The organism is Variovorax sp. GW531-E2, assembly GCF_059423125.1.
On record NZ_JBWKXQ010000043.1, the window covers coordinates 1 to 54,393 of the forward strand.

The following is a 54,393-nucleotide window of genomic DNA, read 5'->3' on the forward strand; positions in this document are numbered from 1 at the left end:
GGACGGGGGTGTCGTAGTCGAGCGACTTCGCGGGGGAAAGCAGGAACAGCATCAGCTGATTATGTGGGGCTGGGGTTTCCCCGGGCCGCCCCGGTAAAATCCCGGGCAATCCCACCCTGTCACCAACGGCACCCGAGGGTGCCGTTTTGCATTCCCCATGAGCGAACCTACCTCCCAGCCCGGCCTCGAGAGCCTGTCCAAATCGTTCGAACCCGCCGCCATCGAGGCGCACTGGGGCCCGGAATGGGAGCAGCGCGGCTACGCCAAGGCGGGCTTCCGCGGCACGCAGCAGCCCAAGGAAGGCGCCGAGTCGTTCGCGATCCAGCTGCCGCCGCCCAACGTCACGGGCACGCTGCACATGGGCCATGCGTTCAACCAGACGATCATGGACAGCCTCACGCGCTACCACCGCATGAAGGGCGCCAACACGCTGTGGGTGCCGGGCACCGACCACGCGGGCATCGCCACCCAGATCGTGGTGGAGCGCCAGCTGCAGGAGCAGAAGGTCAGCCGCCACGACCTGGGCCGCAAGAACTTCGTGGCGCGCGTGTGGGAGTGGAAGGAAAAGTCGGGCAGCACCATCACCGAGCAGATGCGCCGCATGGGCGACACGGTCGACTGGAGCCGCGAGTACTTCACGATGGACGACGACCTGTCCAAGGTGGTCACGCACACCTTCGTGAAGCTGTATGAAGAAGGCCTGATCTACCGCGGCAAGCGCCTGGGCAACTGGGACCCGGTGCTCAAGACCTCGGTGAGCGACCTCGAAGTCGAGAGCGAGGAAGAAGATGGCTCGCTCTGGCACATCGCCTACCCGCTGGAAGACGGCAGCGGCACGCTCACGGTGGCCACCACGCGCCCCGAGACCATGCTCGGCGACACGGCCGTGATGGTCCACCCCGAGGACGAGCGCTACAAGCACCTGATCGGCCAGCGCGTGAAGCTGCCGCTGGTGGACCGGCTGATTCCCATCATTGCCGACGACTACGTCGACAAGGAGTTCGGCACCGGCGTGGTCAAGGTCACGCCCGCGCACGACTACAACGACTACGCCGTCGGCCAGCGCCACAAGCTCGAGGTGATCGGCATCCTGACGCTCGACGCGACCATCAACGACAACGCGCCTGAAAAATACCGCGGCATGGACCGCTTCGTGGCGCGCAAGGCCATCGTGGCCGACCTCGAGGCGCTGGGCCTGCTGGTGGAGGTGAAGAAACACCGCCTCATGGTGCCGCGCTGCGCGCGCTCGGGCGCCGTGGTCGAGCCGATGCTCACCGACCAGTGGTACGTGGCCATGACGCGCCCCGGCGCCGACGGCCAGTCGATCGCGCAGAAGGCCATCGACGTGGTGAAGTCGGGCGAGGTGCGCTTCGTGCCCGAGAACTGGGTCAACACCTACAACCACTGGATGGAGAACATCCAGGACTGGACGATTTCGCGCCAGCTCTGGTGGGGCCACCAGATTCCGGCCTGGTACGACGAAGACGGCAAGGTCTACGTGGCCGAGACCGAAGCCGAGGCGCAGGCCAAGGCGCCGGGCAAGACGCTCACGCGCGACGAAGACGTGCTCGACACCTGGTACTCGTCGGCGCTGGTGCCCTTCTCGTCGCTGGGCTGGCCCGAGAAGACGCAGGACCTGGCGCTGTACCTGCCCTCGACCGTGCTCGTGACGGGCTACGACATCATCTTCTTCTGGGTCGCCCGGATGATCATGATGACCAAGCACTTCATGGGCACGGTGCCGTTCAAGGACGTGTACATCCACGGCCTGGTGCGCGACGCCCAGGGCAAGAAGATGAGCAAGTCGGAAGGCAACGTGCTCGACCCGGTCGACCTGATCGACGGCATCGAGCTGCCCGCGCTGCTCGACAAGCGCACGCAAGGCCTGCGCAAGCCCGAGACCGCACCGGCCGTGCGCAAGAACACGCAGAAGGAATTCCCCGAGGGCATTCCGGCCTTCGGCGCCGATGCGCTGCGCTTCACCTTCGCTTCGCTGGCTTCGCTCGGCCGCAGCATCAACTTCGACTCGAAGCGCTGCGAGGGCTATCGCAACTTCTGCAACAAGCTGTGGAACGCCACGCGCTTCGTGCTGATGAACTGCGAAGGCCAGGACTGCGGCCTGCTGGAGCACACGAAGGAAGACTGCCAGGTCGGCGGCAAGGCGCACGGCTACCTGAAGTTCAGCCGCGCCGACTTCTGGATCGTCTCGCAGCTGCAGCGCGTCGAGGCCGAGGTGGCCAAGGGCTTCGAGGAATACCGCCTGGACAACGTGGCCAACGCGATCTACCAGTTCGCGTGGGACGAGTTCTGCGACTGGTACCTGGAGATCGCCAAGGTGCAGATCCAGACCGGCGACGAGGCGCAGAAACGCGCCACGCGCCGCACGCTGATCCGCGTGCTCGAGGCGCTGCTGCGCCTGGCGCACCCGATCATTCCGTTCATCACCGAAGAGCTCTGGCAGAAGGTGTCGAAGGTCGCGGGCCGCGAAGGCGCGTCGATCATGATCGCGGCCTACCCGCAGAGCCAGCCCGAGAAGATCGACGAAGCCGCCGAGGCGCACGTGGCGCGCCTGAAGGCGCTGGTCGACGCCTGCCGCACGCTGCGCGGCGAGATGAACGTGTCGCCCGCCACGCGCCTGCCGCTGTACGCGGTGGCCGACGACGCCGAGGGCGCGGCCTTCCTGCGCGACGCGGCCCCGGTGCTGCAGGCGCTGGCCAAACTCAAGGAAGTGAAGGTGTTCGACGACGAGGCCTCGTGGCAGGCCGCCGCCGAAGCCGCACCCGTGGCGGTGGTGGGCGCGACGCGCCTGTGCCTGCACATGGAGATCGACAAGGCGGCCGAGAAACTGCGCATCGGCAAGGAAATTGCACGCATCGAGGGCGAGATCGCCAAGGTGCACGGCAAGCTCGGCAACGAGGCCTTCGTGGCCAAGGCGCCGCCCGCCGTGATCGAACAGGAGCGCACGCGCCTGGCCGATTTCACCGCCACGCTGGAGCGCCTGCGCGGCCAGCTTGTGCGCCTCGGCTGACAGACGAGGCCAGGGTGGGGGCTTAGGATGCGGATGCAGGCTTTGCGCTGCATCCTCTCCCAACCCTCTTCTTTCCTCTTTGAAACGACACTGAACTGCCCATGTCCACTTCTTCCCCGACGCGCATCCGCAAGGCCGTATTCCCTGTTGCAGGCTTCGGCACCCGCTTTCTGCCGGCCACCAAGGCCCAGCCGAAGGAAATGCTGCCGGTCGTCGACAAGCCGCTGATCCAGTACGCCGTCGAAGAAGCCTATGCCGCGGGCATCCGCGACATGATTTTTGTGACCGGGCGCAACAAGCGCGCGATCGAAGACCACTACGACACGGCCTACGAGCTCGAAAGCCAGCTCGAAGCCAGCGGCAAGGACGCGCTGCTCGAAATCGCCCGTTCGGTGTCGCCCGACGACATGACCTGCTCCTACGTGCGCCAGCCGCGCATGCTGGGCCTGGGCCACGCGGTGCTGTGCGCCGAGCACCTGGTGGGCAACGAGCCCTTCGCCGTGCTGCTGGCGGACGACCTGATGGTCGGCCCCGTCGATGGCCAGCCGGTGCTGGCGCAGATGACCGAAGTCTTCGCGCGCCTGGGCGCCTCGGTGCTGGCCGTGCAAGAGGTGCCGCTGGAACACGTCAAGCGCTACGGCATCGTGGCCGGCGAGAACGTGGAAGACGGCCTCGTGAAGGTCAACCGCATGGTCGAAAAGCCCAAGCCCGAAGACGCGCCCTCGCGCCTGGGTGTGGCCGGCCGCTACATCCTCACGCCCGGCGTGTTCGACGAGATCCGCAACCAGCCCAAGGGCGCGGGCGGCGAGATCCAGCTGACCGACGGCATCGCGGCGCTGATGAAGAAGGAATCGGTCTACGCCTATTCGTACAAGGGCATCCGCTACGACTGCGGCAGCAAGGAAGGCTTCCTGCAGGCGTCGGTGGAGCTGGCGCTGGCGCACCCCGAAGTGGGCGCGCAGTTCCGCGAGTACCTCAAGAGCCTGAAGCTCTGAGGCGCTGCCAAGCACTGAAAAAAGAAAGGGGCCGCGAGGCCCCTTTCCTTTGGTCGGTCGCTGGCGTCAGCGTCGCTTCAGCACGTGGATGAAGTCGCTGCCCACGGTCTCCTGCGCCACCAGTTCGTTGCCGGTCTGGCGCGCAAAGGCCTGGAAGTCGCGCACCGAGCCCGGGTCGGTCGACACCACCTTCAGCAGCTGGCCGCTCGCCATGTCGTTGAGCGACTTCTTCGCCTTCAGGATCGGCAGCGGGCAGTTGAGGCCGCGCGTGTCGATTTCGCGGTCAACTTGCATTGCCAGGCTCCGGCGGCAGGTTCAGGCCGCGGCGACGCTCTTCGTTTTCCGCCGCGGTGAAGAACACCGGCTCGTGGCCGCGCGTGCGCAGCCAGTCGGCCAGCGCATAGCCGGTGCCGGCGGGCCAGCACCGCAGGTCGGGCAGGTCGTAGAGGCGGTAGTCCACCAGCTCGGGCGAGAGCTTCACCTCGCCGTCGGCCACCACGTGGTACGCGATGATGATCTGGTTCATGCGCTGGAAGTCGTAGGCCCCGACGAGCTTGGCGGCGCTGACGTCCAGGTTGGTTTCTTCCTTGACCTCGCGCGCGATGCCCTCCTCGGGCGTCTCGCCGGCCTCCATGAAGCCGGTGATGAGCGCAAACATCTTGCCCGGCCAGGCCGCATTGCGCGCCAGCAGCACCTGGCCGCGGTACTCGACGATGGCCGCCAGCACGGGCGTGGGGTTGTTCCAGTGCGTGTGGCCGCAGTTGGGGCAGCGCAGGCGCTCCTTGGGACCGCCGTCTTCCATCAATGCGATCCATTCGAGCGGGGTGGCGCAGGCCTGGCAGAACTTGGGGTGGGGCATGGGGAGTCTCTGTTCTTTTTCTCGGGCGTACGGCGCCCCGTGGGCGCCGCCGCAGTGTGAAGGGAATCAGGCGGGGAAAACGCCCGTCGACAGGTAGCGGTCGCCGCGGTCGCAGACCACGAAGACGATGGTGGCGTTCTCGACCTTCTTCGACACCTCGATGGCCGCCCACAGCGCGCCGGCCGCCGAAATGCCGCCGAAGATGCCCTCTTCGCGCGCCAGGCGCCGGCACATCTCTTCGGCATCGTCCTGGCTCACGCTGATTTCCTCGTCGACGCGGCTCGGGTCGTAGATCTTGGGCAGGTACTCGACCGGCCACTTGCGGATGCCCGGAATGCGCGAGCCTTCGGCCGGCTGCGCGCCGACGATGCGGACCGTCGGGTTCTTTTCCTTCAGGTAGCGCGAGACGCCGGTGATGGTGCCCGTGGTGCCCATCGCGCTCACGAAGTGCGTGATCTTGCCCTGCGTATCGGTCCAGATCTCGGGGCCGGTGGTCTCGTAGTGGATGCGCGGGTTGTCGGGGTTGGCGAACTGGTCGAGCACGCGGCCCTTGCCCTGGGCGACCATCTGCTCGGCCAGGTCGCGCGCGTATTCCATGCCGCCGCTCTTGGGCGTGAGCACCAGCTCGGCACCGAAGGCCTTCATGGTCTGGGCGCGTTCCACCGAGAGGTCCTCCGGCATGATCAGCACCATGCGGTAGCCCTTGATGGCCGCGGCCATCGCCAGCGCGATGCCGGTGTTGCCCGAGGTGGCCTCGATCAGCGTATCGCCGGGCTTGATTTCACCGCGCTCCTCGGCCCGCTTGATCATCGACAGCGCCGGTCGGTCCTTGACCGAACCCGCCGGGTTGTTGCCTTCGAGCTTGCCCAGGATCACGTTCCCGCGCTTGGCGTTTTCCGCGGCATGGATGCGTTGCAGGGCAACCAGGGGGGTCTTGCCGATGGCGTCTTCGATCGTCGGATAATTCATGCCAGCCACTGTGCCATAATTTTGGGCTTCCTTCCGGATGTGCCCGGGTGGTGAAATTGGTAGACGCAGGGGACTCAAAATCCCCCACCGAAAGGTGTGCCGGTTCGATTCCGGCCCCGGGCACCACGAGACGACACCGTCTCACCCCCACATCAAGAAACCCGCTCGCTTCACTGGCGCAGCGGGTTTTTCTTTGCCTCGAGGCCTTTCGGGCCGGGCAGCGCCCCGCCCTAGCCAAGCACGTCGGCGAGCTTCACCTGCAGCGACAAGGCGGCCTGGTGCAGCAGCTCGAACTCGTCGTCCGGCAGCGGCACGGCCGTGAAGTTGAAGTGGCACAAGGTGCCGGCGACCGCGCCCGAGGGGTTCAACAGCGGAACGCCGTGGTAGCTGATGGTGTAGCCCCGCCCGGGATGCGTGGCAAAGCGCTCGTCCACGCTCGAGTCGTCGGTGCGGAACCACCCGTCACGCAGGACAAAGGGACAGATGCTCGCCTCGAAGGGCACGATGGCGATGTTCTCGGGGATCAGCTCGCCCTGCTTGTCGTGCAGGTAGAGGCTCGTGACCAGGTCGGCGCGGATCTTGTAGATCCCGGTGTACCGATGCGGCACGCGCGCGTTCAGGTAGGCGAGGACAGCCTGCGCGCCTTGATCGGCAAGCAACGCTTCAATCGTTTGGGGCATTCGTTTCGTCCGCTTCGCTTCGATCGGTTCGATCTGGAACCTGTCCTGCCATGGTACGCCCGGCCCCTGGGCATCCGCTTCGGTGTCAGCCCGCTTGCGCGGTCTTCAACGCCGCCACCGCACGAATCTCCACCCGCAGCGCCGGCCGCGCCAGCGCGCCCACGCCCAGGATCGTCCACACCGGAAAATCCTCGGTGATGTAGCGGTCCTTCACTTCGCGAAAGCCCGCCAGTTCGTGCTCGACGTCGACGTGGTAGCTCACGATCTCCACCAGGTCGGCAAAGCCGAGCCCTGCGCTTTCGAGCACCACGCCCAGCCGCCGGAAGGCCCAGTCGGCCTGTTCCGAGGCGCTCTCGGGCACGCTGCCGTCGGCACGCAGGCCGACCTGCCCCGCCACGAACAGCAGGCCGCCGGCCTTGACGCCGGGCGCGTACTTGAAGGTGTCGAAGACGGCGGTCGAGCCGAAGGTCGGATGGTCGTCGGGGATGCGCACGCTCTGTTTGTTCACGGGTTGCGTCCTTTCAGGCTTCTGCGGGCTGCAGGCCCGTGTGCACCGTCGGATGCGCGAGCCGCACGCGCAGCTCGCGCTTGAGCCGCGTGTTGTCGAGCCGGCGCGATTCGCCCATAAAGCTCAGCAGTTGCAGCGGCAGCTGGCGCTCGGCCTCGCCGCGCGCCACGCGCGGCGGGCGGGGCATGCCGTAGAGGTCGGCGGCCAGGTCGAAGTAGTCGCCCATGCGCAGCTCGGTGTCGTCCGACGCGTGCACCACGCGCTGGGGCTTGCCGCGGAACAGCGCCGCCACGCAGGCGCGCGCGAGGTCGTCGGCGTGGATGTGGCTGGTGTAGACGTCGTCCTCGCGCCGCAGCACGGGCGTGCCGCGTTCCAGGCGACCGCGCGGCGTGCCGTTCTCGCGGTCGGGCGCGTAGATGCCCGGGATGCGCAGGATGCTGGTGCGCACGCCGGTGCTGCGGCCGAACCAGCGCACGGCGCGCTCGGCATCGACGCGCCGGTGGGAGCGCGGGGTGTCGGGGCGCACGCCGCGCGTTTCGCTCACGCGCGCGCCGCCGCAGTCGCCGTACACGCCGCTGGTGGAGCCGTAGACCAGCGCCGAGGGCAGCGAGCGCAGCCGCAGCGCCTGCGCCAGCGACACGGTGCGCTGGTCGCGCCACCAGGCCGCGCCGCCCTCGCGCGCGGGCGGCGCCAGGTGCACCACGCGGGTGGCGATGCCTGCCAGGCGGCGCAGGGTGGCGCGGTCGTCCAGGTTGCCCACCAGCGGCCGGATGCCGGCCGCGCGCAGCGCCGCAACGCGGTCGGCCGAGGACGTGAGCGCCACCAGCTGCATGCGCCCGCGCAGGTTGCGCGCCACGCGCTGGCCGACGTCGCCGCAGCCGACGATCAGCAGGCGCTCGCGCCGGAACCGGGCCGGCAGTGCGCCGGAGGGACTATTGATTGAAGGCAAAATCCGGGTTTCCTGTCTCAATTCAGTTGTCCCGGCCGCACACAGCCGGGAAAGTTCACCCCCCGAAGAATACCGATGACTGCTACAGCGCCGCACGAAGCGGGCTTTTCCATCACCGTCGAACCCAGCGGGCGCCACTTCGTGGTCCAGGGCGACGAAACCATCCTCGCGGCCGGCATCCGCCAGGGCATCGGCCTCCCCTACGGCTGCAAGGACGGCGCCTGCGGTTCCTGCAAGTGCAAGAAGCTGTCGGGCGAGGTCACGCTCGGCCCGCACCAGAGCAAGGCGCTGAGCGCCGAAGAGCAACTGGCCGGCTACGTGCTGACCTGCTGCGCCCATCCGACGAGCGACGTGGTGCTGGAGTCGCGCCAGGTCACCGAGGCCGGCGCGCTGCCGATCCGCAAGATGCCGGTGCGCGTGATGGCGCTCACGCGCCAGTCGCACGACGTGATGATGCTGCGCCTGCAACTGCCGGCCGGCGAGCCGCTGCAGTTCTATGCAGGCCAGTACGTCGAATTCATCCTGCGCGACGGCGCGCGCCGCAGCTACTCGATGGCCAACGCGCCGCACACGGTGGCCGTGCCGGGCACGGGCCTGGAGCTGCACCTGCGGCACCTGCCGGGCGGCAAGTTCACCGACCATGTCTTCGGCGCGATGAAGGAAAAAGAGATCCTGCGCATCGAAGGCCCGTTCGGGAGCTTCTTCCTGCGCGAAGACTCCGACAAGCCGATGATCCTGTTGGCCTCGGGCACGGGCTTCGCACCCATCAAGGCGCTGCTGGAGCACATGCAGTTCAAGGGCATCGACCGCCCCACCGCGCTCTACTGGGGCGGGCGCCGCCCCGAAGACCTGTACATGGACGCCTGGCTGCGCGAGCAGCTGGCCGCGATGCCGAACCTGCGCTACGTGCCTGTGGTGTCGAACGCCACGCCCGAAGACAACTGGACCGGCCGCACCGGCTTCGTCCACCAGGCGGTGCTGGAAGACTTCACCGACCTGTCGGGCCACCAGGTGTATGCCTGCGGCGCGCCGATCGTGGTCGACTCGGCCAAGCGCGACTACGTGGCGCTCGCGGGCCTGCCCGAAGAAGAATTCTTCGCCGACGCCTTCACCACCGAAGCCGACAAGGCCCTGCCCTGAGCCTTCGCATTCCCCCTTTTCCTTTGCGCAGAACAACATGAAGACGAGACACTTCCTCCTAACCCTGATCGCTGGCGCCGCGGTGCTTGCCACCAGCCACGCGGTCGCACAACAACACCGCCCGATCCGCCTCGTCGTTCCCTACGCGGCCGGCGGCCCGATCGACAACACGGCGCGTATCCTGGCCGAGCAGGTGAAGGACACGCTGGGCGGCCCGGTCATCATCGACAACAAGCCCGGCGCGGGCGGCAACATCGGCGCCGACTTCGTCGCCAAGGCGCCGGCGGACGGCCTCACGATCGGCATCGCGGCCACGGCCACGAACGCGGTGAACCCGTGGCTGTACAGCAAGATGCCGTTCAACGCCGCGACCGACTTCGCGCCGATCACGCAGATGGTGCGCGTGCCCAACGTGCTGGTGATGAACGCCGACACGGCCAACCGCCTGAACATCCGCACGCTGGCCGACCTGATCCGCTACGCCAAGGCCAACCCGGCCAAGCTCAACTACGCCAGCGGCGGCAACGGCAGCGCCGGCCACCTGGCGGGCGAGCTGTTCAAGAAGGAAGCGGGCATCTTCGCGGTGCACATTCCGTACAACGGCGGCAACCCGGCGCAGCTGGCGCTGCTGTCGGGCCAGGTCGACTTCAACTTCGACAACCTCGCCACGGCCGCGCCGAACATCCGCTCGGGCAAGCTGAAGGCGATCGCGGTCACGACGCTCAAGCGCAGCAGCGCCCTGCCCGACGTGCCGCCCGTGGCCGACACGCTCAAGGGCTTCTCGATCGACACGTGGTGGGGCCTGGTCGCACCGGCCGGCACGCCGCCCGAGGTGGTCGCGAAACTGAATCAGGCCTTCGTCGCCGCGCTGAACGCGCCGGAAACGAAGACGCGCTTCGCTTCGATGCTGGCCGAGCCGGTCGGCAACTCGTCCGAGCAGTTCGGCAGCTTCATGAAGAGCGAACTCGCCAAGTACGAGAAGGTGGTCAAGGCCACCGGGGCGAAGGTGGACTGACGAGGTCGTCCAGGGGCGCTGCGGCCTGCGTGTCGGTGGCCGCCGCCACGGCCGCCGCCGCTTCGGCCGCCCCGCTCTGGTAGGTGCGCAGGCCCGCGAGGTCGAGCACTTCCACGCCGCCATGTTCGATGCGCAACAGGCCGTCGCGCTGCAGCGCATGCAGCGCGCGGTTGGCACGCTGGCGCGACACCGCCGACAAGAGGCCGATCTCGTCCTGGCTCAGCCGCACGAAGCGGGTGGCACGCGGATAGAGGATGGGGTCGAACAGGCTGGCCAGGCAACGCGCCACGCGCGCGTCGGGGCCGAGCAGGCGATCGAATTCCATGAGGCCGATGAACAGGCTCAGTCGCGCATTGATGTGTAACAACAGAAACCGATTGAAGTCGATGCTGGTGGACATCAGCCGCTCGAAGCTGTGCCGCGGCACGCAGGCCACGCGCGTGGGCCGCAGCGCCACGCCGTCGTAGCGCCAGCATCCGGGGGTGAGCAGCGAGCCTTCGCCGCCCCAGCCGCCGGCGGTCACGCCGGTGAAGGTGGACACGCGCCCGTCGGGCAGCGACACCGACATCTTCATGAGGCCGTCGATCACGCCGATCCAGTGATCGGCCGGCTCGCCGCGCCGCACGACGAAGCCGCCGGCCGGCACCACGCGCTCGTGCGACTCCTGGACGACGCGGTCGAGTTCGTCGTCCGTGAGCGCGCGCGCCCACAGGCTCTCGCGAAGCATGTTCTCCAACGCGTTCGACATCGCGCCTCCTGCTGTCGTCCCTCGTGACATCGCATCGGCCGAACCGTCGCAGGCGCCGGTCGGCGGGGTCCGTAAGAAATGTCGTTGCAACGACATCTTCGGCGCGGCGATGGTGCCACAGTCATCCGCGTTCGCCAAACAACAAGGAGACAACGATGAAGCGTTCGAACAAGGACCCGCGCCCCGCGCGCGGACCCGACGGCGGGGATGCGCGCGGCCTGCGCCGGCGCGACGTGCTGGGCTACGCCACGGCCGCGCCGCTGGCATCGGCGGCGGCCGGCATCGCCGGGCTCGGTGCCCTCACGGCGCCCGCCTCCGCGGTGGCCGCGCTGTTGCCCATGACCCCGCCCGACACCACCGACCTGATCGACATCGGCGACGCGGTCACGCTGACGTCGCTGCCGACCATGCCGCTCGTGAAGGTGACGAACACCGGCGACGGCCGCGTGCGCCTGGCGCTGCCGCGCCTCGAAGTGGGCCAGGGCATCGCCACCGCCAGCGCCATGATGCTGGCCGACAAGCTGCGCCTGCCGCTGAGCGCCATCGAAGTCACGTCGGCCGACGCGAGCCCCGAGCTGATCTGGAACCAGCTCACGGGCGGCTCGTCGAGCGTGCGCTCGATGCACGCGGGCATGCCGCTGCTGGGCGGCCTCGGCGGCCTGCTCTCGGGCTCCACGCCTTCGGTGGTCGGGCAGCGCGTGACGCGGCTCGATGCGCTGGACATCGTCACCGGGCGCAAGAAGTTCACGCTCGACCAGGCAGTGCCCAATGCCAAGCCGACGATGGTGCGGCGCCCGCCGACCATCAACGGCAAGTTCGTCGGCATCAACAACCTGAACACCGTGATGGGCATGCCGGGCGTGATCGGCGTGGTGCCGATTCCCGCCACCAACGGCATCACGCCGACGCCACCCGGCGTGGCGGTGATGGCCGAGACCTTCGGCCAGGCCTGGGCCGCGGTGAACGCGCTCGACGTGACCTGGGCCGCGGGGCCGCTCGACGGCGAGTCGAACGCCACCATCATGCGCAAGCTGAAGTCGTCGCTGCTGCCCTTTGCGCTGCCGCCGCTGGGCGCGCTGACGGTCGAGGCCGAGTTCGAGTTCGCGCCGGCCGCGCACTGCCCGATGGAAGTCGAATGCGCGATTGCCGATGTGCGAGCGGATCGCGCCGAGATCTGGGCCGGGCTGCAGAGCCCCATCGTCACCCAGCAGGCGGTGGCCGCCGAGCTGGGCCTGCCGCTGAACAAGGTCGTCGTGCATGCGGTGCCGTCGGGCGGCTCCTTCGGGCGGCGCCTGTTCTGGGACCCGGTGCTGCAGGCGATCCAGGTGTCGAAGGCGCTGGGGCGCCCCTGCCGCCTGATGTACCACCGCACCGACGACATGCGCCACACGCGCATCCGCCCGCCGATCTACCAGAAGGCGCGCGCCACGATGCTGCTGGGCCAGGTCATCGCCTTCGAGCAGCGCATCGCCAGCGTGCGCCTGGACACGCGCCACGGCTTCGGCAACATGCTCGAGGCCGCCGCCATCGCGCTGCCCAACGCCTTCCCGCAGACGGTGGGCAACTTCGCGATCGAGCAGGTCATGTTCAAGACCATGGTGACCTCGCCCTACAACTTCGGCGTCACGACCAAGCTGCTGACGCCGGTGCCGATGGACATGAACACCTGCTCCTACCGCTCGGTGCACATCCAGCCCGCGCGGCTGGTGGAAGAGATCCTGGTCGACGAGATGGCCCGCGCCGCGCGCAAGGACCCGGTCGCCTTCCGGCTCGAGTACCTGCGCCTGCCGCGCGCCCGCGCGGTGCTGAAGGCGGTGGCAGAGGCCGCGCAATGGGGCAAGGCGATGCCGGCGGGCTTTGCGCAGGGCGTGGGCGTGCACCAGGAGTCGAAGTCGTTCACGGCCTGCATCGTCGAGATCGACGCGCGCGTGCCGGCGCAGGCCCGCGTGGTGCGCACCACCATCGCCATCGACGTGGGCACGCCGATCAACCCCTCGGGCATCGAGGCGCAGCTGCAGGGCGGCCTGTGCGAATCGATCGCGCTGGTGCTGTCGGCGGGGCTGCACATCCAGAACGGCCTGCCGCTGGAGGGCAGCTACTCGCAGTACCACTTCTCGCGCATGAAGCACTACCCGAAGGACGTGAAGATCATCATCATGCCGGCCAGCGGCGAGGCCATCGGCGGCCTGGGCGAGGTCGGCCTGTCGGCGAGCTCGGGCGCCATCGCCAACGCCTATGGGCGCGCCACCGGCATCAAGCCGCGCAGCTTCCCGCTGAACTTCCCGGTCGACTTCACGCCGATCCCGCCGGGCAAGCTGCCCACGCCCGTCAACGTTCCGATCCCCGCCTGAGGAGACCCGCCATGCCTGTGCAATCTTTCAAGGTGAACGGCCAGAACGTGGACGTCGAGGCGCCCGACGACCTGGCGCTGCTGTGGGTGCTGCGTGACAAGCTCGGCATCACCGGCCCGAAGTACGGCTGCGGCATCAACGTGTGCAAGGCCTGCACCTGCCACGTCGACGGCAAGGCCGTGACGACCTGCTCGGTGCGCGTGTCCGACGTGCGCGGGCGCCAGGTGACGACCATCGAAGGCCTGGCCAACGGCAACACGCTGCACCCGGTGCAGCAGGCCTGGATGAACCTGGACGTGCCGCAGTGCGGCTTCTGCCAGCCGGGCCAGATCATGGCCGCGGTCGACCTGCTGCGCCGCACGCGCACGCCGACGGACGCCGACATCGATGCCATCGAGAACGTGTGCCGCTGCGGCACCTACGGCCGCATCCGCGAGGCGATCAAGGCCGCCGCCGCGATGATGGGATAGGACCAGACGAAAAAACGGCCAGCCACCGCGCTCTGCGGTGCTGGCCGGTTGGCGCTGGCGGCGCTTACTCGCCGAGGTAGGCGGCGCGCACGCGCGGGTCGCGCAGCAGTTCCTTGGCGTCGCCGTTCATCGTGATGAGGCCCGACTCCATCACGTAGCCACGGTCGGCCAGTTGCAGCGCGCGGTTGGCGTTCTGCTCCACCAGCAGGATCGTGACGCCCTGCGCGGCCACGGTCTGCACCACCTCGAAGATCTTGTCGCACATGATCGGCGACAGGCCCATGGTGGGCTCGTCGAGCAGCAGCACCTTCGGACGCGCCATGAGCGCGCGGCCCATGGCCAGCATCTGCTGTTCGCCGCCCGACATCGTGCCGGCCAACTGGTCCTTGCGCTCGCGCAGGCGCGGGAAGGTCACGAACACGCGCTCCATGTCGCTCGCGATCTCGGCCTTGTCGTTGCGGATGTAGGCGCCGATCTGCAGGTTCTCGGTGATCGTCATGCGCGTGAACACGCCACGGCCCTCGGGCACCATCACGAGGCCCTCGCCCACCAGATCCCAGGCGCCGCGGCCCTTGATGCTGCGGCCCAGGAACTCGATGTCGCCCGCGCCGGCCGGCAGCGTGCCGGTGATGGCCTTCATGGTGGTGGTCTTGCCGGCGCCGTTGGAGCCGATGAGCGAGACCAGCTCGCCCTCGAACACGTCGAAGTCCACGCCCTTCACGGCCTGGATGCCGCCGTAGCCCACCTTCAGGCCACGGACCTTGAGCAGGTTCTTGCCTGCGGCCTTGGCGGCGGCCGGTGCCGTCGCGGTTGCCATCGTTGCTTCTGCGGTGCTCATCTCAGTGTCCTCCGGTGCCGAGGTAGGCCTCGATCACCTTTTCGTTCTTCTGTACCTCGACCGGGTTGCCCTCGGCAATCTGCTTGCCGTAGTCGAGCACGGTGACGCGGTCGCACAGGCCCATGATGAGCTTGACGTCGTGTTCGATGATCAGGATCGTGCGGTTGTCCTTGCGGATGCGGTCGATGAGCTCGCGCAGCAGGACCTTCTCGGTCGAGTTCATGCCGGCGGCCGGCTCGTCCAGCGCGATGAGCTGGGGATCGGTGGCCAGGGCGCGCGCGATCTCGAGGCGGCGCTGGTCGCCGTAGCTCAGCGTGCGCGCCTTGTAGTCGGCGAACTTGCCGATGCCCACGTAGTCGAGCAGCTCCTGTGCGCGCTTGGCGATGGCGGCCTCTTCGGCCTTGAAGCCCTTGGTGCGCAGCATGGCGCCGAACACGCCGGAGTGCGTACGGATGTGGCGCCCGACCATCACGTTCTCGAGCGCCGTCATTTCGGCGAAGAGGCGGATGTTCTGGAAGGTGCGCGCGATGCCGGCCTTGGCCACTTCGTGCACGGCCGTCGGCTGGTAGGGCTTGCCGGCCAGCTCGAAGGTGCCGCTGTCGGGCGTGTACAGCCCGGTGATCACGTTGAAGAAGGTCGTCTTGCCGGCGCCGTTCGGCCCGATCAGGCCGTAGACCTGGCCGCGCTTGATGGTGATGCCCACGTCCGAGAGGGCCTGCAGCCCGCCGAAGCGCTTGGAGATGCCGCGAACGTCGAGGATGGTGTCTGTCGTCATGTCTGTGTGTCCTTGGCTCACGGATTGATGGACATGGGACGCGATGCCGCACCCGGCACTTCGTCAGCGGGGCTGTCGATGCCCGGTGCGTGGGTCTGGAGCGTTCCGGGCGCCACGGCCGCATGGGTCGGGTCGACGGGCGCGCCGTTCTTCTTGGTCAGCGTCTTGCCGTGTTCGGGCGATGGCCACAGGCCGCGCGGGCGCATCAGCATGATGACGATCATGGCCAGCGCGATGAACAGCTGGCGCAGGATGGACGCGTCCAGGCGGCCGTCGGTCATCGCCTGCAGCGGGCCGGCCACGTAGCGCAGCACTTCGGGCAGCGCGGCCAGCAGCACGGCGCCCAGGATGACGCCGGGCAGGTGCCCGAGGCCGCCGAGCACGACCATGGCGACGATCATCACCGACTCCATCAGGCTGAAGGACTCGGGCGACACGAAGCCCTGGAAGGCCGCGAACATCGCGCCCGACACGCCGCCGAAGCTGGCGCCCATGCCGAAGGCCAGCAGCTTCATGTTGCGGGTGTTGATGCCCATCGCCTTGGCAGCGATTTCATCTTCGCGGATGGCCATCCAGGCGCGGCCGATGCGCGAGATCTGCAGCCGGTGCGAAATGATGATGGTGGCCACCACGAGCGCCAGGAACAGGTAGTAGTACAGCGTGACCGAGGAGATCGTGAAGCCGTCGAACTTCCACGCCTTGCCGAGGTCGAGACCCCAGAACTTGATGGAGTCGATCGCCGTGATGCCCTTCGGCCCGTTGGTGATGTTGATCGGCTGGTCCAGGTTGTTCAGGAACACCCGGATGATTTCACCGAAGCCGAGCGTGACGATCGCGAGGTAGTCGCCGCGCAGCTTCAGCGTGGGCGCCCCCAGCATCGCGCCGAGCACCCCGGCCACCACCAGCGCGAGTGGAACCACGATCAGGAGCGAGGTGTGCAGCCCGTTCGGGAACATCGCCTTGAACCACGGAAAGGTGTCCGAGAGGTGCGACGAACCCATCAGCGCGTAGAGGTACGCGCCGACCGCAAAGAAGGCCACATAGCCCAGGTCGAGCAGGCCGGCATAGCCGACCACGATGTTCAGGCCGAGCGCGAGCATCACGTAGAGCAATGCGATGTCGGCGATGCGCACCCAGGCGTTGCCCTGGGTCTGCAACAGGATGGGCAGCGCCAGCACGGCGACCACGCCGAGGATGTAGAGCGCGAGGTTCTTGCTGTTCTTCATAGTGTGCTGCTCCTCAGGCCCGGTCCGCCACGCGCTCGCCGAGCAGACCCGAAGGCCGCAGCGTGAGCATCACGATCAGCACGATGAAAGCGAAGATGTCGCTGTAGTTGCTGCCCAGCACGCCACCCGTGAGGGTGCCGATGTAGCCGGAGCCGATGGCCTCGATGAGGCCGAGCAGAATGCCGCCGACCACCGCGCCGGCCAGGTTGCCAATGCCGCCGAACACGGCCGCGGTGAAGGCCTTGAGGCCGGGCAGGAAGCCCATCGCGTGTTGCGCGATGCCGTAGTTGGAGGCGTACATCACGCCGGCGATGGCCGCGAGCACGGCGCCGATGATGAAGGTGGCCGAGATGACCATGTCGGGCCGGATGCCCATGAGCGCCGCGACGCGCGGGTTCTCGGCGGTGGCGCGCATCGCGCGGCCGAGCTTGGTGTAGTTGACCAGCCACATCAGGATCACGAGCGAGAACGCCGTGACGCTGAGGATCATGACCTGCGTCGGAGAGATCACGGCGCCGCCCACGTGGATGGGGTCGGTCGGCAGGAGGTTGGGATACGCCTTGTTGGTGGGCTTCCAGATGATCATGGCCAGCGTCTGCAGCAGGATCGACACGCCGATGGCGGTGATGAGCGGTGCGAGCTTGGGGCTGTTGCGCAGCGGCCGGTAGGCCACTTTCTCGATCACGAAGTTGAGGCTTGCCGCGACGACGCAGGCAATGATCAGCGCAACGAAGAGGATCAGCCAGCCCGGTGTGTTGGGCATTCCGTCCTTCATGAGCCCGATGATGGTCCAGCTTGTGAGCGCCCCCACCATCAGCACTTCACCGTGCGCAAAATTGATCAGATTGATGATGCCGTACACCATGGTGTAGCCCAAGGCTATCAAGGCATACATGCTGCCGAGAACCAGACCGTTGATGATCTGCTGCAGCAATATTTCCATAACGCGATTCCCTATGTGTTGCACCTTGCGGGTGCCATTCACCTACCGAGGCACCGGTTTGGCGCCACTGGCTTGACAAGCAAAAAACCAGCCAACATGTGTCGCCGGCAGATTTGGTGGGCGGGATTGTAGACACGCCCCGGCGCTGTTTTGGGGCGGGATGACCGGGGTTTACCCGCTCACTTCATGCTGTATGCGCGTGAAGTCATGCAGATGCGCAAACCTGTATCAGCGATCTGAATTTGTGTTGAGGCGACGCAGTTCGCGCAGCTTTTCCGCGATGCGGATTTCGAGCCCGCGTTCGACCGGTTCGTAGAAAACCTGGCCTTCCAGCCCCTCGGGCAGGTAGCGCTCGCCGGCGGCGAAACCGCCCTCCTCGTCGTGCGCGTAGCGGTACCCCTTGCCGTAGTCGAGCTCCTTCATGAGCTTGGTCGGCGCATTGCGCAGGTGCATCGGCACCGGGCGCGTGCTGTCTTTCTTCACCAGCGCGCGCACCGCGTTGTAGGCCTTGTAGACCGCATTCGACTTGGGTGCGATGGCCAGGTAGACCACGCATTCCGCCAGTGCCAGCTCGCCTTCGGGGGTACCCAGGCGCTCGTAGACCTCGGCCGCATCGAGCGCCAGGCGCAGCGCACGCGGGTCGGCCAGGCCGATGTCTTCGCTGGCCATGCGCACCAGGCGGCGCGCCATGTAGCGCGGGTCGGCGCCGCCGTCGAGCATGCGCACGAACCAGTAGAGTGCGGCGTCGGGGTCGCTGCCGCGCACCGATTTGTGCAGCGCGCTGATGGTGTCGTAGAACTGCTCGCCACCCTTGTCGTAGCGGCGCATGCGCTCGCCGAGCACGCGCAGCAGCCACTCGTCGGTGATGTTCGTGAGCTTCTCGGCGCCGGCTGCAACGGCCAGGGTCTCGAGCGTGTTGAGCAGGCGGCGCGCGTCGCCGTCCGCGTAGGCGACCAGGCGGTCGATGGCCGCCTCGTCGATGGCCGGAACCGCCTGGATCGCTTGCGCCTTGGCGACGATCTGCTTCAGGTCGCCTTCGTTGAGCGACTGCAGCACGTACACCGCCGCCCGCGACAGCAAGGCCGAATTGACTTCGAACGACGGGTTCTCGGTGGTCGCGCCGATGAAGGTGAACAGGCCCGACTCGACGTGCGGCAGGAACGCGTCCTGCTGGCTCTTGTTGAAGCGGTGCACCTCGTCCACGAAGACGATGGTGCGCTGCTGCGTGAGCCCGTCGCGCGCGGCGGTGGCCTGCTCGACCGCCTCGCGGATGTCCTTCACGCCGCCCAGCACCGCGCTGATGCTCAGGAACTGCGCGTCGAAGGCGTCGGCCATGAGCCGCGCGATGGTCGTCTTGCCGGTACCCGGCGGGCCCCAGAGGATGCAGGAGTGCGGCTGGCCCGACTCGAAGGCGATGCGCAGCGACATGCCCGGACCGAGCAGGTGCTGCTGGCCGATCACTTCGCCGAGCGTCTTGGGACGCAGGCGCTCGGCGAGGGGCTGGTGGGTGCGCGGGGCCAAACGGGGGACTGTCCTGCTGAGGGTGATTACTGCTTGAGCACGTCGGCGCCCGCGGGCGCCTTGAACTCGAAGGTGCTGGCGGGCAAGGCCGGGTTCACCTCGACCTTGCTGAACTTGAGCGCCGAGCGCTGGCCGAAGCTGTCCAGGATCTCGAGGGCCGCGAGCGCGTCACCCTGGAAGCCGACCATCACGCTCTGCAGCTGGCCGTCCTTGTTCTTCGGCGTGGCCTTGACCCACTGCAGGCCGTCGCGCTCGGGCGCGGCCTCCAGCGCGAAATCGGCCTGCAGGGCGCGCAGGTCGGCGGCGGAAGCAATCAGCGCGGCGGGCGTCGAACCCAGCGCCTGCGCCTGGGTGCGCTGCGTGACCTGGTTCAGGTCGGCGTCGTAGAGCCACAGCGTCTTGCCGTCGGCCACGATGCTCTGGGCGAAGGGCTTGCGATAGTCGAACTTGAATTTGCCGGGGCGATGGAATTCGAAGGTGCCGGTCGACGTCTTCGCGCGGCCCGGCTGGCCCTCGCGCGGCGGGGCCGTCACGGTCTGGGTGAACTCGGCACGGCCGGACTTGACCGTCTTCACGAAGGCTTCGAGGCTTTCGAGCCCGTCGGCCCAGGCACTGCCGGCCACCGTGCAGATCAGGCCGGCCAACAGCCAGAGGCGGGTTTTCTTCATGGGAGGTTCCTCGGAAAAACGTTGCTGCGATGCCCATCGACACTACCCGCCGCAGGTGCCGGCTTCTGTAGGCTTTCATGAAGATTTGCAGCAGCGCCGGTGCGCGTTTGCAAATTGCCTCTCAGCACGTAACCAGTCCTGGCGCGGTGGTGATGGGGGTCGTCGTCGATGGTGCGCCGGCGGGTCACTCCGCCTGGCGCGCGGGCACGAGGATCTCGCGCTGGCCGCTGCCGCTCATGGCGCTCACGAGGCCGGCCTTTTCCATGTCCTCGACCAGGCGCGCGGCGCGGTTGTAGCCGATCTTCAGGTGGCGCTGCACCAGCGAGATGCTGGCCTTGCGGTTCTTGAGCACGACCTCGACCGCCTGGTCGTACATCGGGTCTTTTTCGCCGTCGCCGCCGCCGAGCAGGTCGCCGTCACCGTCGCCATCGACCGTGCCGCCTTCGAGCACGCCCTCGATGTAGTCGGGCTCGCCCTGGCTCTTGAGGTAGGCCACCACGCGGTGCACTTCCTCGTCGCTCACGAAGGCACCATGCACGCGGATCGGCAGGCCGGTGCCGCTGGCCATGTAGAGCATGTCGCCCATGCCCAGCAGCGCCTCGGCGCCCATCTGGTCGAGGATGGTGCGGCTGTCGATCTTGGAGCCCACCGAGAACGCGATGCGCGTGGGGATGTTGGCCTTGATGAGGCCGGTGATCACGTCGACGCTGGGACGCTGCGTGGCCAGGATCAGGTGGATGCCGGCGGCGCGGGCCTTTTGCGCAAGGCGGGCAATCAGCTCTTCGATCTTCTTGCCGACCACCATCATCAGGTCGGCCAGCTCGTCGATGATGACCACGATGTGCGGCTCGCGCTTCAGCGGTTCCGGATCGTCCGGCGTAAGGCTGAAGGGGTTGTAGATGAACTCCTCGCGCGCCTTGGCTTCGTCGATCTTGGTGTTGTAGCCGGCCAGGTTGCGCACGCCGAGCTTGCTCATGAGCTTGTAGCGGCGCTCCATCTCGGCCACGCACCAGTTCAGGCCGTGCGCCGCCTGGCGCATGTCGGTGACCACGGGCGCCAGCAGGTGCGGGATTCCTTCGTAGACCGACATTTCGAGCATCTTCGGGTCGATCATGAGCAGGCGGACGTCGCGTGCCTCGGCCTTGTAGAGCAACGAAAGAATCATCGCGTTGATACCGACCGACTTGCCCGAACCGGTGGTACCGGCCACCAGCACGTGCGGCATCTTCGCGAGGTCGGCCACCACGGGGTTGCCGATGATGTCCTTGCCCAGGCCCATCGTGAGCATCGACTTGCCCTCGTTGTAGACCTGCGAGCCCAGGATTTCGCTGAGCTTGATCGACTGGCGCTTGGCGTTCGGCAGTTCGAGCGCCATGTAGTTCTTGCCCGGGATGGTCTCGACCACGCGGATCGACACCAGCGAGAGCGAACGCGCCAGGTCCTTGGCGAGGCCCAGGATCTGCGAGCCCTTGACGCCGGTGGCGGGCTCGATCTCGTAGCGCGTGATGACGGGGCCGGGCGAGGCGAGCACCACGCGCACCTCGACGCCGAAGTCCTTGAGCTTCTTCTCGATCATGCGCGAGGTCATCTCGAGCGTGTCGGAGGACACCGTTTCCTGGCGCACCAGCGCGGCGTCGAGCAGGTCGACCTGCGGCAGCTTGCTGTCGGGCAGTTCCTTGAAGAGCGGCTTCTGGCGCTCCTTGACGACGCGGTCGCTGCGGGGGACCTCGGTCATCGCGGGCTCGATCTGCACGGGCGGCGATGCGGGGCGGCGCTTGGGCGCGACTTCTTCCTCTTCGTCGTCGAAGCTCGGCTCGAGAGGGCCGGCGTCGCCGAACGCGGCCTCCTTGCTGGGGCGCATTTTCTTGGCGCGCGGCGCGGGCGCCAGCTCCTCCTCGTCGCCGGCGCGTTCGCGCGCGGCCTGCTTGCCCATGGCAATGTCGGCGGCCATTTCGCGCTTTTCACGGCGCGACTCGAACAGCGAGTACGCACGGGCACCGATGCGCTCGGCGATCAGGCTCCAGGAGAAACGGAACACCAGCGCCGAGCCGATCACGCCGCCGGCGATGGCGACCAGCGCCGAACCCGTGAAGCCCAGCCAGCGCACGCTCGCCGGCCCCACGAGGTAGCCGAGGGCGCCGCCGCCCGAACCCGGGAGGTGCGATTCGAGTCGGTACAGGCGCGACCATTCGAGCACCGCGCTGGCGCACAGCAGCAGGACCAGGCCGAACCAGAAAGCGAGACGGCTGCGATTGAAGCGGCCGCGCGGGGGCTGTTCGACCGCCGGCGTCGGTTCGCCGCCGCGCAGCCAGCCGGCCAGCGACGAGAGCCACGCACGCAAACCGGCCGCGAGGCACCACCAGACGGAATAGCCGGCAAGGAAGTAGCTGCCATCGGCCAGCCAGGCGCCGATGCGGCCGCCCCAGTTCTTGATCTCACCGCCCGTGCCCGAGGTCGACCAGGCGGCATCGGACGGGGTGAAACTCAGCATCGCCAGCAGCCAGAACAGGAGGGCTGCGAACCCGGCGATCAGGGTGATTTCGTGGGCGAAGCGCAGGGCGCGCAGGCGCACGGGTTGCCCTTCGGCAGCGGAAGAAGAGGAGGACGATTGAAGCGTATGGAGCGAATAGGTCATGAAAAGCACGGCGCCCGGCCCGAAAAAACGCAGGCCGGCCGCCCCGAACACTACAACAAAAGGCCGTGGACGCCGAAAGCGCCCGGCCTATGGGCTCAGGTCAGCGTCAGGAGCCGGTCCTTGATGATCACCGAGCCGTCTTCCTGGGACTGGACGAAACCGCGCTCTTCCAGGTCCTTCATGACGCGGCTCACCATTTCGCGCGACGCGCCGACCATCTTGGCCAGGTCCTGGCGGGAGATCTTGTCGCGGACCTTGAGGTTGCCCATGCCGTCCTGGCTGGCGAACTCGAGCAGCGCGCGGGCCACGCGGCCGTACACGTCCATCAGCGCCAGCGACTCGATCTTGCGGTCGGCGTGGCGCAGGCGCTGCACCAGGCCGCGCATGATGTTGTAGGCCATCGAGGAGTTCTCGGGCAGGCAGCGCGCGAAGGCGTCGCGGCCCAGCATGAGCACGTCGCACTGGATTTCGGTGCGCACGGTGGCCGAATGCGGCTCGTCGTCGATCAGGCTCATCTCGCCGAGATAGTCGCCGGGGTGCAGCGTGGCCAGGATCACCTCGCGGCCACGGCTGTCGGCGCTCGTGACGCGGGCGCGGCCGGTCAGGATGATGTACAGCGCATCGGATTTCTTGCCCTGCTCCACGACGACCTCGGCGCGTTTGAAGCGCTTCTTGATGATCGCATCCGCAATGCTTGCGGACTGCGAGGCCGTCAACGACGCGAACAATGGAACGCGCCGAAGCAATTCAAGGTTGGACAGCATCGACATTAATCAATCCCTGAAACAGCGCGCGATGTGATCCTGATGCTGAGCCCATGGATTACTACAATCGCGCGCATTGAAAACACCGTGCACCCGGTGTTGAACCGGGCGGTGATACTCCCCACGTATCGCTACCACCCTGAAAATGTACACGCTGCCGCAGCGTCCATCCTAGGTTTTCTACTCATGTCCGCACCCCAACACGCCAAGGTTCTCATTCTGGGCTCCGGCCCGGCCGGCTACACCGCCGCCGTCTACGCCGCACGCGCCAACCTCCAGCCTTTGCTCATCACGGGCATCGCGCAAGGCGGTCAACTCATGACCACCACCGAGGTCGACAACTGGCCGGCCGACGTGCACGGCGTGCAGGGCCCCGAGCTGATGCAACGCTTTCTCGAACACGCCGAACGCTTCAAGACGCAGATCGTGTTCGACCACATCAACAAGGTCGACCTGAGCAAGCGCCCGTTCACGCTCACGGGCGACAGCGGCACTTACACCTGCGACTCGCTAATCATCGCCACGGGCGCATCGGCCAAGTACCTGGGCCTGGATTCCGAAGAGAAGTTCATGGGCCGCGGCGTCTCCGCCTGCGCGACCTGCGACGGCTTCTTCTACCGCGAGCAGGAAGTCTGTGTGATCGGCGGCGGCAACACGGCCGTCGAGGAGGCGCTGTACCTCTCCAACATTGCAAACAAAGTCACACTCGTGCATCGCCGCGACAAGTTCCGCGCCGAGCCCATCCTGATCGACAAGGTCATGGAAAAAGTGGCCGAAGGCAAGATCGTGCTGAAGCTACACAACCAGCTCGACGAGGTGCTCGGTGACGGCACGGGCGTGACGGGCATCCGCATCAAGAACACGCAGACCGGCGCGACCGAAGAGATCACGCTCAAGGGCTGCTTCATCGCGATTGGCCACCACCCGAACACCGACATCTTCCAGGGCCAGCTGGAAATGAAGGACAACTACATCGTGACCCGCTCGGGCCTGAAGGGCTTCGCGACGATGACCACCGTGCCCGGCGTGTTCGCGGCCGGCGACGTGCAGGACAACATCTACCGCCAGGCCATCACCAGCGCCGGCACGGGTTGCATGGCTGCCCTGGACGCGCAGCGCTTCCTGGAAGAGCACTGAGGCTTATCCCACGGGGAACGGGGCACCGGCCAGCGCGGCCGGATTTCCCGTATCTGCGACGGTCCCCGGCCTCGTTGAGCCTGAAAGGGCTATAATCCGAGGCTTTGCCGAAACAGGGCCTACCTCCCACCGGGAGTCGGGTTGCGGCAAATCCGGGGTACCGCCACCCGTTTCTGGCGAGGTCAAGCTGTAAAACACCCTGCAATCGCCCTGATTGCGCCGGTGCCAGCTGTTCAAGAAAGAGTGTCCACATGGCACGCGTATGCGACGTAACGGGCAAAGGCCCGATGGTCGGAAACAACGTTTCCCACGCCAACAACAAAACCAAGCGCCGGTTCCTGCCGAACCTGCAATACCGCCGTTTCTGGGTCGAGACCGAAAACCGTTGGGTTCGCCTGCGCGTTTCGAGCGCTGCACTGCGCCTGATCGACAAGAACGGTATCGATGCCGTGCTCGCAGACCTGCGTGCCCGCGGCCAAGCTTAAGGAGCTGAATCATGGCAACGAGCAAAGGCGGACGCGAAAAGATCAAGCTGGAATCCACCGCGGGTACCGGCCACTTCTACACGACGAGCAAGAACAAGAAGACGATGCCTGAAAAGATGTCGATCATGAAGTTCGACCCCAAGGCGCGCAAGCACGTCGAATACAAGGAAATCAAGCTGAAGTAATTCGGCCTGTTCTCCCCAAAAAACCCGCTGCTCACCCAGCGGGTTTTTTATTGCCTGTCGTTTTTGTGAAAGCAGAAAAAGGCAGGCACAAAAAAGCCGACCCGCAGGTCGGCTTCTTCACTGGGCAAGAGCAGCAGCGCGGGAGGCGCCGGCCCTTTGCTCTTCGTCAGGCGCGCGCAGCGCGCAGGCGGGTCGAGAACTCGCGCAGGCCGGCAATGCCGCTGGCTTCCGCACGGTGACACCAGGCCGCCAGGTCGGCTGCGAGCTGCTCGCGCGATTGCGAGGTGTTCAGCCAGAGCTGACGTAGCTCTTCGCGCATCGTGACCATCTTGTCGAGCACCGGGTGCGCAGCACGGGCCTGCACCAGATGGGTGCGCGCCGAGGCCGGCACCTTGTCGTCGTCGCGATGCAGCCAGCGCTTGGCCGCCTTGAGCACCGACAGGTCGGCGCCCTTGGCCTTCAGCACGTCGATTTCTTCGCTGGTCGCGCGGCGCATTTCGCGGGCGTAGCCGGCCATCACTTCGTAGCGGTTGGCAATGACGGCCTCGAGCGTCTTCTCGTTGGCCACGGGCTGGATGTCGCCCATCTGCATCTTCGGCGGCACCTTCTTGACCTTGGCCCAGCCGAGCTTCTGGAACACCTGGATGTAGACCCAGCCGATGTCGAACTCGTACTTCTTGACCGAGAACTTGGCCGATGTGGGGTACGTGTGGTGGTTGTTGTGCAGCTCTTCGCCGCCGATGATCAGGCCCCAGGGCATGATGTTGCGGCTGGCGTCGGACGCCTCGAAGTTGCGGTAGCCCCAGTAGTGGCCGATGCCATTGATGATGCCGGCGGCGGTGATCGGGATCCAGAGCATCTGGACCGCCCACACGGTCAGGCCGAGCGCGCCGAACAGCGCCAGGTTGATCACCAGCATCAGGCCCACGCCTTGCCAGCTGTAGCGCGTGTACAGGTTGCGCTCGATCCAGTCATCGGGCGTGCCGTGACCGTAGCGCTCCATCGTTTCCTTGTTCTTCGATTCCTTACGGTACAGCTCGGCGCCGCGCCAGAAGACTTCGTCGATGCCCTTGACCTGCGGGCTGTGCGGGTCGTCGGCGGTTTCGCACTTCGCGTGGTGCTTGCGGTGGATGGCGACCCATTCCTTCGTCACCATGCCGGTGCCGAGCCAGAGCCAGAAACGGAAGAAGTGCGAGGGGATCGGACCGAGGTCCATCGCCTTGTGTGTCTGCGTGCGGTGCAGAAAGATCGTGACCGCTGCGATGGTGATGTGCGTGGTGACGAGCGTGTACAGCACGACTTGCCACCAGGCAATGTCCCACAGGCCGTGTCCGAGCCATTGGATGACCGCGTTCAGAACGGCGGAGTCAGGAAGCATCATTGAGTCAGGTACTCCATGGCCACACGAAGGTGCAGCCTTCAGGTAACCCGCGATTTTAGGATGTCAGGGCCAAAACGAGGCCTTTTGTCCTTCTGTCACACCGCAGATTTACCCTAGTTTGGAGCCCCGCGCCTATTTCCGGTTCCACACGGCGGCAAAAAAGCCGTCGGTGGCGTGGCGATGCGGCCACAGCCGCAGGTAGCGGCGGCCGTCTTCCCCGCCCGCGCACAGGGTCTCGGCGCCCTCCACCTTGAGCGCCTGGAGCAGTTCCGCGGCATCCATGGGCACGAAATCGGGGTTCGCGGCGGCAAAAGCCTCGGCGATGGCCTCGTTTTCCTCCGGCAGCACGCTGCAGGTGGCGTACACGAGCCGGCCGCCCGACTTCACGAGCCGTGCCGCGCTTTGCAGGATGGCGGTCTGCTTGGCCGTCAGTTCGGCCACCGACTTGGCCGATTGCCGCCATTTGAGGTCAGGGTTGCGGCGCAGCGTGCCGAGCCCCGAACAGGGCGCGTCGACCAGCACGCGGTCGATCTTGCCGGCCAGACGCTTGATCCGGTCGTCGCGCTCGTGGGCGATCGCGGCCGGGTGCACGTTCGAGAGCTTGCTGCGCGCCAGCCGCGGCTTGAGCGCGTCCAGGCGGTGGGCCGAGGTGTCGAAGGCGTAGAGCCGGCCGGTGTTGCGCATGGTCGCGCCGATGGCCAGGGTCTTGCCGCCGGCGCCGGCGCAGAAATCGACCACCATTTCGCCGCGCTTGGCGTCCAGCAGCAGCGCCAGCAGCTGGGAGCCCTCGTCCTGCACTTCGATGGCGCCGCGCACGAACGCGTCGAGCTTGGTCAGCGCCGGCTTGCCGTCGATGCGCAGCCCCCAGGGCGAGAACGGCGTCACTTCAGATTTGATAGCAGCCTTCGCAAGCTCCGCCTTCACTTCGGCCCGCTTGTCGGTGAATGCATTGACGCGCAGGTCGAGCGGCGCCGGCTGCTGCAGGCTCTCGACCATCGGCCAGAAGCCGTCGCCCAGCTGCGCCTTGAGCGGCGCGACCAGCCATTCGGGCAGGTTGTGGCGATGGCGTTCGAGCAGGTCGTCGGGCTTGACGGCGTCGCAGTTGTCGAGCCAGCGCTTCTCGGTGTCGTTGAGCGCGCTCTTCAGAAAGTCGCGCGGGCCGTGAAAGCCCAGGATCGCCATGCGGCGCTCCTTCGAACCGCTGCCCGAGGGCGACAGGTGATCGAACAGCAGCTTCTTGCGAAGCACGGTGTAGACGGTTTCGGCGAGCGTCGCGCGCTCGCGCGGGCCGAACTCGCGGTGGTCGCGGAAAAAGCGCGAAACGACCTGGTCGGCCGGGTGATCGAATTTCAGGACCAGGCCGACCAGATCGGCGGTGGCCTCCAACAGGGCTTTGGGATGCATAGCCCCGATTGTCTCAGCCGGCCGGCCTCGCGGCCGAAACGCCTCAGGCGCCGCGCACCCAGACGGTTCCGAAGGCCTGCCGCTCGATGTCTTCCAGCGTGGGCGAATGCCCCGCCCAGAGCACCAGCGCCGCGCCCGGCAGGGTCAGGGTCTGCTCGAGTTCGCGGCACAGGTGCCAGCGGTCCTCGTCGTCGAGCCCCGGCACCTCGACGAACACGATGTACGCCCGCCGCCAGGCGAACTCGCGCAGGTTCTTGCGCACCACCCACAGCCGCGACACGGGCAGGCAACGCGCGATGTCCGCGCGCAGCTCGCCCAGCTCGTGGTCGTTCAGGTCGTGGCGCGAAATCTGGCTGAAGAACGGCGTGTCGGTGATCTCTTCCCAGGCGCGCGCCTCGGCCTCCTCCGCCTCCTTGAGCCGCGCGCGCCACAGCTTGAGCCCCTGCTCGTCGTGCGGCCCGGCTTCGGGATCTTCGAGGGAAGCGACGGCGTTCTTCGCCGCCCACCAGCGGCTGGCCACGCCCGACTGGTGCAGCCGTTCGAGCACCGCCAGGCGCTCGGCGCGCTCGCGCACGGGCAGCATCTGGGCCAGCCCGCGCAGCGCGCCCGGATGGTCCGGCGCGATCCGCAGTGCGCTTTCGTAGCGCGCGCGCACCGGCGCCGCCGGATCGAGCCGGCGCTCGGCGTCGGCCCACTCGACCATCTCGTCGGGCGTGTTGCGCTCGCCGCGGGCCGCCAGCACCGCGATGCGCTCACGGATGCGCGAGCGGTGCGCGTGGTGCTGCTTCCAGTCGGCCGCGTGGGCGCGGCGCCAGGCATTGTCGAAATGCGCGATCCACTTGTGCTTGTCAGCCAGCATGTCGAGTGCGGGCCGCTGCGACCAGGCCGGCAGCGCCGCTTTCTGGTTCAGCGCTTCGAGCCGGTCGCGCAGCACGGGGTGGGTGTCGTCCAGGTCGCTCACGCGCCGCATCGCCTCGCGCAGCGCCTGGCGCGCGAACTCCTCGCTCGGCGGCGTGCGGGCGCGCTGCCGCAAAGCGGCGAACGGGCCGGGCGGCAGCGGCTCGCGCTCGGCGCGCGCCCAGTGCCAGGGCCAGAACTCGCTGGCGTACCAGTTGCCCTTGATGGCCACTTCGGTGAGCGCGGCCGCGGCCACCGCGGTGCCGAGCAGCCGGCCCGAGATGCGGTCGGCCTCGTATTCGTCCTGGCGGGCCAGCGCGAAAGTCTTGGCGGCAAAACGCGGAAAGTACCAACGGAAGAAGGCCTGCGACACCAGCGCCATCACGCCCTCGTCGCGCTGCAGGCTGGCATCGAGCCGCAGCCACGACAGCCGCGTGCGGTAGATCCAGGCGCTCAACCGGCCGTGGTTGCCGCGCAGGTGGCCGTATTCGTGGGCCAGCACCGACAGCAGGCGCTGCCGGTCCAGCATCATCAGCAGCGGCAGGCCGATGCTCAGCGAGTTGAGCGCACCGCCGAACAGGCCGAAGCGCGGCACCTGGCGGATGCTGGCGTTGAAGTTGTCGTCCAGGTAGACGCGGTGCACCGGCGGACCCTTGATGCGCTCGCGGATGCGGTCCAGCGCCTCGAACAGCCCCGGCGCGTCGGCGCGCGTGAGCGGCTCGCCGTCGGGCTCGTCGAAGTGCACCCAGAGCGCACGCAAAGTCGCCCAGAACAGGCCCAGCGCGAACACGAGCAGCCAGCCGCGGGTGAAGTTGAACCGCCCGTCGGCCACCGACACGACCACCCAGGCCACAATGCCCACCGCCAGCCCGAGGCAGGCCAGCACCCAGAGGTAGCCGAGCGCGGCGAACGCCGCGACGCCACGCCGGTAGCGCGCGCTGTCGTCCGCACTCGCGTGCTCGCTCAGGCGAACCAGGTGAACAAAATCCGCACGGTCCATCCGACTCCCGTCAAAGACTCATCCGACAGTTGTTACCGAAGAAAGAAGCCCCCGTTGAACGACGAAGACCTCCCTCCCCTGATCGAAACGCCCCCTGGCCGCTACCGCCACTACAAGGGCGGCGAGTACGACGTGATCGGCACCGTCCGCCACAGCGAGACGCTGGAGCCGATGACGCTGTACCGCGCCCTCTACGGTGCCCGCGGCCTGTGGGTCCGGCCCGCCGCGATGTTCGAGGAAACCATCGAGATCGACGGCCGCCCGCAGCGCCGCTTCACCCCGATCGACGCTCAGCCGCAGTGAACGTCCTTGACGCGGCCACGCGCGTCGACGCTGATGTTGAGCCGTCCGGGGTTGAGTTCCATCGTGACCGCCTGGTTCGGCTTGAGCACCCGCGCCGTGCCGGCGCCGGCGCGCGCACGTGCCGCGGCTTCGAGCTGGGGCGTCACCTGCTGGCCCACGGCAAAGCGGGCGCCTTCGGCGTTGCACTGGAAGACGGGTTCGGCCGGCGCGGCGGGCGCAGGTGCAGCGGCGCCCGGTGCCGGCGCGGGGGCCGGGGCGGCGCAGGCGGCCAGCAGGGCCGCGGTGGCCAACGTCAACAGTAGCGATTGGGTTTTCAAAGTTCTGTGCTCCCGAAAACCCAACAATATAAACAACTTTAAGCTTTGTGACTCAATGTATCCAACAGCCATCCAGCGATGGCGCGCGGGTACAGCAGGTGCTCCTGGGACAGCACCCGGGCGGCCAGCGTGGCGGCCGTGTCGTCCGGCAGCACCGGCACCACGGCCTGCGCCAGGATCGGTCCGTGGTCGAGCTCCGCCGTGACCTGGTGCACCGTCACCCCCGCCACCTTGCAGCCCGCCTCGATCGCACGCTGGTGCGTGTGCAGCCCCGGAAAGGCCGGCAGCAGCGAGGGGTGGATGTTCACCAGCCGCCCGGCGTAGCGGGCCACGAAGCCGGGCGTCAGGATGCGCATGAAGCCCGCCAGCACCACCAGCGCCGGCGCGTGGGCGTCGACCGCCTCGGCCAGCGCCGCGTCGAAGGCCTCGCGGCTGTCGAAGGCCTGGTGCGGCACCACGGCGGTCGCGATGCCGTGCGATGCGGCCAGCGCCAGTCCACCAGCCTCCGCCTTGTTGCTGATGACGACGGCGATGCGCGCGCCGAAGCGCTCGGCCCAGCGGTCGCGCTCGGCGGCGCGCACGATGGCCGCCATGTTCGAGCCGCCGCCGGAGATCAGGATCACGATGTTCTTCATGGGAGGCCGGGATTATCCGTGCCCCGCCAACACCCCGATCAGCCTCCCGCCAACCCGCACGCCCGCGGGCTTGTCGCGACGCGGACACCGGATCGCAGCACGACCGTGCTAAAACTCGCAGTTCCGGAGACACCCCGCGTCTGCGGTGGACCGATCAACACAGCGAGGCACGCATGGATTTGAGCTTCACACCCGAAGAACAGAAGTTCCGCGAAGAAGTTCGCGCATGGGTCAAGGACAACCTCCCCCAGGAGATTTCGCACAAGGTGCACAACGCGCTCGAACTGACGCGCGACGATCTGCAAGGCTGGGCCAAGATCCTCGGCAAGAAGGGCTGGCTGGGCTACGGCTGGCCCAAGGAGTTCGGCGGCCCCGGCTGGACCGCCGTGCAGCGCCACCTGTTCGAGGAAGAAACCGCCCTGGCCGGCGCACCGCGCATCATCCCCTTCGGCCCCGTCATGGTGGCCCCGGTGATCATGGCCTTCGGCAACGCCGAGCAGCAAGAGCGCTTCCTGCCCGGCATCGCCAGCGGCGAAGTCTGGTGGAGCCAGGGCTACAGCGAACCCGGCTCGGGTTCCGACCTGGCCTCGGTCAAGACCAAGGCCGAGCGCAAGGGCGACAAGTACATCGTCAACGGCCAGAAGACCTGGACCACGCTCGGCCAGCACGGCGACTGGATGTTCAACCTCGTGCGCACCAGCAACGAAGGCAAGCCCCAGACCGGCATCAGCTTCCTGCTGCTGGACATGAAGTCGCCCGGCGTCACCGTGCGCCCGATCAAGCTGATCGACGGCGGCGTCGAGGTGAACGAGGTGTTCTTCGACAACGTCGAAGTGCCCGCCGAGAACCTGATCGGCGAGGAGAACAAGGGCTGGACCTACGCCAAGCACCTGCTCTCGCACGAGCGCACCAACATCGCCGACGTGAACCGCGCCAAGCGCGAACTCGAGCGCCTGAAGCGCATCGCCAAGAGCGAAGGCGTGTACGACGACCTGCGCTTCCGCGACGAGATCGCCAAGCTCGAAGTCGACATCGTCGCCCTCGAGATGATGGTGCTGCGCGTGCTCTCCGCCGCCACCTCGGGCAAGAACTCGCTCGACGTCGCGGGCCTGCTCAAGATCCGCGGCAGCGAGATCCAGCAGCGTTACGCCGAGCTGATGATGCTGGCCGGCGGCCCCTATTCGCTGCCGCTCATCCGCGAAGCCATGGAAGCCGGCTGGCAAGGCAACTTCCCCGGCGGCAACCCGGCGCTGGCACCGCTGGCATCGACCTTCTTCAACATGCGCAAGACCACGATCTACGGCGGCTCGAACGAAGTCCAGCGCAACATCGTGGCGCAAACCGTCCTGGGCTGAGGAGACACCAACATGGATTTCAATTTTTCGGAAGACCAGGACCAGCTGCGCGACGCCGTTCGCAAGTGGGTCGACAAGGGCTATGACTTCGAGCGCCGTCGCGGCATCGAGGCCAAGGGCGGCTTCTCGCGCGAGGCGTGGGACGAACTGGCCGAGCTCGGCCTGGGCGGCCTGTACATCAGCGAAGACGACGGCGGCCTGGGCATGGGCCCGGTGGCCGGCATGGTCGTGATGGAAGAACTGGGCCGCGGCATCGTGCTGGAGCCCTTCGCCCAGACGCTGATCGCCGGCGCCGTGCTCGGTGGCTACGCCGACGCGGCCACCAAGGAAAACTGGCTGCCGCGCATCGCCGGCGGCCAGGCCCTCGTGGTGCTGGCCTACCAGGAGCGCAAGGCGCGCTACCGCCTCGACGTGTGCGAGGCCACGGCCGTCAAGTCGGGCAACGGCTACTCGCTGACCGGCGCCAAGAGCGTGGTGCCCGTGGGCGACGAAGCTGATGCCTTCATCGTGCCCGCCAAGGTCGACGGCAAGATCGCCCTCTTCCTGGTCGAGCGCAGCGCCAGCGGCGTCGAAGCCCGCGGCTACGGCACGCAGGACGGCGGCCGCGCGGCCGAAGTCGTGTTCGACAAGGCCGACGCCACGCTGGTCACGGCCGACGGCCTGGCCGCGCTCGAGTACGCGGTCGATGTCGGCATTGCCGCCACCTGCGCCGAAGCGGTCGGCGTGCTCGACAAGACGCTCGACGTCACGATCGACTACATGAACCAGCGCAAGCAGTTCGGCGTGGTCATCTCCAGCTTCCAGGCGCTGCGCCACCGCGTCGCCGACATGAAGATGCAGCTGGAGCTGGCACGCTCGATGAGCTACTACGCAACGCTCAAGCTCAACGCCCCGGCCGACGAACGCCGCCAGGCGCTGGCCCGCGCCAAGTACCAGCTGGGCACGTCGATGCGCTACGTGGCCGCGAACTCGGTGCAGCTGCACGGCGGCATCGGCGTGACCGACGAATACATCGGCAGCCATTACTTCCGCAAGCTCACGCAGCTCGAGCTCACCTTCGGCGACACCTTGCACCACCTGGGTGAAGTGTCGGCACGCATGCAGGACACCGCCGGCGTCTTCGCCTGACGGCTGTTTGTCGATAGCATCCAACGCCCGCCCGCCTTGCGCCGGCGGGCGTTTTCACTTGTGGGGCCCCAGCCCCCTGCCAGGAGAGAGACAGACATGCCTTCCCGCCGCACCCTGCTTGCCTTGGCCCTTGCCGGAACCACTGCCGTCACCTGGCTGACCGGCTGCGCCACCTCCGCGCCCTCTTCCACCGAACGCCCGCCCATCGTCTTCATGCACGGCAACGGCGACTCGGCGGCGCTGTGGCAGACCACGATCTGGCGCTTCGAATCGAACGGCTGGCCGCGCGAGCGGCTGTTTGCGCTCGACCAGCCGAATCCCCTGGCCCGCGACGACGATGCCGTGGCCCAGCCGGGACGCAGTTCCACCGCCGAGTCGGCCGCGTTCCTGCGCGCCGAGGTCGAGAAGGTGCTGAAGGCCACGGGCGCGCCCAAGGTCGTGCTCATCGGCAATTCGCGCGGTGGCAACACCATCCGCAACTACGTGCAAAACGGCGGCGGCGCGGCCGTGGTGAGCCACGTGGTGCTCGGCGGCAACCCGGCGCACGGCATCTGGAAGGTGAAGGGCCTGCGCGAGAACAACGAGTTCTCGGGGCTCTCGGCCTTCATGCAGCAGCTCAATGCGCCCAAGGGCCCGAACGGCGACGAGGTCACGCCCGGCGTGCAGTGGCTCACGCTGCGCTCGGACACCAACGACAAGTACGCCCAGCCCGACGGCCTGTGGATCGGCGCGCCGGGCCAGCCGACGAACATCGGCTTCGACGGGCCGGCCCTCAAGGGCGCCACCAACCTCGTGCTGCCGCGCGTGGACCACCGCGAGACCTCGTTCTCGCCGGCGGCCTTCGCGGCGACCTGGCGCTTCCTGACCGGCCAGGCGCCGGCCAGCACGGCGGTGGCACCGGAATCGAAGGTCGTGCTCGACGGTCGCGCGACCGGCGCGGACAACCTGGCGCTGGCCGGCGCGCGCGTCACCGTCTTTGCCGTCGACCCGGCCTCGGGCGCGCGGCGCGGCGAGGCGGCGCACCAGCAGACGGTCGGCGCCGACGGTCGCTGGGGCCCGTTCAGCGCGCAGCCCACCGCACGCTACGAGTTCGTGCTCGACGTGCCCGGCCAGGGCACCACGCACATCTACCGCAGCCCGTTCGTGCGCAGCAGCGGCGTCGTCAACCTGCGGACCGAGCGCCTGGCGCCGGCCGAGAGCGGCGCGGGCGCGGTGGTCGTCTTCACGCGCCCGCGCGGCTACTTCGATGCGCAGCGCGACACGATGAACTTCGACGGCCAGAGCCCGCCCCCCGGCGTGCCGGCCCAGGGCGCGGGGCAGTCGAGCTCGCGGCTGCGCATCGCGGCCGGCGCGCCGCAGCGCACGGTCAGCGCCGAGTTCAACGGCGAGCGCCTCACCGGCCAGAGCTGGCCTGCTGCGCAAGGGCACACGACGGTGCTCGAGCTGACGTATTGAACGGCCATGAACGACACGACCCCCTTCGTCCTGACGGCCCGCGACGCACGCGGCGTGGTCACGCTCACGCTGAACCGCCCCGCCGCCTTCAATGCGCTGTCCGAAGGCATGCTGGGCGCGCTCGAACAGGCGCTCGGCACCATCGCCGCCGATGACACGGTGCGCGCCGTCGTCATCGCCGCGGCGGGCAAGGCCTTCTGCGCGGGCCACGACCTGAAGGAGATGCGCGCCGAACCCTCGCTCGGCTACTACCAGCAGCTGTTCGACCGGTGCGGCGCGATGATGCTGTCGATCCAGCGGCTGCCGGTGCCGGTGATCGCGCGTGTCCACGGCATCGCGACCGCGGCGGGCTGCCAGCTGGTGGCGGTCTGCGACCTCGCGGTGGCCGCCAGCGACGCGCGCTTTGCGGTCAGCGGCGTCAACGTGGGCCTCTTTTGCGCCACGCCTGGCGTCACGCTCTCGCGCAACCTGGGTCGCAAGGAGGCATTCGAGATGCTGGTGACGGGTGAATTCATCGGCGCCGAGGAAGCGCGCGAGAAAGGCCTGGTCAACCGGGTCGCGCCGCCCGAAGGGCTCGATGCCGCCGTCGAGGCACTGGTCGCCAGCATCGTCGCCAAGCCCCGCACGGCGCTCGCACTGGGCAAGGCGCTGTTCTATCGCCAGCTCGAGACCGGCATCGAGGCCGCGCTGGCCGACGCCAGCCGGACCATGGCCTGCAACATGATGGACGAGAGCGCGCTGGAAGGCGTGCAGGCCTTCATCGAGAAGCGACCGCCGGCCTGGAAGGGCTGAAATGAAAAAGAGGCCGAGGGCCTCTTTTTTGTTTTCAGATGTCGTGCAACCGGGACGACTGCGGCAGGTGCGCCATCAGGAATTCCATCTGGTCCGCCAGGATGCGGCGGTTGCGCAGGATGAAGTCTTCCCACAGGCTGGGCACATAAGGCGCGTACAGCAGCGGCATGTTCGCCTGCTCGGGCGTGCGGCTGCTCTTGCGGTGGTTGCAGGGCTTGCAGGCCGTGACCACGTTCATCCAGGTGTCGATGCCGCGCTGCGCGAACGGAATGATGTGCTCGCGCGTGAGTTCGTCTTCGTGGAAATGGCCGCCGCAGTAGGCGCAGATGTTGCGGTCGCGCGAGAACAGCTTGCTGTTGGTCAGGCCCGGGCGCTGCGCGAAGGGGTTGATGCGCGGCACGCCCTTGGTGCCGATGATGCTGTTGATCGCGATCTGCGACTGCTCGCCCGTGATCGCGTTGTGGCCGCCACGGAACACGGCCACCTGCGCGCCCACTTCCCAGCGGACTTCGTCCGCCGCGTAGTGGATCACCGCCTGTTCCAGCGATATCCATGACTGGGGCAGCCCTTGGGCCGACAGCTTCAAGACCTTCACACACGCCTCCTCGACACGAGAAAAACACGCAGAGACCAGAGACTCGGAATGCGTTGGCGACTCACGCCAACCCACCCACTGCGTCACAATATACCGGCTTTGTGACAAATCGGCCTGATTTGCCCATACGACGGGCATCAGGCGCTATCAAAAAGATACTCTCCCATGCAGGTTTTCCGCGGCTTCCGACACCCGGGCGTAGCTCCGGCCTGCGCCCTCACGATCGGCAATTTCGACGGCGTCCACCGCGGCCACCAGGCCATGCTGGCGCTGTTGCAGACCGAGGCCCGCCATCGCGGGCTGCCCAGTTGCGTGCTGACCTTCGAGCCGCACCCCCGCGACTACTTCGCCGCCGTCACCAAGAAACCCGACCTGGCCCCGGCCCGCATCGGCACGCTGCGCGACAAGCTGACCGAGTTGGCGGCCTGCGGCGTCGACCAGACCATCGTGCTGCCTTTCGACGGCCGGCTGGCGTCCCAGTCGCCCGAGGCCTTCATCCAGAACGTGCTGATCGACGGCCTGGGCGCGCGCTACGTGCTGGTGGGCGACGACTTCCGCTTCGGCGCCAAACGCGCCGGCGACTACGCCATGCTCGATGCGGCCGGCGAAACCCACGGTTTCGACGTCGCGCGCATGAACAGCTACGAGGTGCACGGCCTGCGCGTGTCCAGCTCGGCCGTGCGCGAGGCGCTGGCCGAAGGCCGCATGGCCGACGCCCACACGCTGCTGGGCCGCCCCTACACGATCTCGGGCCACGTGGTCCACGGCCGCAAGCTGGGCCGGGCGCTGGGCGCGTCGTCGCCAGGCAAGGACGACGGTTTTCGCACCCTCAACCTACGCTTCAAGCACTGGAAACCGGCCGCCAGCGGCATCTTCGCGGTGCTGGTGCACGGCCTGGCCGAGCAGCCGCTGCCGGGTGTCGCGAACCTCGGCGTGCGGCCCTCGCTGGACGCCAACGACGTCAACGCGGGGCGCGTGCTGCTGGAGACGCATTGCCTGGAGTGGCCCTCGCATCTGGGGGCCGAAGGGGCCTACGGTAAAATCGTGCGCGTGGAACTCCTGCACAAACTGCACGACGAATTGCGCTACACCAGCCTCGAAGCCCTCACCGCGGGCATCGCGAAGGATGGCCGCGACGCACGCGCGTTCTTCGCATCGACCCACGCCGAGACCCACCGCCAGACCACGCGCGACCGAATTTAGCCCTGCACGCCCCGTGCTGCCGCCCTTCGACAAGCTCAGGGCGAACGGCTATATCTTCCGCACCGACCGCTCAATGCAGTTCGGGCTGAGCCTGTCGAAGCCCCTCTGTTTCGCCGCACCCAACATGTCTGACGCTGCTTCCCCCAAAGATTACCGTTCCACGCTGAACCTGCCCGACACCCCCTTCCCGATGCGCGGCGACCTGCCCAAGCGCGAGCCGGGCTGGGTCAAGGAATGGAACGACGAAGGCCGCTACCACCGCCTGCGCGACGCCCGCCACGGCGCGCCCAAGTTCATCCTGCACGACGGCCCGCCGTACGCCAACGGCCAGATCCACATGGGCCACGCGGTGAACAAGATCCTCAAGGACATGATCACCAAGGCGCGCCAGCTCGAAGGCTTCGACGCGCTCTACGTGCCCGGCTGGGACTGCCACGGCCTGCCGATCGAGAACGCCATCGAAAAGCAGTTCGGCCGCAACCTGAGCCGCGACGAGATGCAGGCCAAGAGCCGCGCCTACGCCACCGAGCAGATCGCCCAGCAGATGGTCGACTTCCAGCGCCTGGGCGTGCTGGGCGAATGGGACCATCCCTACAAGACGATGGACTTCGCCAATGAAGCCGGCGAGCTGCGCGCGTTCAAGCGCGTGATCGAGCGCGGCTTCGTGTACCGCGGTCTCAAGCCCGTGTACTGGTGCTTCGACTGCGGCTCGTCGCTCGCCGAGTTCGAGATCGAGTACGCCGACAAGAAGAGCCAGACCATCGACGTGGCCTTCAAGGCGCACGAGCGCGAGAAGGTGCTCAAGGCCTTCGGCACCGACCACACGATCCTCGGCGACATCTTCGCGGTGATCTGGACCACCACCGCGTGGACGATCCCCGCCAACCAGGCGATCAACCTCAACCCCGAGCTCGAGTACTCGCTGGTCGACACCGAGCGCGGCCTGCTGATCCTGGCCAACTCGCTGGTCGAGATGTGCATGACGCGCTACGCGCTCGACGGCAAGGTGCTGGCCACGGTCAAGGGCGAGGCGCTCGGCGGGCTCGAGTTCGAGCATCCGCTGTACGACGTGGATGCGGGCTACCGGCGCCTGTCGCCCATCTACCTGGCCGACTACGCCACCGCCACCGACGGCACCGGCCTCGTGCACTCCTCGCCTGCCTACGGCGTGGACGACTTCAACTCCTGCATCGCCCACGGCGTGGCGTACGACGACATCCTGAACCCGGTGCAGGGCAACGGCAGCTACGCGCCTGACTTCCCGCTGTTCGGCGGCCAGAACATCTGGAAGGCCGTGCCGGTGATCATCGCCGCGCTGCGCGACGCCAACCGCCTGCTGACCACCGAGACCATCACCCACAGCTACCCGCACTGCTGGCGCCACAAGACGCCGGTGATCTACCGCGCGGCCGCGCAGTGGTTCGTGCGCATGGACGAGGGCGAAGGCGTGTTCACCAAGGACAAGGCGCCCAAGACGCTGCGCCAGACCGCGCTCGACGCCATCGAGCAGACCAGCTTCTACCCCGAGAACGGCAAGGCCCGCCTGCACGACATGATCGCCGGCCGGCCCGACTGGTGCATCAGCCGCCAGCGCAGCTGGGGCGTGCCGATCCCGTTCTTCCTGCACAAGGATTCGGGCGAGCTGCACCCGCGCACCATGGAGATCCTCGACCAGGCCGCCGACATCGTCGAGAAGGGCGGCATCGAGGCCTGGAGCCGCGTCACGGTCGAAGACATTCTGGGTGCCGAAGACGCACCGAGCTACACCAAGAGCACCGACATCCTCGAGGTGTGGTTCGACTCGGGCTCGACCTTCTCGCACGTGCTGCGCGGCACGCACCCCAACGTGCACCACGAGACCGGCCCCGAGGCCGACCTGTACCTCGAAGGCCACGACCAGCACCGCGGGTGGTTCCACTCGTCGCTGCTGATCGCCTGCATGCTGGAAGACCGCGCACCGTACAAGGGCCTGCTCACGCACGGCTTCACGGTGGATGCCAAGGGCATCAAGATGAGCAAGTCGCTCAAGAACGGCATCGACCCGCAGGAAATCAGCAACAAGCTGGGCTCGGAAATCATCCGCCTGTGGGTGGCCGCGAGCGACTACTCGGGCGACATCGCGGGCGACGACAAGATCCTCGCGCGCGTCGTCGACGCCTACCGCCGCATCCGCAACACGCTGCGCTTCCTGCTCGCGAACACCAGCGACTTCGACATCGCGAAAGACGCGGTGCCGCTCGACCAGCTGTTCGAGATCGATCGCTACGCGATGTCGCGTGCGGCGCAGTTCCAGGCCGAGATCCTCGCGCACTACCAGGTGTACGAGTTCCATCCGGTGGTGGCCAAGCTGCAGATCTACTGCTCGGAAGACCTGGGCGGCTTCTACCTCGATATCCTGAAGGACCGCCTCTACACGACGGCCCCGGGCTCGCTCGCGCGCCGCAGCGCGCAGACCGCGCTGTGGCACATCTCGCAAGCCATGCTGCGCTGGATGGCGCCGTTCCTGAGCTTCACGGCCGAAGAGGCCTGGAAGATCGTGGGCACCGGCAAGCCGGGCGAGTCGATCTTCACGCAGACCTACAGCCAGTTCGCCGCACCCGACGAGGCGCTGCTCGCCAAGTGGGGCCGCATCCGCGAGATCCGCGACGGCGTCAACAAGGACATCGAGGCGGTGCGCGCCGAGGGCAAGGTCGGTTCGTCGCTGCAGGCCAACCTGCAGCTGAACGCACCGGCCGACGACCTCGCGCTGCTGGGCTCGCTGGGCGACGACCTGAAGTTCGTGTTCATCGCCTCGGCGGTGGCGCTGGCAGCGGGCGACACGCTGTCGACCGTGGTCACGCCGAGCACCGCGCAGAAGTGCGAACGCTGCTGGCACTACCGCGAGGACGTGGGCCACGACCCGGCGCACCCGACCATCTGCGGCCGCTGCACGAGCAACCTGTTCGGCGCGGGCGAATCGCGCAGCGTGGCCTGATGGCGACCGCACGCTCCGCCTCGTCGGCCTCGCGTTCGCGCGGGGCCAGCATCTGGCCCTGGCTCGGGCTGGCGACGATCATCGTGATCATCGACCAGTTCACCAAGACGCTGATCCTGGGCTACTACAAGCTCGGCGACGCGACCTACGTGACGAGCTTCTTCAACGTCGTGCGGGCGCACAACACGGGCGCGGCCTTCTCGTTCCTGGCCGACCACTCGGGCTGGCAGCGCTGGTTCTTCACGGCCATCGGCGTGGCGGCAGCGATCTTCATCGTCTGGATGCTGCGGTCGCACGCAGGCCAGAAGCTCTTCTCGTTCGCCATGGCCTGCATCCTGGGCGGCGCGATCGGCAACGTGGTCGACCGCATGATGCACGGCTACGTGGTCGACTTCCTGAGCTTCCACTGGGGCAACTGGTACTTCCCGGCGTTCAACGCGGCGGACAGCGCCATCACGCTCGGGGCGATCTGCCTGATCGTCGACGAGATCCGGCGAGTCCGGCGCGGCAAGTAAGCCAGTTCTAGACCAAAGGGGCCCACGGGCCCCTTTTTCTTTGGGCCGCACGCTGCGCCCGCGGCCCCGGGGTTCTCCCCACTTCCCCGTCCTGTCATCGCGAAGTCATACTGCGCCGGTCCAATGTAATCGATTACATGAACCCCACCACGGACCCCGCACGATGAGCATCCAAGCAGTAGCCGCCCAGGCCGGGGTTTCCGTGGCCACGGTCTCGCGTGCCTTCAACTTCCCAGACAAGGTGACGCCGGCCACGCGCGAACTGGTCGAGCGCGTGGCGCGCGAGCTCAACTACCTGCCCAACGCCAGCGCCCGCACCTTGCGCACCCAGCGCAGCCGCACGCTCGGCGTGGTGCTGCCCACGCTGCTGAACCCGACCTTTGCCGAATGCCTGCAGGGCATTGCGCGCGCGGCCGTCGCAGGCGGCTACGCGATCCTGCCGGTCACCACCGGCTACCGGCTCGACGAGGAAGAGCGCGCCGTCCAGCTGCTGCTGGCGGGCAACGTCGACGGGCTGATCCTCGTGGTGTCGAACCCGTCCACCTCGGCCGCGCTGCAGCGCCTGCAGGCCGCCGGCGTGCCCTATGTGCTGGCCTACAACCGGCACGCCGACCACCCCTGCGTGTCGGTCGACAGCGAAGGCGCGGTGGCCGATGCGGTCACGCGGCTCGTGCTGCTGGGCCACCGGCGCATCGCGATGGTCAGCGGCACGCTGGCCGCGTCGGACCGCGCACAGCAGCGCTACCGCGGCTACCAGCGCGGCATGGCCGAAGCCGGCCTCGAGGCGCCGCCGCTCGTCGAAGTGCCCTTTGTCGAGACCGCCGTCGATGCGCTGTGCGCCGAGCTGCGCCCGCGCAGCCGCCCCACGGCGCTGGTCTGCTCGAACGACCTGCTCGCCATCCGCAGCATCCGCGCCGCGCATTTGAGCGGCCTCGCGGTGCCCGACGACCTCAGCGTGGTCGGCTTCGACGGCATCGCGCTCGGCGAAGACCTCACGCCCGCGCTCACCACCATCGCGCAGCCCAACAGCGACATCGGCCGCCACAGCGTCGAGCTGCTGGCGCAGGCGATCGCCGGCGGCCGCGCGCTGCAGGCCGACGCGAGCCTGCTGCTGCCCCATGCCTTCCGAGACGGCGAGTCGTGCGCGAATGCGCGCGAAGACAACGACGCCGCACTGTCCTGACCTCACCACCCCTCCCAGGAGTTTTTCCATGTCCCTGCGCTTTCACCGCCTCGCCCGCCTCGGCGTGCTGGCCGCCGCCCTCGTCGCCGCCGGCGGCGCCATGGCCCAGACCGCCATTTGCTACAACTGCCCGACCGAATGGGCCGACTGGGGCACCCAGCTCAAGGCCATCAAGGCCAAGACCGGCATCACCGTGCCGGCCGACAACAAGAACTCGGGCCAGTCGCTCGCGCAGCTGGTCGCCGAAAAAGCCAGCCCCGTGGCCGACGTCACCTACCTCGGCGTGACCTTCGCCGTGCAGGCCGCGAAAGACGGCGTGGTCGAGCCCTACAAGCCGGCCGCCTGGAAAGACATCCCCGACGGCCTGAAGGACCCGGCCGGCAACTGGTTCACCATCCACTCGGGCACGCTCGGCTTCATGGTCAACGTCGACGCGCTCAAGGGCAAGCCGGTGCCCAAGTCGTGGGCCGACCTGCTCAAGCCCGAGTACAAGGGCCTCATCGGCTACCTCGACCCCGCCTCGGCCTTCGTGGGCTACGTGGGCGCCGTGGCCGTGAACCAGGCGCGCGGCGGCACGCTCGACAACTTCAAGCCGGCCATCGACTACTTCAAGGCACTGCAGAAGAACGAGCCCATCGTGCCCAAGCAGACCTCGTACGCGCGCGTGCTGTCGGGCGAGATCGCGATCCTGCTCGACTACGACTTCAACGCCTACCGCGCCAAGTACAAGGACAAGGCCAACGTCGCCTTCGTCATCCCCAGCGAAGGCACGCTGGCCGTGCCCTACGTGATGAGCCTGGTCGCCAAGGCCCCGCACGCGGCCGATGCGAAGAAGGTGCTCGACTTCACGCTGTCCGACGAAGGCCAGGCCATCTGGGCCAAGGCCTACCTGCGCCCGGTGCGCGCCAGCACCATGCCCAAGGAGATCGAGGCGCAGTTCCTGCCCGCCAGCGACTACGCCCGCGCCAAGACCGTCGACTACGCCCGCATGGCCGACGCGCAGCGTGGCTTCTCCGACCAGTACCTGAAGGAAGTGCGCTGACCCGGCGCCGCGCGCGATGACACGCAGCACCACCACCTCCTCCAACGCCTGGAACCCGCGCTGGCGACTGCTGGCCTGCGTCGCGCCGGCGGCCGTCTTCTTCGCGGCCTTCTGGCTGCTGCCGGTGGTGCGCCTGCTCGCGCTGCCGGCCGACAAGGGCGCCGCCACCTACTTCGCGGTGCTGACCGATGCGCGCTACCTGCAAAGCATGGCCAACACCGTCGCGCTGTCGGTGGCGGTGACGCTGGCCACGCTGGTGCTGGGCGCGGCGGTGGGCATCTACCTCGCGCGCCATGCCTTCCCGGGCAAGCGCATGCTGCTGTCGCTGCTCACGCTGCCGCTGTCGTTCCCGGGCGTGATCATCGGCTTCTTCGTGATCCTGCTCGGCGGGCGCCAGGGCGTGGTGGCCGACCTGAGCGACGCGCTGGTCGGCGAGCGCATCACCTTCGCCTACGGCCTGCTCGGCCTCTTCCTGGCGTACCTGTATTTCTCGCTGCCGCGCGCCATCGCCACCTACGCCGCGGCGGCCGAGTCGATGAACACGCAGCTCGAAGAGGCGGCGCGTTCGCTCGGCGCCTCGAAGCTGCGCGTGGCGCGCGACGTGTGGATGCCCGAGCTCGCGCCCACCACGCTGGCCTGCGGCGCCATCCTGTTCGCCACCTCGATGGGCGCCTTCGGCACGGCCTTCACGCTGGCCAGCAAGTTCGAGGTGATCCCCATCACCATCTACAACGAGTTCACCAACTACGCCAACTTCGCGCTCGCCGCGTCGCTGTCGATCTCGCTGGGCGTCGTGACCTGGCTGGTGCTCTTCGTGGCGCGCCGCTTCGGCGCCAACCCGGTCGCCCGATGATGAAGACCCCTTCGCAACCCCGCGCCCCTTTCCTGCTCGCCGTCACGGTGATCGTGAGCCTCTTCATGATCGCGCCGATGCTGCTGTCGGTGATGGCCGGCCTCGTCAACAACTACAGCACGGGCCTCAAGAGCGGCCTCACGCTGCGCTGGCTCGGCGAGGTGTGGGAGAACTACGGCGGCACCGTCGGCTGGTCGCTCGCGCTGGCCGTGGCCTGCGTCGTGTGCACCGTGCTGATCGGCGTGCCCTGCGCCTACACGCTGGCGCGCAGCCGCTCGCGCGCGGCGCACATTTTCGAAGAACTTCTGACCCTGCCGGTCGCGGTGCCGGGCCTGGCGACGGCGCTCGCGCTCATCCTCGCCTACGGCCAGCTCACGGCCTTCCGCCAGAGCTTCGCCTTCATCCTCGTGGGCCACATCGTCTTCACGCTGCCCTTCATGGTGCGCACCGTGAGCTCGGCCTTCCAGCGCGACGACCTGCTCGCGCTCGAAGAGGCCGCGCGCTCGCTGGGCGCGAACTTCCGCCAGCGCTTCATGGGCATCCTCGTGCCCGCCGTGTTCCCGGCCATCGTGGCCGGCAGCCTGATGGTGTTCACGCTGTCGGTGGGCGAATTCAACCTCACCTGGATGCTGCACACGCCGCTCACGCGCACGCTGCCCGTGGGCCTGGCCGACAGCTACGCCTCGATGCGCATCGAGATCGGATCGGCCTACACGCTGGTCTTTTTCGCAGTGATCCTTCCCGTGCTGTGGGGCCTGCAGTACCTTGCCAACCTGATGCAGAAACGCCATGGAACTTGAACGCATCCCCGTCGACATCTCGAACTGCGCGAAGACCTATGCCGACGGCACGCGCGGCCTGCAGCCCACCAACCTCAAGGTGGAAGCGGGCGAGGTGCTCGCGCTGCTCGGCCCCTCGGGCTGCGGCAAGACCACGCTGCTGCGTCTCATCGCCGGACTCGAAGCACCCGACGACGGCAGCCGCATCGTCTTCGGCGACCAGGACGTCACGCAGCGCCCGGTCGAGCACCGCGGCGTGGGCATGGTGTTCCAGAGCTACGCCCTCTTTCCGCAGATGACGGTGGCGGCCAACATCGGCTACGGCCTGCGCATCCGCGGCGTGTCACCCGAGGAAGAGAAACGCGCTGTCGGCGAACTGGTCGACCTCGTGCGCCTGGGCGGCCTGGAGAACAAGCGTCCCGCCGAGCTCTCGGGCGGCCAGCGCCAGCGCGTGGCCCTGGCGCGCGCCGTGGCCGTGCGCCCGCGCGTGCTGCTGCTCGACGAGCCGCTGGCCGCGCTCGACGCCAAGCTCAAGGAATCGCTGCGCGACGAACTGGCCGAGCTGCTGCGCCGCCTGCACATCACGGCCATCCATGTCACGCACGACCAGCAGGAGGCGCTGGCCATCGCCGACCGGCTCGCGGTGATGCGCGCCGGGCGCATCGTGCAGGTCGGGCGCGGCGAAGACCTATACCGCGCGCCCGCGCACCCCTTCGTGGCCGAGTTCCTGGGCCGGGTCAACCGGCTGGAGCGCGCCGCCGACGCCATCGCACAGGGCGTTGTCCGACTCGGAGGGTCGTCGCTGCCCTGCCCCGCACCCTGGCAGCAGCATGCGACGCTGCTGGTGCGGCCCGAAGACATCGAGGTCGGCGCGCCCCCGCCCGGCGAGGCGCCCGGCTGGGGCCGCGCCACGGTCGAACGCCGCACCTTCCTCGGCGACCGCGTGCAGCTGCACCTGCGCCTGCAGGACCAGCCCGTGCTGGTGGCCGACGTGGGGCGCGACAGCCCCTTCGAACCGGGCGACGCGGTGGGCCTGCGCATCCCGGCCGACCGCCTGATGACCTCGCAGGAAACCCGCGCATGACCACGACCACGCCCCCCAACACCTTCCTGGTCCAGCTGACCGACCTGCACATCCGCGAGCCCGGCCGGCTGGCCTATGGCCGCATCGACACGGCACCCTACCTCGCGCGCGCCGTGCAGTCGGTGCTCGCGCTGCGCCAGCCGCCCGACGCGGTGGTGATCACCGGCGACCTGACCGACTTCGGCCGCGCCGCCGAGTACGAGCACCTGGCCGCCCTGCTCGCGCCGCTGACGATGCCCGTCTACCTGCTGCCCGGCAACCACGACGACCGCGACCAGCTGCGCCGCAGCTTCCCCGGCCACGCCTACCTGGGCACGGGCGCCGACACGCACGGCTTCGTGCAGTACTCGGTGCGCGTCGGCGCGCTGCGGCTGCTCACGCTCGACACCTGCGTGCCCGGCGCCAGCCACGGCACGCTGTGCGACAAACGCCTGGCCTGGCTCGAAGCCCAGCTCGACGCCTGCCGCCACGAGCCCGTGGTGGTCGCCATGCACCACCCGCCCTTCGAGACGCTGATCGGCCACATGGACGAGATCGGCCTGCTCGAGGGCGCCGACGCGCTCGAGGCCCTGCTGCGCAGCTACACGAACGTCGAGCGCGTGATCTGCGGCCACCTGCACCGCGCCATCGATGTGCGCTTCGGCGGCACCATCGCCTCGACCTCGCCGGCGCAGGCGCACCAGGTCTGCCTCGACCTGACGCCCGACGCCGCCTCGGCCTGGACGCTGGAGCCGCCCGCCTTCCGGGTGCACGCCTGGTCCGCGGCCGGGCGCCGACTCGTGACCCACCTGGCGGCCTCCGGCAGCTTCGAAGGCCCTTATCCTTTCCACGACAACGGAGCCCTGATCGACTGAAGCGTCTACTTGTGGAAAATGGGGCTGAAACGAATCAAAACGAAAACAAGAGAAAGGTCAGACCCCGCCCTCCATGAAGCACCTTCTGAATCTGCTTGCGGCCGTCGCCCTGCTGGTGTGGGGCACGCACCTCGTGCGCACCGGCGTGCTGCGCGTCTTCGGCGCCAACCTGCGCAAGATCCTCGTGCAGAGCATGCGCAACCGCTTCACGGCTGCGCTCTCGGGCATCGGCGTCACGGCGCTCGTGCAGTCGAGCACGGCCACCTCGCTCATGACCTCCTCGTTCGTGGGGCAGGGCCTGGTCACGCTGCCGGCGGCGCTGGCGGTGATGCGGGGCGCCGACGTGGGCACGGCGCTGATCTCGGTGCTGTTCTCGGCCGACCTCTCGTGGCTCTCGCCGATGTTCATCTTCGTGGGGGTGGTGCTGTTCATCACGCGCTCGGCCACCGTGGCGGGCCGCGTGGGGCGGGTGCTGATCGGGCTGGGGCTGATGCTGCTGGCGCTGCAGCTGGTGGTGGCGGCCACCGAGCCGCTGTTCTCGTCGCCGGCCGTGCGCGCGCTGCTGGCGTCCATCACCAGCGATGTGCTGCTGGAAATCACCCTGGGTGCCGCACTTGCCATCGTGGCCTATTCAAGCCTGGCGGTGGTGCTGCTGGTGGCGGCCATGGCGAGCTCGAACGTGGTGCCACTCGACGTGGCCCTGGGCCTGGTGCTCGGTGCCAACCTCGGCAGCGGCCTGCTGGCGGTGCTGACCACGGCGCGCTCGGCCGTGTCGGTGCGGCAGGTGACGGTGGGCAACCTGCTGTTCAAGGCGCTGGGCGTGGCGCTGGTCACGCCGTTCGTGGGGCTGTGGGTGCGCTACGTGCAGCCGCAGCTGCCGAACCAGACGCACGGCGTGGTGCTGTTCCACCTGGCGTTCAACATCGTGATCAGCGTCGGCTTCATCGGTCTCACGCAGTGGGTGGCCAAGCTGGTGACGCGCATGCTGCCCGTGCCGCCGCAGCCGGTGGGCACGAGCCGGCCGCATCACCTCGACCCTTCGGCGCTGTCGACGCCTTCGCTGGCCATTTCGAACGCGGCGCGCGAGGCGCTGCACCAGGCGGACATCGTGGAGACGATGCTCATCGGCACGCTCGACGTGATCCGCAACAACGACCTGCGGCTGGCGCAGGAGCTGCGGCAACTCGATGACACGGTGGACGAGCTGTACTCGGCGATCAAGTACTACATGACGCGCATTTCTCGCGAGGCGCTGGGCGAAGAGGAAAGCCGGCGGTGGACGGACATCATCAGCTTCACGATCAACATGGAGCAGATCGGGGACATCATCGAGCGGGTGATCATCGATATCGAGGACAAGAAGATCAAGCCGCAGCGCAACTTCTCGGAAGCGGGGATGGCGGAGATCGTCGAGTTGCACCAGCGGCTGGTTGCCAATCTGCGGTTGAGCATGAGTGTGTTCTTGAACGGCAATGTTCGTGACGCACAAAAGCTGCTGGAAGAGAAGGCGCGGTTTCGGGATCTGGAGCGGGCCTATGCAACAACCCATCTGGATCGGTTGTCGGATCGGACTACTTTGAGCATCGAGACGAGTTCTCTGCACATTGACTTGATCAGCGATTTGAAGCGGATCAATTCGCATATCTGTTCTATTGCTTATCCGATTCTGGAATCGGCTGGGGCTTTGGCGCCTAGCCGGCTGCGGGAGTCTCGGTTGGGGAAGATCGAGGGTTAGTCGTTTGGGGGGCTGAGGCCGGGTCTCGCCCCGGCGGGCGACTCACTTTCTTTTGCTTCGCCAAAAGAAAGTAAGCAAAGAAAAGGCGACCCTGCTGTCTGCGTCCCTCCGCTTCGCTGCGGGCAACCTGCGGTGCTCACGTTTCGCGGGGTCTCGCCCAAACTCGCTTCGCTCAAACAAGGGCGAGCCCTGATCCGCGAAACGCTGCGCTCCTCGGCGCATACAGAAGGGCTTTGGATACCGGGCGGGCCATCGCTTCGCTCGGCCTGTGAAGGCAGACGGGCTCTGCCTCGTTTACCAGAAGTCTCCTAAAAGCCCAGCAATGCTCGGGGCTCCGAAGGAGTTCGACATGACCATTGTTCTGCCGCAAAGCGCGGTCGCCGCGTCGCTCGGGGTGCAGCAACTTGCCACCGCGTTCAGTCCGGCGTTTTCGCATCTACGCATTCTTCGCAACCTCATCATCCCGATGCCTTCCGGTTGCGTGGTGCCCACGGCGCGCATCGATGCGGTCGTCGTGTGCGAGACCGGGGTGTACCTGTTCGAGATCAAGGCCTGGCGCAATGCGTTCGTCTATCGCAAGAAGTCCGACGAGGCGCCGCCGCGCTGGTTCTTGCGGCTGCATGGCTGCACGCGGGCGCGTGAGGTGAAAGACCCGGCCTGGCAGGGCGGGCGCAAGACGACGCAGTTGCGCAGCCTGCTGCCGGATGAGCTGCGGCTGCAGTACTTCGTGCTGCTGCCGTGCGAAGGCGTGGAGCTGGAGGGCGTGATGCCGGCGGCCGTGATCACGCAGCAGGACCTGCCGTACATCGCGCGCCTGGTGCGCAACAACGGGCGCACGGCGCGCACGTACCCGCTGCTGGACGCGCAGGCGGTCGATCGCACAGTGCAGCGGCTGCTGGAGATCCAGGGCGATCTGTCGCTGGAAACGCATGCGCAGAACTGCCGCGAACGCATCGAACGGCCTGCGGTGGCGTGGCCGGCGGTGAACGCGATGGGGTTGCAGTAACGACTGCTCACCAACCAGCCCTGCGCGCGGGAGGGCGTCCCACATTCCTCCGACATTGGTGAAGACCATGCGGTGATGATGATTCCTCCCAAGTCCCTCGCGGCCCTTGCCGCGCTGTGCCTCGCGATGGTGGCCTGCCCGGCACAGGCCGCCGACCCGTTCACCGTGCAGGACATCCGCCTCGAAGGCCTGCAGCGCGTCGAAGCGGGCACGGTGTTCGCGACCCTCGGCCTGAAGGCCGGCGACATGTACAGCGACGACCGCGGCAGCGCGGCGATCCGCGCGCTGTTCGACCTCGGACTGTTCAAGGACGTGCGCATCGACGTGAACGGCCGGGTGCTCGTGGTCATCGTCGAAGAGCGCCCCACCGTGGCCGATGTCGACTTCGCGGGCACCAAGGAGTTCGACAAGGCGGCGTTGCAGAAGGCGCTGCGCGACATCGGGCTGGCCGAAGGCCGGCCTTACGACAAGGCGCTGGCCGACCGCGCACAGCAGGAGCTCAAGCGCCAGTACATCGGCCGCAGCCTCTACAACGCGCAGGTGGTCACCACCGTCACGCCGCTGGAGCGCAACCGCGTCAACCTCACGTTCAGCGTGACCGAGGGCGAGCCGGCGCGCATCACGCGGGTGCGCGTGGTCGGGCAGCAGGCTTTCGACGAGCGCACGCTGCTCGACCTGTTCGACCAGGACAGCGGCGGCTGGCTGGCGTGGTACACGAAGTCGAACCAGTACGCGCGCACCAAGTTCGACGCCGACCTGGAAACGCTGCGCGCGTTCTACCTGACGCGCGGGTACCTCGAGTTCCGCATCGAGTCGACGCAGGTCGCGATCTCGGCCGACCGGCAGACGCTGGAGCTCACGGTGAACATCAGCGAGGGCGAGAAGTTCGCCGTGGCCGGCGTGAAGCTGGCGGGCAACTACCTGGGACGCGAGGACGAGTTCAAGTCGCTCGTCACCGTGCGCCCCGGCGCGCCCTACAACGGCGAGGACGTGGCGGCCACCACCAAGGCCTTCGCCGACCACTTCGGCACCTTCGGCTACGCCTTCGCGCGCGTGAAAGCCGAGCCCGAGATCGACCGGGCCCAACGCCGCGTCGTGATGGTGCTGAACGCCGAGCCCGGGCGGCGCGCCTATGTGCGGCGGCTGAACATCGGTGGCAATGCGCGCACGCGCGACGAGGTGATCCGGCGCGAGTTCCGCCAGTACGAAGGCGCCTGGTACGACGGCACGAAGATCAAGCTGTCGCGCGACCGTGTGGACCGCCTGGGCTTCTTCACCGAGGTGAACGTCGAGACCGCCGAAGTGCCGGGCAGCAACGACCAGGTCGACCTGAACGTCACCGTGGCCGAGAAGCCCACCGGCTCGCTGCAACTCGGCGCGGGCTACTCGTCGACCGACAAGATCTCGCTGAGCTTCGGCATCACGCAGGAGAACGTGTTCGGCTCGGGCAACTACCTGGGGTTGCAGGTCAACACCAGCTCGTACAACCGCTCGGTGTCGCTCACGGCCACCGACCCGTACTTCACGAAGGACGGCATCTCGCGCACCTTCAACCTGTTCCACACCACCACGCGGCCCTACTACGAGGCCGACGGCAACTACAAGCTCGCGAGCGACGGCGGCTCGGTGCGCTTCGGGCTGCCGGTGAACGAGCTGGACACGGTGTACCTGGGCATCGGCGTCGAACGTTATTCGTTCACGCCAGGCACCAACGGTTCGTACACGCTGGTCAACGGCTCGTATGTCTACACGGCCACGCCGCAGGCCTACCTCGACTACTTCCAGTGCACCGGCACCGCGCCGAGCGTGGTGTGCGCGGGCAGGAACGTGGTGGGCATCCCGGCCACCGTGGGCTGGTCGCGCGACGACCGCGACAGCGCCCTGGTGCCCACGCGCGGGCGCCTGCAGAGCGCCAACCTCGAGCTGGGCGTGGGCAGCGAGTTGCGCTACCTGAAGACCAACTACCAGTACCAGCAGTACGTGCCGCTGTCCAAGCAGTACACGCTGGCCTTCAACGGCCAGCTCGGCTATGCGAAGGCGCTGGGCGGCAGCAGCTTCCCGATCTTCAAGAACTTCTATGCGGGCGGGCTGGGCTCGATCCGCGGCTTCGAGCAGAACTCGCTGGGCCCGACCGACGCGGTCACCGGCGGCTCGCTGGGCGGCACGCGCAAGGCGATCTTCAACATGGAGCTGACCACGCCCTTCCCCGGCGCGGGCAACGACAAGTCGCTGCGGCTTTACACCTTCTTCGATGCGGGCAACGTGTTCGCCGAACGCACGGCCAGCATGACCGACGCGCAGTGGAAGGCGCAGAACCGCCTGCGCGCCTCGGCCGGCCTGGGCATCAGCTGGATCTCGCCGCTGGGGCCGCTGCGCCTGGCGTATGCGGTGCCGATCGTCTACCAGAAGGAGGACACGGCCAACGGCATCGTGGCCGACCGCACGCAGCGCTTCCAGTTCCAGATCGGCACGTCTTTCTGAACCGGACCGCACGCGCCATGAGCCGCATCCTGCTGGTGGAAGACGGACGCGAGATCGCGTCGCTGCTGCTGGGCCCGCTGCAGCGCGCGGGCCACGAGGTGGAGCAGCTGGGCGATGGCGCCGCCGCGCTCGAGCGCATCCTGCATGCGCCGCCGGCGCTCACGCTGCTCGACGTGGTGCTGCCGCGCATCGACGGGCTGCAGGTGATCGCGCAGGTGCGCGCGCGCAGCGACCACCCGATCATCGTGCTGACGGCGCGCGCGCACGAGGCCGACCGGCTGCGCGGCTTCGACCTAGGCGCCGACGACTATGTCTGCAAGCCCTTCTCGCCGCGCGAGGTGGTGGCGCGCGTGCACACGGTGCTGCGTCGGCGCGCACCGCCCGACCCGGACGTGGGCATGGCCTCGCCGGCCGTGGCCTTCGACAGCGCAATGGGCCATGCATGGCTGGAAGGCCGGGCCCTGGCGCTCACGCGCCGCGAGCTGCTGTTGCTGCGTGCGCTGTCGCGCGAACCGGGGCGTGTGTTCACGCGCGCCAGGCTGCTCGAAGCGGCGTTCCCCGAGGCGCTCGACGTGAACGAGCGCGCGGTCGACGGACACATCAAGAACCTGCGGCGCAAGCTCGCAGCCGTCTCGCCCTCGCACGGCTGGATTCGCTCGGTCTACGGCGTGGGGTTCAGCTTCGCGCAGCGGCCGGGCTGAGGGCCGGCTCGGCCTTGCATGCGCCGTGGCCGCGCGATGTGCGGCCTTCGCTGCGCCTTTGCATGATCGGCGCTAGCGTCGACAGGCTGGCATTGCGCACTGTCGCCTGTCGCGCCTCCACGCAAGCGCCGCGTGCCGCGACGCTGATGCCCAGCGCCAGGCTGCAGAACGCAAGACAGCCCGCACAGGTGTGCGCCAGTGCGCGCATCGCGGCCCGTGGTGTCAAGCGCCCCTCGACGGACACGGCAGGCGGGAGCGGCATCCGCAACACCGCTCAGCCTTCCGTGCGCGGCGGCACCAGCGCGCGGATGCGGGCGATGCCATCGAGCGCGCGCGGGCGCATCGGCCGCAAGCCGCCCATTGGCATGGGGCCGCTGCCGGGCGGCGGCGGGCGTTCGGTCAGCGGGCGCGCGGCGGGGTCAACCACCAGCATGAGCAGCGCGACATAGCGCCGGCCTTCCTCGCGCACCGCGCCCAGCACCGTGTCGCCGGCCCGCAGCGCGATGCCGTCGGCGCTGTTGAGCGTGTCGCGCAGCCGCGCGCGCTGGTAGCTGGAGACCTGCGTGTAGAGGAACTCGCTGAGCGCATCGGGCAAAAAGAACTGCGTCGTGAGCACGGCGCGCTCGCGGTGGTGCACCTTGACGTGGATGTGCGTGGTGCGCCCCGCGTACCAGCCCGGGTAGAGCGTGGCGAACGCCGCTTGGCCGTCGCGGTCGGTGCGCTGGCTGCCGCGCAGGAAGGCCTGGCCTTCGAAGCCGCGCGTGCGGTCGTCGCCCTGCCCGCCAAAGCCCGAGTAGTTGCCCTGCGCGTCGCAGTGCCACAGGTCGGTGCGCAGGCCGCGCAGCGGGCGCCCGGCGGCATCGAGCACGCGCAGGCGCACATCGAGCGGCACGCCCTCGCGGCCGTCGGTCAGGTCGGTGCGGAAGTTCGCGAGGTCCAGGTAGTACGGGCCCTCGGTGGTCTGGGCGGTCAGCGGGAGCTTCTGCGCTGCGGCGGCCTCGGGGGCGGACGCGGCCAGCCCGGCCGCGCCGATCGCAGCCAGCAGGCCCCGGCGCCCGATCGCTTCACCGGCCATGGGCAGCCTCCTTTCTGGCAGGTGCGCGCACGCCGGAGGCCCGCGCCTCGGCCCAGACCACGAGCAGCGTCCACACATGCGCGACGCCCCAGAACAGCGCCGCCAGCAGGAACAGCAGCAGGTCGATGTCGGTGTCGCCCGGGGGCGTGGACGGCGGCGCGGCGTGCCCCGGCGAGGCCCAGGCGAGTGCGGCGACGGCCAGTGCGCGGAAGGCGGAGGTGGGAGGGGCGCGGTGCGTGTCCGGTGTCATGGCGGGCATCGTGCGATCCGAATCGGGAGAAATGTGGGAGAGGCGCGGGAGAGCGCGTCTCCCAGATTCCTCCCCAATCGGGCGCCATGATCGGCGGCTTGCCCATGCCATCCCCGCCCCCGAAACGCATGCCGCAGAATGCGGCCATGCCCCCGCCGCCGAGCCCATGCCGCGCCTGACCCTCTCCCGCAAGATCTTCCTGGCCCTGGCCGCCCTGCTGATCGTGCTGCTGCTGAGCTTCGTGGGCTTCTCGATCGTCGCGCTGCAGCGGGGCCTGGGCGCCTACGTGGCCGAGATCGAGATCCGCCGCATGGACTGGCTCTCGCAGCTCCTGCTGAAGCACTACACCGCCAACGGCGACTGGAAGAAACTGCGCGACAACGACGACGCTTGGCACCGCCTGCAGCTGGGCCAGTCGGCGATGGTGATCGACGGCGCCGCCACGCCCGACGACCGGCGGCTGCCGCCCTGGTACGAGCGCCGTGCGCCCGGCACACCGGGAGACGG

At 67.9% G+C, this 54,393-nt stretch carries 50 protein-coding genes, 1 tRNA gene and 1 pseudogene; 29 read left to right on the forward strand and 23 right to left on the reverse strand.

What is annotated here, in order from left to right; translation table 11 throughout:
• Nucleotides 1–157 precede the first annotated feature (157 nt).
• Complete coding sequence (locus AC07XP_RS22125; RefSeq protein ID WP_495265883.1) at nucleotides 158–3,028, forward strand: valine--tRNA ligase; 2,871 nt, start codon at nucleotides 158–160, stop codon at nucleotides 3,026–3,028.
• 101 nt (nucleotides 3,029–3,129) lie between these two features.
• Nucleotides 3,130–4,023 (forward strand): UTP--glucose-1-phosphate uridylyltransferase GalU, encoded by an 894-nt coding sequence (gene galU, locus AC07XP_RS22130; protein ID WP_139703203.1) that lies wholly within the window; start codon nucleotides 3,130–3,132, stop codon nucleotides 4,021–4,023.
• A gap of 66 nt (nucleotides 4,024–4,089) precedes the next feature.
• Here the strand turns inward: galU and AC07XP_RS22135 are convergent, their stop codons facing one another.
• The 3 genes from AC07XP_RS22135 to cysM form a co-directional block, all read right to left on the reverse strand.
• A complete protein-coding gene (locus AC07XP_RS22135) occupies nucleotides 4,090–4,317 on the reverse strand; it encodes a sulfurtransferase TusA family protein (protein ID WP_056572272.1) in 228 nt (75 codons plus the stop codon).
• Nucleotides 4,307–4,882, reverse strand: a complete 576-nt coding sequence (locus AC07XP_RS22140; RefSeq protein WP_056572274.1) for an NUDIX domain-containing protein — start codon at nucleotides 4,880–4,882, stop codon at nucleotides 4,307–4,309. The genes AC07XP_RS22135 and AC07XP_RS22140 overlap by 11 nt, the downstream gene beginning before the upstream one ends.
• A gap of 66 nt (nucleotides 4,883–4,948) precedes the next feature.
• Nucleotides 4,949–5,851 carry a cysteine synthase CysM gene (cysM, locus tag AC07XP_RS22145; RefSeq protein ID WP_495265884.1) on the reverse strand — a complete coding sequence of 301 codons (903 nt, stop codon included), beginning with the start codon at nucleotides 5,849–5,851 and terminating at the stop codon, nucleotides 4,949–4,951.
• A gap of 41 nt (nucleotides 5,852–5,892) precedes the next feature.
• On the opposite strand from cysM, the gene AC07XP_RS22150 reads away from it, so the two are divergent.
• Nucleotides 5,893–5,977 (forward strand) — tRNA-Leu (locus AC07XP_RS22150).
• A gap of 104 nt (nucleotides 5,978–6,081) precedes the next feature.
• Here the strand turns inward: AC07XP_RS22150 and AC07XP_RS22155 are convergent.
• The 3 genes from AC07XP_RS22155 to AC07XP_RS22165 form a co-directional block, all read right to left on the reverse strand.
• On the reverse strand, nucleotides 6,082–6,531 hold the full coding sequence (locus AC07XP_RS22155) for a hypothetical protein (protein WP_495265885.1): 450 nt from the start codon (nucleotides 6,529–6,531) through the stop codon (nucleotides 6,082–6,084).
• A gap of 85 nt (nucleotides 6,532–6,616) precedes the next feature.
• Nucleotides 6,617–7,039, reverse strand: a complete 423-nt coding sequence (locus AC07XP_RS22160) for a RidA family protein (protein WP_495265886.1) — start codon at nucleotides 7,037–7,039, stop codon at nucleotides 6,617–6,619.
• A gap of 13 nt (nucleotides 7,040–7,052) precedes the next feature.
• On the reverse strand, nucleotides 7,053–7,988 hold the full coding sequence (locus AC07XP_RS22165) for an SDR family oxidoreductase (protein ID WP_369646010.1): 936 nt from the start codon (nucleotides 7,986–7,988) through the stop codon (nucleotides 7,053–7,055).
• 75 nt (nucleotides 7,989–8,063) lie between these two features.
• Between AC07XP_RS22165 and AC07XP_RS22170 the strand changes: the two genes are divergently transcribed.
• Nucleotides 8,064–9,128: a CDP-6-deoxy-delta-3,4-glucoseen reductase gene (locus tag AC07XP_RS22170; protein WP_095746545.1), complete on the forward strand. Its 1,065-nt coding sequence runs from the start codon at nucleotides 8,064–8,066 to the stop codon at nucleotides 9,126–9,128.
• Between the two features lie 37 nt (nucleotides 9,129–9,165).
• Entirely contained in the window at nucleotides 9,166–10,143 is a 978-nt protein-coding gene (locus AC07XP_RS22175; RefSeq protein ID WP_495265887.1) for a Bug family tripartite tricarboxylate transporter substrate binding protein, read from the forward strand.
• On the opposite strand, the gene AC07XP_RS22180 is transcribed toward AC07XP_RS22175, so the two are convergent.
• Nucleotides 10,115–10,891, reverse strand: a complete 777-nt coding sequence (locus AC07XP_RS22180; protein ID WP_095746547.1) for a Crp/Fnr family transcriptional regulator — start codon at nucleotides 10,889–10,891, stop codon at nucleotides 10,115–10,117. The two genes, AC07XP_RS22175 and AC07XP_RS22180, sit on opposite strands and share 29 nt — an antisense overlap.
• A 155-nt stretch (nucleotides 10,892–11,046) precedes the next feature.
• Here AC07XP_RS22180 and AC07XP_RS22185 point away from each other — a divergent pair, with 155 nt between their 5' ends.
• Together AC07XP_RS22185 and AC07XP_RS22190 are read left to right on the forward strand one after the other, a co-directional pair.
• Complete coding sequence (locus AC07XP_RS22185; RefSeq protein WP_495265888.1) at nucleotides 11,047–13,242, forward strand: xanthine dehydrogenase family protein molybdopterin-binding subunit; 2,196 nt, start codon at nucleotides 11,047–11,049, stop codon at nucleotides 13,240–13,242.
• 11 nt (nucleotides 13,243–13,253) lie between these two features.
• Entirely contained in the window at nucleotides 13,254–13,712 is a 459-nt protein-coding gene (locus AC07XP_RS22190; protein WP_056572291.1) for a (2Fe-2S)-binding protein, read from the forward strand.
• Nucleotides 13,713–13,776: 64 nt separating this feature from the next.
• On the opposite strand, the gene AC07XP_RS22195 is transcribed toward AC07XP_RS22190, so the two are convergent.
• The 8 genes from AC07XP_RS22195 to AC07XP_RS22230 all read right to left on the reverse strand — a co-directional run bounded on the left by AC07XP_RS22195 (nucleotide 13,777) and on the right by AC07XP_RS22230 (nucleotide 23,088).
• Entirely contained in the window at nucleotides 13,777–14,550 is a 774-nt protein-coding gene (locus tag AC07XP_RS22195) for an ABC transporter ATP-binding protein (RefSeq protein ID WP_307694906.1), read from the reverse strand.
• Between the two features lies 1 nt (nucleotide 14,551).
• Nucleotides 14,552–15,325 carry an ABC transporter ATP-binding protein gene (locus AC07XP_RS22200; protein WP_056572293.1) on the reverse strand — a complete coding sequence of 258 codons (774 nt, stop codon included), beginning with the start codon at nucleotides 15,323–15,325 and terminating at the stop codon, nucleotides 14,552–14,554.
• 17 nt (nucleotides 15,326–15,342) lie between these two features.
• Complete coding sequence (locus AC07XP_RS22205) at nucleotides 15,343–16,551, reverse strand: branched-chain amino acid ABC transporter permease (protein ID WP_062481017.1); 1,209 nt, start codon at nucleotides 16,549–16,551, stop codon at nucleotides 15,343–15,345.
• Nucleotides 16,552–16,564: 13 nt separating this feature from the next.
• Nucleotides 16,565–17,494 (reverse strand): branched-chain amino acid ABC transporter permease, encoded by a 930-nt coding sequence (locus tag AC07XP_RS22210; protein WP_062481019.1) that lies wholly within the window; start codon nucleotides 17,492–17,494, stop codon nucleotides 16,565–16,567.
• A 228-nt stretch (nucleotides 17,495–17,722) separates the two neighbouring features.
• Nucleotides 17,723–19,015 (reverse strand): replication-associated recombination protein A, encoded by a 1,293-nt coding sequence (locus tag AC07XP_RS22215; RefSeq protein WP_139703237.1) that lies wholly within the window; start codon nucleotides 19,013–19,015, stop codon nucleotides 17,723–17,725.
• A 26-nt stretch (nucleotides 19,016–19,041) separates the two neighbouring features.
• Nucleotides 19,042–19,683 carry an outer membrane lipoprotein periplasmic chaperone LolA gene (gene lolA, locus AC07XP_RS22220; protein WP_495265889.1) on the reverse strand — a complete coding sequence of 214 codons (642 nt, stop codon included), beginning with the start codon at nucleotides 19,681–19,683 and terminating at the stop codon, nucleotides 19,042–19,044.
• Nucleotides 19,684–19,867: 184 nt separating this feature from the next.
• The gene (locus AC07XP_RS22225; protein WP_062481035.1) at nucleotides 19,868–22,318 is read right to left on the reverse strand and encodes a DNA translocase FtsK; all 2,451 of its coding nucleotides are present in this window, start codon (nucleotides 22,316–22,318) and stop codon (nucleotides 19,868–19,870) included.
• A gap of 95 nt (nucleotides 22,319–22,413) precedes the next feature.
• A complete protein-coding gene (locus AC07XP_RS22230) occupies nucleotides 22,414–23,088 on the reverse strand; it encodes a Crp/Fnr family transcriptional regulator (protein WP_062481025.1) in 675 nt (224 codons plus the stop codon).
• Between the two features lie 180 nt (nucleotides 23,089–23,268).
• Here AC07XP_RS22230 and trxB point away from each other — a divergent pair, with 180 nt between their 5' ends.
• The 3 genes from trxB to rpmG all read left to right on the forward strand — a co-directional run bounded on the left by trxB (nucleotide 23,269) and on the right by rpmG (nucleotide 24,889).
• Nucleotides 23,269–24,219, forward strand: coding sequence for a thioredoxin-disulfide reductase (gene trxB, locus AC07XP_RS22235; protein WP_070062145.1), 951 nt, complete (start codon nucleotides 23,269–23,271; stop codon nucleotides 24,217–24,219).
• Nucleotides 24,220–24,470: 251 nt separating this feature from the next.
• Nucleotides 24,471–24,704, forward strand: a complete 234-nt coding sequence (gene rpmB / locus AC07XP_RS22240; protein ID WP_007830293.1) for a 50S ribosomal protein L28 — start codon at nucleotides 24,471–24,473, stop codon at nucleotides 24,702–24,704.
• A gap of 11 nt (nucleotides 24,705–24,715) precedes the next feature.
• A complete protein-coding gene (gene rpmG / locus AC07XP_RS22245; RefSeq protein WP_007830291.1) occupies nucleotides 24,716–24,889 on the forward strand; it encodes a 50S ribosomal protein L33 in 174 nt (57 codons plus the stop codon).
• Between the two features lie 166 nt (nucleotides 24,890–25,055).
• Here rpmG and AC07XP_RS22250 read toward each other — a convergent pair whose 3' ends face one another.
• The 3 genes from AC07XP_RS22250 to AC07XP_RS22260 all read right to left on the reverse strand — a co-directional run bounded on the left by AC07XP_RS22250 (nucleotide 25,056) and on the right by AC07XP_RS22260 (nucleotide 29,571).
• Nucleotides 25,056–26,270: a DesA family fatty acid desaturase gene (locus tag AC07XP_RS22250; RefSeq protein WP_070062144.1), complete on the reverse strand. Its 1,215-nt coding sequence runs from the start codon at nucleotides 26,268–26,270 to the stop codon at nucleotides 25,056–25,058.
• A gap of 132 nt (nucleotides 26,271–26,402) precedes the next feature.
• Nucleotides 26,403–27,674 carry an RsmB/NOP family class I SAM-dependent RNA methyltransferase gene (locus tag AC07XP_RS22255; RefSeq protein WP_139703259.1) on the reverse strand — a complete coding sequence of 424 codons (1,272 nt, stop codon included), beginning with the start codon at nucleotides 27,672–27,674 and terminating at the stop codon, nucleotides 26,403–26,405.
• A gap of 43 nt (nucleotides 27,675–27,717) precedes the next feature.
• Nucleotides 27,718–29,571, reverse strand: coding sequence for a M48 family metallopeptidase (locus tag AC07XP_RS22260; protein ID WP_495265890.1), 1,854 nt, complete (start codon nucleotides 29,569–29,571; stop codon nucleotides 27,718–27,720).
• A 54-nt stretch (nucleotides 29,572–29,625) separates the two neighbouring features.
• Here AC07XP_RS22260 and AC07XP_RS22265 point away from each other — a divergent pair, with 54 nt between their 5' ends.
• On the forward strand, nucleotides 29,626–29,874 hold the full coding sequence (locus AC07XP_RS22265; RefSeq protein WP_062483076.1) for a DUF1653 domain-containing protein: 249 nt from the start codon (nucleotides 29,626–29,628) through the stop codon (nucleotides 29,872–29,874).
• Here the strand turns inward: AC07XP_RS22265 and AC07XP_RS22270 are convergent.
• Together AC07XP_RS22270 and purN are read right to left on the reverse strand one after the other, a co-directional pair.
• Complete coding sequence (locus tag AC07XP_RS22270) at nucleotides 29,862–30,170, reverse strand: I78 family peptidase inhibitor (RefSeq protein WP_223301392.1); 309 nt, start codon at nucleotides 30,168–30,170, stop codon at nucleotides 29,862–29,864. The genes AC07XP_RS22265 and AC07XP_RS22270 overlap by 13 nt on opposite strands.
• A 59-nt stretch (nucleotides 30,171–30,229) precedes the next feature.
• Nucleotides 30,230–30,826 (reverse strand): phosphoribosylglycinamide formyltransferase, encoded by a 597-nt coding sequence (gene purN, locus AC07XP_RS22275; RefSeq protein WP_495265891.1) that lies wholly within the window; start codon nucleotides 30,824–30,826, stop codon nucleotides 30,230–30,232.
• Between the two features lie 173 nt (nucleotides 30,827–30,999).
• Here purN and AC07XP_RS22280 point away from each other — a divergent pair, with 173 nt between their 5' ends.
• The 4 genes from AC07XP_RS22280 (at nucleotide 31,000) to AC07XP_RS22295 (ending at nucleotide 35,556) form a co-directional block, all read left to right on the forward strand.
• Complete coding sequence (locus tag AC07XP_RS22280) at nucleotides 31,000–32,181, forward strand: acyl-CoA dehydrogenase family protein (RefSeq protein ID WP_495265892.1); 1,182 nt, start codon at nucleotides 31,000–31,002, stop codon at nucleotides 32,179–32,181.
• A 12-nt stretch (nucleotides 32,182–32,193) separates the two neighbouring features.
• Complete coding sequence (locus AC07XP_RS22285; RefSeq protein ID WP_062482928.1) at nucleotides 32,194–33,309, forward strand: acyl-CoA dehydrogenase family protein; 1,116 nt, start codon at nucleotides 32,194–32,196, stop codon at nucleotides 33,307–33,309.
• Between the two features lie 96 nt (nucleotides 33,310–33,405).
• On the forward strand, nucleotides 33,406–34,764 hold the full coding sequence (locus AC07XP_RS22290) for an alpha/beta fold hydrolase (protein ID WP_495265893.1): 1,359 nt from the start codon (nucleotides 33,406–33,408) through the stop codon (nucleotides 34,762–34,764).
• 6 nt (nucleotides 34,765–34,770) lie between these two features.
• Nucleotides 34,771–35,556: an enoyl-CoA hydratase gene (locus AC07XP_RS22295; protein WP_495265894.1), complete on the forward strand. Its 786-nt coding sequence runs from the start codon at nucleotides 34,771–34,773 to the stop codon at nucleotides 35,554–35,556.
• Nucleotides 35,557–35,590: 34 nt separating this feature from the next.
• Here the strand turns inward: AC07XP_RS22295 and AC07XP_RS22300 are convergent, their stop codons facing one another.
• Nucleotides 35,591–36,151, reverse strand: coding sequence for an HNH endonuclease (locus tag AC07XP_RS22300; protein WP_062480919.1), 561 nt, complete (start codon nucleotides 36,149–36,151; stop codon nucleotides 35,591–35,593).
• Nucleotides 36,152–36,316: 165 nt separating this feature from the next.
• Between AC07XP_RS22300 and AC07XP_RS22305 the strand changes: the two genes are divergently transcribed.
• From AC07XP_RS22305 to AC07XP_RS22365, 13 genes are all read left to right on the forward strand, one after another.
• Entirely contained in the window at nucleotides 36,317–37,354 is a 1,038-nt protein-coding gene (locus AC07XP_RS22305) for a bifunctional riboflavin kinase/FAD synthetase (RefSeq protein ID WP_492743774.1), read from the forward strand.
• A gap of 124 nt (nucleotides 37,355–37,478) precedes the next feature.
• A complete protein-coding gene (gene ileS / locus AC07XP_RS22310; RefSeq protein WP_495265895.1) occupies nucleotides 37,479–40,328 on the forward strand; it encodes an isoleucine--tRNA ligase in 2,850 nt (949 codons plus the stop codon).
• Nucleotides 40,328–40,843 carry a signal peptidase II gene (gene lspA / locus AC07XP_RS22315; protein ID WP_062480914.1) on the forward strand — a complete coding sequence of 172 codons (516 nt, stop codon included), beginning with the start codon at nucleotides 40,328–40,330 and terminating at the stop codon, nucleotides 40,841–40,843. The genes ileS and lspA overlap by 1 nt, the downstream gene beginning before the upstream one ends.
• 163 nt (nucleotides 40,844–41,006) lie before the next feature.
• Entirely contained in the window at nucleotides 41,007–42,026 is a 1,020-nt protein-coding gene (locus AC07XP_RS22320; protein WP_495265896.1) for a LacI family DNA-binding transcriptional regulator, read from the forward strand.
• Nucleotides 42,027–42,054: 28 nt separating this feature from the next.
• On the forward strand, nucleotides 42,055–43,068 hold the full coding sequence (locus AC07XP_RS22325) for an ABC transporter substrate-binding protein (protein ID WP_495265897.1): 1,014 nt from the start codon (nucleotides 42,055–42,057) through the stop codon (nucleotides 43,066–43,068).
• Nucleotides 43,069–43,084: 16 nt separating this feature from the next.
• Complete coding sequence (locus AC07XP_RS22330) at nucleotides 43,085–43,921, forward strand: ABC transporter permease (RefSeq protein ID WP_495265898.1); 837 nt, start codon at nucleotides 43,085–43,087, stop codon at nucleotides 43,919–43,921.
• Nucleotides 43,921–44,721 (forward strand): ABC transporter permease, encoded by an 801-nt coding sequence (locus tag AC07XP_RS22335; RefSeq protein WP_307587071.1) that lies wholly within the window; start codon nucleotides 43,921–43,923, stop codon nucleotides 44,719–44,721. The genes AC07XP_RS22330 and AC07XP_RS22335 overlap by 1 nt, the downstream gene beginning before the upstream one ends.
• Complete coding sequence (locus AC07XP_RS22340; RefSeq protein ID WP_062480904.1) at nucleotides 44,711–45,784, forward strand: ABC transporter ATP-binding protein; 1,074 nt, start codon at nucleotides 44,711–44,713, stop codon at nucleotides 45,782–45,784. The genes AC07XP_RS22335 and AC07XP_RS22340 overlap by 11 nt, the downstream gene beginning before the upstream one ends.
• The gene (locus AC07XP_RS22345; RefSeq protein ID WP_495265899.1) at nucleotides 45,781–46,638 is read left to right on the forward strand and encodes a phosphodiesterase; all 858 of its coding nucleotides are present in this window, start codon (nucleotides 45,781–45,783) and stop codon (nucleotides 46,636–46,638) included. Before AC07XP_RS22340 ends, AC07XP_RS22345 begins: the two co-directional genes overlap by 4 nt.
• 73 nt (nucleotides 46,639–46,711) lie before the next feature.
• Nucleotides 46,712–48,373: a Na/Pi cotransporter family protein gene (locus tag AC07XP_RS22350; protein ID WP_062480901.1), complete on the forward strand. Its 1,662-nt coding sequence runs from the start codon at nucleotides 46,712–46,714 to the stop codon at nucleotides 48,371–48,373.
• Nucleotides 48,374–48,722: 349 nt separating this feature from the next.
• The gene (locus tag AC07XP_RS22355) at nucleotides 48,723–49,379 is read left to right on the forward strand and encodes a nuclease-related domain-containing protein (RefSeq protein WP_495265900.1); all 657 of its coding nucleotides are present in this window, start codon (nucleotides 48,723–48,725) and stop codon (nucleotides 49,377–49,379) included.
• A gap of 126 nt (nucleotides 49,380–49,505) precedes the next feature.
• Nucleotides 49,506–51,860, forward strand: a complete 2,355-nt coding sequence (gene bamA, locus AC07XP_RS22360; protein ID WP_495265904.1) for an outer membrane protein assembly factor BamA — start codon at nucleotides 49,506–49,508, stop codon at nucleotides 51,858–51,860.
• A gap of 17 nt (nucleotides 51,861–51,877) precedes the next feature.
• Nucleotides 51,878–52,561, forward strand: coding sequence for a response regulator (locus tag AC07XP_RS22365; protein WP_495265901.1), 684 nt, complete (start codon nucleotides 51,878–51,880; stop codon nucleotides 52,559–52,561).
• Between the two features lie 274 nt (nucleotides 52,562–52,835).
• On the opposite strand, the gene AC07XP_RS22370 is transcribed toward AC07XP_RS22365, so the two are convergent.
• Together AC07XP_RS22370 and AC07XP_RS22375 are read right to left on the reverse strand one after the other, a co-directional pair.
• Nucleotides 52,836–53,636 (reverse strand): dioxygenase family protein, encoded by an 801-nt coding sequence (locus tag AC07XP_RS22370; RefSeq protein WP_495265902.1) that lies wholly within the window; start codon nucleotides 53,634–53,636, stop codon nucleotides 52,836–52,838.
• Nucleotides 53,626–53,895 (reverse strand): hypothetical protein, encoded by a 270-nt coding sequence (locus AC07XP_RS22375; RefSeq protein ID WP_495265903.1) that lies wholly within the window; start codon nucleotides 53,893–53,895, stop codon nucleotides 53,626–53,628. The genes AC07XP_RS22370 and AC07XP_RS22375 overlap by 11 nt, the downstream gene beginning before the upstream one ends.
• A 157-nt stretch (nucleotides 53,896–54,052) precedes the next feature.
• Between AC07XP_RS22375 and AC07XP_RS22380 the strand changes: the two are divergent.
• Nucleotides 54,053–54,393 (forward strand): annotated as a pseudogene (locus tag AC07XP_RS22380) (ATP-binding protein); the annotation flags it as partial.

What these genes read in the sequence shown, in the direction of transcription:
- AC07XP_RS22125 (WP_495265883.1), top strand. Translation starts at nt 158, where the DNA reads ATGAGCGAACCTACCTCCCAGCCCGGCCTCGAGAGCCTGTCCAAATCG.
- galU (WP_139703203.1), top strand. Translation starts at nt 3,130, where the DNA reads ATGTCCACTTCTTCCCCGACGCGCATCCGCAAGGCCGTATTCCCTGTT.
- AC07XP_RS22135 (WP_056572272.1), bottom strand. Translation starts at nt 4,317, where the DNA reads ATGCAAGTTGACCGCGAAATCGACACGCGCGGCCTCAACTGCCCGCTG.
- AC07XP_RS22140 (WP_056572274.1), bottom strand. Translation starts at nt 4,882, where the DNA reads ATGCCCCACCCCAAGTTCTGCCAGGCCTGCGCCACCCCGCTCGAATGG.
- cysM (WP_495265884.1), bottom strand. Translation starts at nt 5,851, where the DNA reads ATGAATTATCCGACGATCGAAGACGCCATCGGCAAGACCCCCCTGGTT.
- AC07XP_RS22155 (WP_495265885.1), bottom strand. Translation starts at nt 6,531, where the DNA reads ATGCCCCAAACGATTGAAGCGTTGCTTGCCGATCAAGGCGCGCAGGCT.
- AC07XP_RS22170 (WP_095746545.1), top strand. Translation starts at nt 8,064, where the DNA reads ATGACTGCTACAGCGCCGCACGAAGCGGGCTTTTCCATCACCGTCGAA.
- AC07XP_RS22175 (WP_495265887.1), top strand. Translation starts at nt 9,166, where the DNA reads ATGAAGACGAGACACTTCCTCCTAACCCTGATCGCTGGCGCCGCGGTG.
- AC07XP_RS22180 (WP_095746547.1), bottom strand. Translation starts at nt 10,891, where the DNA reads ATGTCGAACGCGTTGGAGAACATGCTTCGCGAGAGCCTGTGGGCGCGC.
- AC07XP_RS22185 (WP_495265888.1), top strand. Translation starts at nt 11,047, where the DNA reads ATGAAGCGTTCGAACAAGGACCCGCGCCCCGCGCGCGGACCCGACGGC.
- AC07XP_RS22190 (WP_056572291.1), top strand. Translation starts at nt 13,254, where the DNA reads ATGCCTGTGCAATCTTTCAAGGTGAACGGCCAGAACGTGGACGTCGAG.
- AC07XP_RS22195 (WP_307694906.1), bottom strand. Translation starts at nt 14,550, where the DNA reads ATGAGCACCGCAGAAGCAACGATGGCAACCGCGACGGCACCGGCCGCC.
- AC07XP_RS22200 (WP_056572293.1), bottom strand. Translation starts at nt 15,325, where the DNA reads ATGACGACAGACACCATCCTCGACGTTCGCGGCATCTCCAAGCGCTTC.
- AC07XP_RS22205 (WP_062481017.1), bottom strand. Translation starts at nt 16,551, where the DNA reads ATGAAGAACAGCAAGAACCTCGCGCTCTACATCCTCGGCGTGGTCGCC.
- AC07XP_RS22210 (WP_062481019.1), bottom strand. Translation starts at nt 17,494, where the DNA reads ATGGAAATATTGCTGCAGCAGATCATCAACGGTCTGGTTCTCGGCAGC.
- lolA (WP_495265889.1), bottom strand. Translation starts at nt 19,683, where the DNA reads ATGAAGAAAACCCGCCTCTGGCTGTTGGCCGGCCTGATCTGCACGGTG.
- AC07XP_RS22225 (WP_062481035.1), bottom strand. Translation starts at nt 22,318, where the DNA reads ATGACCTATTCGCTCCATACGCTTCAATCGTCCTCCTCTTCTTCCGCT.
- AC07XP_RS22230 (WP_062481025.1), bottom strand. Translation starts at nt 23,088, where the DNA reads ATGTCGATGCTGTCCAACCTTGAATTGCTTCGGCGCGTTCCATTGTTC.
- trxB (WP_070062145.1), top strand. Translation starts at nt 23,269, where the DNA reads ATGTCCGCACCCCAACACGCCAAGGTTCTCATTCTGGGCTCCGGCCCG.
- rpmB (WP_007830293.1), top strand. Translation starts at nt 24,471, where the DNA reads ATGGCACGCGTATGCGACGTAACGGGCAAAGGCCCGATGGTCGGAAAC.
- rpmG (WP_007830291.1), top strand. Translation starts at nt 24,716, where the DNA reads ATGGCAACGAGCAAAGGCGGACGCGAAAAGATCAAGCTGGAATCCACC.
- AC07XP_RS22250 (WP_070062144.1), bottom strand. Translation starts at nt 26,270, where the DNA reads ATGATGCTTCCTGACTCCGCCGTTCTGAACGCGGTCATCCAATGGCTC.
- AC07XP_RS22255 (WP_139703259.1), bottom strand. Translation starts at nt 27,674, where the DNA reads ATGCATCCCAAAGCCCTGTTGGAGGCCACCGCCGATCTGGTCGGCCTG.
- AC07XP_RS22260 (WP_495265890.1), bottom strand. Translation starts at nt 29,571, where the DNA reads ATGGACCGTGCGGATTTTGTTCACCTGGTTCGCCTGAGCGAGCACGCG.
- purN (WP_495265891.1), bottom strand. Translation starts at nt 30,826, where the DNA reads ATGAAGAACATCGTGATCCTGATCTCCGGCGGCGGCTCGAACATGGCG.
- AC07XP_RS22280 (WP_495265892.1), top strand. Translation starts at nt 31,000, where the DNA reads ATGGATTTGAGCTTCACACCCGAAGAACAGAAGTTCCGCGAAGAAGTT.
- AC07XP_RS22285 (WP_062482928.1), top strand. Translation starts at nt 32,194, where the DNA reads ATGGATTTCAATTTTTCGGAAGACCAGGACCAGCTGCGCGACGCCGTT.
- AC07XP_RS22290 (WP_495265893.1), top strand. Translation starts at nt 33,406, where the DNA reads ATGCCTTCCCGCCGCACCCTGCTTGCCTTGGCCCTTGCCGGAACCACT.
- AC07XP_RS22295 (WP_495265894.1), top strand. Translation starts at nt 34,771, where the DNA reads ATGAACGACACGACCCCCTTCGTCCTGACGGCCCGCGACGCACGCGGC.
- AC07XP_RS22305 (WP_492743774.1), top strand. Translation starts at nt 36,317, where the DNA reads ATGCAGGTTTTCCGCGGCTTCCGACACCCGGGCGTAGCTCCGGCCTGC.
- ileS (WP_495265895.1), top strand. Translation starts at nt 37,479, where the DNA reads ATGTCTGACGCTGCTTCCCCCAAAGATTACCGTTCCACGCTGAACCTG.
- lspA (WP_062480914.1), top strand. Translation starts at nt 40,328, where the DNA reads ATGGCGACCGCACGCTCCGCCTCGTCGGCCTCGCGTTCGCGCGGGGCC.
- AC07XP_RS22320 (WP_495265896.1), top strand. Translation starts at nt 41,007, where the DNA reads ATGAGCATCCAAGCAGTAGCCGCCCAGGCCGGGGTTTCCGTGGCCACG.
- AC07XP_RS22325 (WP_495265897.1), top strand. Translation starts at nt 42,055, where the DNA reads ATGTCCCTGCGCTTTCACCGCCTCGCCCGCCTCGGCGTGCTGGCCGCC.
- AC07XP_RS22330 (WP_495265898.1), top strand. Translation starts at nt 43,085, where the DNA reads ATGACACGCAGCACCACCACCTCCTCCAACGCCTGGAACCCGCGCTGG.
- AC07XP_RS22335 (WP_307587071.1), top strand. Translation starts at nt 43,921, where the DNA reads ATGAAGACCCCTTCGCAACCCCGCGCCCCTTTCCTGCTCGCCGTCACG.
- AC07XP_RS22340 (WP_062480904.1), top strand. Translation starts at nt 44,711, where the DNA reads ATGGAACTTGAACGCATCCCCGTCGACATCTCGAACTGCGCGAAGACC.
- AC07XP_RS22345 (WP_495265899.1), top strand. Translation starts at nt 45,781, where the DNA reads ATGACCACGACCACGCCCCCCAACACCTTCCTGGTCCAGCTGACCGAC.
- AC07XP_RS22350 (WP_062480901.1), top strand. Translation starts at nt 46,712, where the DNA reads ATGAAGCACCTTCTGAATCTGCTTGCGGCCGTCGCCCTGCTGGTGTGG.
- AC07XP_RS22355 (WP_495265900.1), top strand. Translation starts at nt 48,723, where the DNA reads ATGACCATTGTTCTGCCGCAAAGCGCGGTCGCCGCGTCGCTCGGGGTG.
- bamA (WP_495265904.1), top strand. Translation starts at nt 49,506, where the DNA reads ATGGTGGCCTGCCCGGCACAGGCCGCCGACCCGTTCACCGTGCAGGAC.
- AC07XP_RS22365 (WP_495265901.1), top strand. Translation starts at nt 51,878, where the DNA reads ATGAGCCGCATCCTGCTGGTGGAAGACGGACGCGAGATCGCGTCGCTG.
- AC07XP_RS22370 (WP_495265902.1), bottom strand. Translation starts at nt 53,636, where the DNA reads ATGGCCGGTGAAGCGATCGGGCGCCGGGGCCTGCTGGCTGCGATCGGC.
- AC07XP_RS22375 (WP_495265903.1), bottom strand. Translation starts at nt 53,895, where the DNA reads ATGCCCGCCATGACACCGGACACGCACCGCGCCCCTCCCACCTCCGCC.